64 protein-coding genes and 7 pseudogenes (2 of these 71 cut by a window edge) are annotated in these 56877 nt (G+C 41.7%); 38 read left to right on the top strand and 33 right to left on the bottom strand.

Features of this window, described 5'->3' with window-relative positions; translation table 11 throughout:
• The 4 genes and pseudogenes from Q5C82_RS04675 to Q5C82_RS20475 form a co-directional block, all read right to left on the bottom strand.
• A protein-coding gene (locus Q5C82_RS04675; protein ID WP_136975848.1) for a YrpD family protein crosses the window boundary here: on the bottom strand, positions 1–579 show its 5' portion. The gene continues 144 nt to the left of window position 1, outside the view; only the first 579 of its 723 coding nucleotides appear in the window; the start codon lies at positions 577–579; its stop codon lies beyond the left edge, outside the window.
• Between the two features lie 179 nt (positions 580–758).
• On the bottom strand, positions 759–1115 hold the full coding sequence (locus Q5C82_RS04680; protein ID WP_003221171.1) for a YoqO family protein: 357 nt from the start codon (positions 1113–1115) through the stop codon (positions 759–761).
• Positions 1116–1348: 233 nt separating this feature from the next.
• On the bottom strand, positions 1349–1549 hold the full coding sequence (locus Q5C82_RS04685; protein WP_003221173.1) for a spore coat protein CotC: 201 nt from the start codon (positions 1547–1549) through the stop codon (positions 1349–1351).
• Between the two features lie 214 nt (positions 1550–1763).
• Positions 1764–1888 (bottom strand): annotated as a pseudogene (locus Q5C82_RS20475) (twin-arginine translocase TatA/TatE family subunit).
• Positions 1889–2154: 266 nt separating this feature from the next.
• Between Q5C82_RS20475 and Q5C82_RS04690 the strand changes: the two are divergent.
• A complete protein-coding gene (locus tag Q5C82_RS04690) occupies positions 2155–2553 on the top strand; it encodes a hypothetical protein (protein WP_032727327.1) in 399 nt (132 codons plus the stop codon).
• Positions 2554–2613: 60 nt separating this feature from the next.
• Here the strand turns inward: Q5C82_RS04690 and Q5C82_RS04695 are convergent, their stop codons facing one another.
• Positions 2614–3048 carry an SRPBCC domain-containing protein gene (locus tag Q5C82_RS04695; RefSeq protein WP_003221179.1) on the bottom strand — a complete coding sequence of 145 codons (435 nt, stop codon included), beginning with the start codon at positions 3046–3048 and terminating at the stop codon, positions 2614–2616.
• Between the two features lie 154 nt (positions 3049–3202).
• Here Q5C82_RS04695 and Q5C82_RS04700 point away from each other — a divergent pair, with 154 nt between their 5' ends.
• From Q5C82_RS04700 to Q5C82_RS04740, 9 genes and pseudogenes are all read left to right on the top strand, one after another.
• Positions 3203–3463: a hypothetical protein gene (locus Q5C82_RS04700; protein ID WP_003221181.1), complete on the top strand. Its 261-nt coding sequence runs from the start codon at positions 3203–3205 to the stop codon at positions 3461–3463.
• Between the two features lie 21 nt (positions 3464–3484).
• Complete coding sequence (locus tag Q5C82_RS04705; RefSeq protein ID WP_003221183.1) at positions 3485–3673, top strand: hypothetical protein; 189 nt, start codon at positions 3485–3487, stop codon at positions 3671–3673.
• Positions 3674–3836: 163 nt separating this feature from the next.
• Positions 3837–5033 (top strand): chromate efflux transporter, encoded by a 1197-nt coding sequence (gene chrA, locus Q5C82_RS04710; protein WP_003221185.1) that lies wholly within the window; start codon positions 3837–3839, stop codon positions 5031–5033.
• Positions 4973–5329, top strand: a pseudogene (locus Q5C82_RS04715) (spore germination protein); the annotation flags it as partial. The gene chrA and the pseudogene Q5C82_RS04715, both read left to right, overlap by 61 nt.
• Positions 5330–5506: 177 nt before the next feature.
• A complete protein-coding gene (locus Q5C82_RS04720) occupies positions 5507–6313 on the top strand; it encodes a hypothetical protein (RefSeq protein ID WP_003221190.1) in 807 nt (268 codons plus the stop codon).
• Positions 6314–6317: 4 nt separating this feature from the next.
• Positions 6318–6938, top strand: coding sequence for a DUF4166 domain-containing protein (locus Q5C82_RS04725; RefSeq protein WP_003221192.1), 621 nt, complete (start codon positions 6318–6320; stop codon positions 6936–6938).
• Entirely contained in the window at positions 6932–8563 is a 1632-nt protein-coding gene (locus Q5C82_RS04730; RefSeq protein ID WP_003221194.1) for a YndJ family protein, read from the top strand. The genes Q5C82_RS04725 and Q5C82_RS04730 overlap by 7 nt, the downstream gene beginning before the upstream one ends.
• A 102-nt stretch (positions 8564–8665) precedes the next feature.
• The gene (locus Q5C82_RS04735) at positions 8666–8980 is read left to right on the top strand and encodes a membrane protein (RefSeq protein ID WP_032727207.1); all 315 of its coding nucleotides are present in this window, start codon (positions 8666–8668) and stop codon (positions 8978–8980) included.
• Between the two features lie 230 nt (positions 8981–9210).
• Complete coding sequence (locus Q5C82_RS04740; RefSeq protein ID WP_003221198.1) at positions 9211–9969, top strand: poly-gamma-glutamate hydrolase family protein; 759 nt, start codon at positions 9211–9213, stop codon at positions 9967–9969.
• A gap of 22 nt (positions 9970–9991) precedes the next feature.
• Here Q5C82_RS04740 and Q5C82_RS04745 read toward each other — a convergent pair whose 3' ends face one another.
• Positions 9992–10444, bottom strand: coding sequence for a YndM family protein (locus Q5C82_RS04745; RefSeq protein WP_003221200.1), 453 nt, complete (start codon positions 10442–10444; stop codon positions 9992–9994).
• A 197-nt stretch (positions 10445–10641) separates the two neighbouring features.
• Here Q5C82_RS04745 and fosB point away from each other — a divergent pair, with 197 nt between their 5' ends.
• Both fosB and Q5C82_RS04755 read left to right on the top strand, forming a co-directional pair.
• A complete protein-coding gene (gene fosB, locus Q5C82_RS04750) occupies positions 10642–11064 on the top strand; it encodes a metallothiol transferase FosB (RefSeq protein WP_003221202.1) in 423 nt (140 codons plus the stop codon).
• A 75-nt stretch (positions 11065–11139) separates the two neighbouring features.
• Positions 11140–11568, top strand: a complete 429-nt coding sequence (locus Q5C82_RS04755) for a hypothetical protein (RefSeq protein WP_003221203.1) — start codon at positions 11140–11142, stop codon at positions 11566–11568.
• 389 nt (positions 11569–11957) lie between these two features.
• Here Q5C82_RS04755 and lexA read toward each other — a convergent pair whose 3' ends face one another.
• Positions 11958–12575 carry a transcriptional repressor LexA gene (lexA, locus tag Q5C82_RS04760; RefSeq protein ID WP_003221207.1) on the bottom strand — a complete coding sequence of 206 codons (618 nt, stop codon included), beginning with the start codon at positions 12573–12575 and terminating at the stop codon, positions 11958–11960.
• 149 nt (positions 12576–12724) lie between these two features.
• Here lexA and yneA point away from each other — a divergent pair, with 149 nt between their 5' ends.
• The 6 genes from yneA to Q5C82_RS04790 all read left to right on the top strand — a co-directional run bounded on the left by yneA (position 12725) and on the right by Q5C82_RS04790 (position 17088).
• The gene (gene yneA / locus Q5C82_RS04765) at positions 12725–13042 is read left to right on the top strand and encodes a cell division suppressor protein YneA (protein ID WP_079996375.1); all 318 of its coding nucleotides are present in this window, start codon (positions 12725–12727) and stop codon (positions 13040–13042) included.
• A gap of 18 nt (positions 13043–13060) precedes the next feature.
• Complete coding sequence (locus Q5C82_RS04770) at positions 13061–13714, top strand: recombinase family protein (RefSeq protein ID WP_003221212.1); 654 nt, start codon at positions 13061–13063, stop codon at positions 13712–13714.
• A 63-nt stretch (positions 13715–13777) separates the two neighbouring features.
• Positions 13778–14011 carry a DUF896 domain-containing protein gene (locus Q5C82_RS04775; protein ID WP_003221214.1) on the top strand — a complete coding sequence of 78 codons (234 nt, stop codon included), beginning with the start codon at positions 13778–13780 and terminating at the stop codon, positions 14009–14011.
• Between the two features lie 168 nt (positions 14012–14179).
• Positions 14180–16183 (top strand): transketolase, encoded by a 2004-nt coding sequence (tkt, locus tag Q5C82_RS04780; protein ID WP_003221216.1) that lies wholly within the window; start codon positions 14180–14182, stop codon positions 16181–16183.
• 154 nt (positions 16184–16337) lie between these two features.
• Positions 16338–16784, top strand: coding sequence for a sporulation inhibitor of replication protein SirA (gene sirA, locus Q5C82_RS04785; RefSeq protein ID WP_003221218.1), 447 nt, complete (start codon positions 16338–16340; stop codon positions 16782–16784).
• An 85-nt stretch (positions 16785–16869) separates the two neighbouring features.
• A complete protein-coding gene (locus Q5C82_RS04790) occupies positions 16870–17088 on the top strand; it encodes a YneF family protein (RefSeq protein ID WP_003221221.1) in 219 nt (72 codons plus the stop codon).
• 73 nt (positions 17089–17161) lie between these two features.
• Here the strand turns inward: Q5C82_RS04790 and ynzD are convergent, their stop codons facing one another.
• Positions 17162–17335 (bottom strand): aspartyl-phosphate phosphatase YnzD, encoded by a 174-nt coding sequence (gene ynzD / locus Q5C82_RS04795; RefSeq protein WP_024121579.1) that lies wholly within the window; start codon positions 17333–17335, stop codon positions 17162–17164.
• A 219-nt stretch (positions 17336–17554) separates the two neighbouring features.
• Between ynzD and ccdA the strand changes: the two genes are divergently transcribed.
• The 3 genes from ccdA to Q5C82_RS04810 all read left to right on the top strand — a co-directional run bounded on the left by ccdA (position 17555) and on the right by Q5C82_RS04810 (position 19283).
• Entirely contained in the window at positions 17555–18262 is a 708-nt protein-coding gene (gene ccdA, locus Q5C82_RS04800; protein ID WP_003221225.1) for a cytochrome c-type biogenesis protein CcdA, read from the top strand.
• 88 nt (positions 18263–18350) lie between these two features.
• The gene (locus tag Q5C82_RS04805) at positions 18351–18710 is read left to right on the top strand and encodes a response regulator (RefSeq protein ID WP_003221228.1); all 360 of its coding nucleotides are present in this window, start codon (positions 18351–18353) and stop codon (positions 18708–18710) included.
• An 81-nt stretch (positions 18711–18791) separates the two neighbouring features.
• Positions 18792–19283, top strand: a complete 492-nt coding sequence (locus Q5C82_RS04810; protein ID WP_079996377.1) for a CcdC family protein — start codon at positions 18792–18794, stop codon at positions 19281–19283.
• 30 nt (positions 19284–19313) lie between these two features.
• Here Q5C82_RS04810 and Q5C82_RS04815 read toward each other — a convergent pair whose 3' ends face one another.
• From Q5C82_RS04815 to sspO, 4 genes are all read right to left on the bottom strand, one after another.
• Positions 19314–19742, bottom strand: a complete 429-nt coding sequence (locus Q5C82_RS04815) for a DUF2621 domain-containing protein (RefSeq protein WP_003221232.1) — start codon at positions 19740–19742, stop codon at positions 19314–19316.
• Between the two features lie 231 nt (positions 19743–19973).
• The gene (gene cotM / locus Q5C82_RS04820; protein WP_079287803.1) at positions 19974–20366 is read right to left on the bottom strand and encodes an outer spore coat protein CotM; all 393 of its coding nucleotides are present in this window, start codon (positions 20364–20366) and stop codon (positions 19974–19976) included.
• An 80-nt stretch (positions 20367–20446) separates the two neighbouring features.
• Positions 20447–20593 (bottom strand): small acid-soluble spore protein P, encoded by a 147-nt coding sequence (locus tag Q5C82_RS04825; protein WP_003221237.1) that lies wholly within the window; start codon positions 20591–20593, stop codon positions 20447–20449.
• 31 nt (positions 20594–20624) lie between these two features.
• A complete protein-coding gene (sspO, locus tag Q5C82_RS04830) occupies positions 20625–20771 on the bottom strand; it encodes an acid-soluble spore protein SspO (protein WP_003221239.1) in 147 nt (48 codons plus the stop codon).
• Between the two features lie 225 nt (positions 20772–20996).
• On the opposite strand from sspO, the gene acnA reads away from it, so the two are divergent.
• The 7 genes from acnA (at position 20997) to Q5C82_RS04865 (ending at position 25830) form a co-directional block, all read left to right on the top strand.
• Positions 20997–23726 carry an aconitate hydratase AcnA gene (gene acnA, locus Q5C82_RS04835; RefSeq protein WP_003221241.1) on the top strand — a complete coding sequence of 910 codons (2730 nt, stop codon included), beginning with the start codon at positions 20997–20999 and terminating at the stop codon, positions 23724–23726.
• Between the two features lie 72 nt (positions 23727–23798).
• On the top strand, positions 23799–24311 hold the full coding sequence (locus Q5C82_RS04840) for a redoxin domain-containing protein (protein WP_003221243.1): 513 nt from the start codon (positions 23799–23801) through the stop codon (positions 24309–24311).
• Between the two features lie 79 nt (positions 24312–24390).
• A complete protein-coding gene (locus tag Q5C82_RS04845) occupies positions 24391–24516 on the top strand; it encodes an FbpB family small basic protein (RefSeq protein WP_003244964.1) in 126 nt (41 codons plus the stop codon).
• A 64-nt stretch (positions 24517–24580) separates the two neighbouring features.
• Positions 24581–24727, top strand: a complete 147-nt coding sequence (gene sspN, locus Q5C82_RS04850; protein WP_003221249.1) for an acid-soluble spore protein SspN — start codon at positions 24581–24583, stop codon at positions 24725–24727.
• Positions 24728–24763: 36 nt separating this feature from the next.
• Positions 24764–25015: a small acid-soluble spore protein Tlp gene (gene tlp, locus Q5C82_RS04855; RefSeq protein WP_003221250.1), complete on the top strand. Its 252-nt coding sequence runs from the start codon at positions 24764–24766 to the stop codon at positions 25013–25015.
• Positions 25016–25098: 83 nt separating this feature from the next.
• A complete protein-coding gene (locus Q5C82_RS04860; protein WP_003221252.1) occupies positions 25099–25515 on the top strand; it encodes a YbgC/FadM family acyl-CoA thioesterase in 417 nt (138 codons plus the stop codon).
• A gap of 15 nt (positions 25516–25530) precedes the next feature.
• Positions 25531–25830 (top strand): hypothetical protein, encoded by a 300-nt coding sequence (locus tag Q5C82_RS04865; RefSeq protein WP_003221255.1) that lies wholly within the window; start codon positions 25531–25533, stop codon positions 25828–25830.
• Between the two features lie 30 nt (positions 25831–25860).
• Here Q5C82_RS04865 and Q5C82_RS04870 read toward each other — a convergent pair whose 3' ends face one another.
• Both Q5C82_RS04870 and plsY read right to left on the bottom strand, forming a co-directional pair.
• Positions 25861–26148 (bottom strand): HesB/YadR/YfhF family protein, encoded by a 288-nt coding sequence (locus Q5C82_RS04870; RefSeq protein WP_003221257.1) that lies wholly within the window; start codon positions 26146–26148, stop codon positions 25861–25863.
• A 79-nt stretch (positions 26149–26227) separates the two neighbouring features.
• Complete coding sequence (gene plsY, locus Q5C82_RS04875) at positions 26228–26809, bottom strand: glycerol-3-phosphate 1-O-acyltransferase PlsY (protein ID WP_003221258.1); 582 nt, start codon at positions 26807–26809, stop codon at positions 26228–26230.
• A gap of 168 nt (positions 26810–26977) precedes the next feature.
• On the opposite strand from plsY, the gene Q5C82_RS04880 reads away from it, so the two are divergent.
• The 3 genes from Q5C82_RS04880 (at position 26978) to parC (ending at position 32171) form a co-directional block, all read left to right on the top strand.
• Positions 26978–27385: a CoA-binding protein gene (locus Q5C82_RS04880; protein WP_003221262.1), complete on the top strand. Its 408-nt coding sequence runs from the start codon at positions 26978–26980 to the stop codon at positions 27383–27385.
• A 395-nt stretch (positions 27386–27780) separates the two neighbouring features.
• Entirely contained in the window at positions 27781–29748 is a 1968-nt protein-coding gene (parE, locus tag Q5C82_RS04885) for a DNA topoisomerase IV subunit B (RefSeq protein ID WP_003221266.1), read from the top strand.
• Positions 29749–29750: 2 nt separating this feature from the next.
• Positions 29751–32171 carry a DNA topoisomerase IV subunit A gene (gene parC / locus Q5C82_RS04890; RefSeq protein WP_032727206.1) on the top strand — a complete coding sequence of 807 codons (2421 nt, stop codon included), beginning with the start codon at positions 29751–29753 and terminating at the stop codon, positions 32169–32171.
• Positions 32172–32218: 47 nt separating this feature from the next.
• Here the strand turns inward: parC and Q5C82_RS04895 are convergent, their stop codons facing one another.
• Together Q5C82_RS04895 and Q5C82_RS04900 are read right to left on the bottom strand one after the other, a co-directional pair.
• Positions 32219–32344, bottom strand: coding sequence for a hypothetical protein (locus Q5C82_RS04895; protein ID WP_003221270.1), 126 nt, complete (start codon positions 32342–32344; stop codon positions 32219–32221).
• 25 nt (positions 32345–32369) lie between these two features.
• A complete protein-coding gene (locus tag Q5C82_RS04900) occupies positions 32370–32723 on the bottom strand; it encodes a hypothetical protein (protein ID WP_003221272.1) in 354 nt (117 codons plus the stop codon).
• A gap of 495 nt (positions 32724–33218) precedes the next feature.
• On the opposite strand from Q5C82_RS04900, the gene Q5C82_RS04905 reads away from it, so the two are divergent.
• The 6 genes and pseudogenes from Q5C82_RS04905 (at position 33219) to Q5C82_RS04930 (ending at position 38987) form a co-directional block, all read left to right on the top strand.
• A complete protein-coding gene (locus Q5C82_RS04905) occupies positions 33219–34562 on the top strand; it encodes a sodium:alanine symporter family protein (RefSeq protein ID WP_003221273.1) in 1344 nt (447 codons plus the stop codon).
• A 302-nt stretch (positions 34563–34864) separates the two neighbouring features.
• A complete protein-coding gene (locus Q5C82_RS04910) occupies positions 34865–36364 on the top strand; it encodes a cellulase family glycosylhydrolase (RefSeq protein WP_003221274.1) in 1500 nt (499 codons plus the stop codon).
• A gap of 74 nt (positions 36365–36438) precedes the next feature.
• On the top strand, positions 36439–36702 hold the full coding sequence (locus Q5C82_RS04915) for a YnfE family protein (RefSeq protein ID WP_003221276.1): 264 nt from the start codon (positions 36439–36441) through the stop codon (positions 36700–36702).
• 297 nt (positions 36703–36999) lie between these two features.
• Positions 37000–37404 (top strand): GtrA family protein, encoded by a 405-nt coding sequence (locus Q5C82_RS04920; protein ID WP_003221278.1) that lies wholly within the window; start codon positions 37000–37002, stop codon positions 37402–37404.
• A 23-nt stretch (positions 37405–37427) separates the two neighbouring features.
• The gene (gene galU, locus Q5C82_RS04925) at positions 37428–38318 is read left to right on the top strand and encodes a UTP--glucose-1-phosphate uridylyltransferase GalU (protein WP_003221280.1); all 891 of its coding nucleotides are present in this window, start codon (positions 37428–37430) and stop codon (positions 38316–38318) included.
• 70 nt (positions 38319–38388) lie between these two features.
• Positions 38389–38987, top strand: a pseudogene (locus Q5C82_RS04930) (DedA family protein).
• A gap of 48 nt (positions 38988–39035) precedes the next feature.
• Here Q5C82_RS04930 and Q5C82_RS04935 read toward each other — a convergent pair.
• The 4 genes and pseudogenes from Q5C82_RS04935 to Q5C82_RS04950 all read right to left on the bottom strand — a co-directional run.
• A pseudogene (locus Q5C82_RS04935) lies at positions 39036–39318 on the bottom strand (oligoribonuclease); the annotation flags it as partial.
• A gap of 314 nt (positions 39319–39632) precedes the next feature.
• A complete protein-coding gene (locus Q5C82_RS04940; protein ID WP_230939495.1) occupies positions 39633–39929 on the bottom strand; it encodes a hypothetical protein in 297 nt (98 codons plus the stop codon).
• A gap of 189 nt (positions 39930–40118) precedes the next feature.
• Complete coding sequence (locus tag Q5C82_RS04945) at positions 40119–40868, bottom strand: SDR family NAD(P)-dependent oxidoreductase (RefSeq protein ID WP_003226641.1); 750 nt, start codon at positions 40866–40868, stop codon at positions 40119–40121.
• A gap of 117 nt (positions 40869–40985) precedes the next feature.
• Positions 40986–41267 (bottom strand): YolD-like family protein, encoded by a 282-nt coding sequence (locus tag Q5C82_RS04950; protein WP_171017010.1) that lies wholly within the window; start codon positions 41265–41267, stop codon positions 40986–40988.
• A gap of 186 nt (positions 41268–41453) precedes the next feature.
• On the opposite strand from Q5C82_RS04950, the pseudogene Q5C82_RS04955 reads away from it, so the two are divergent.
• A pseudogene (locus tag Q5C82_RS04955) lies at positions 41454–41806 on the top strand (DedA family protein); the annotation flags it as partial.
• 48 nt (positions 41807–41854) lie between these two features.
• Here Q5C82_RS04955 and nrnB read toward each other — a convergent pair.
• The 13 genes and pseudogenes from nrnB to Q5C82_RS05020 all read right to left on the bottom strand — a co-directional run.
• Positions 41855–43054: an oligoribonuclease NrnB gene (gene nrnB, locus Q5C82_RS04960; RefSeq protein ID WP_032727205.1), complete on the bottom strand. Its 1200-nt coding sequence runs from the start codon at positions 43052–43054 to the stop codon at positions 41855–41857.
• A gap of 169 nt (positions 43055–43223) precedes the next feature.
• On the bottom strand, positions 43224–44759 hold the full coding sequence (locus Q5C82_RS04965) for an acyl-CoA carboxylase subunit beta (RefSeq protein ID WP_079996379.1): 1536 nt from the start codon (positions 44757–44759) through the stop codon (positions 43224–43226).
• Between the two features lie 10 nt (positions 44760–44769).
• Positions 44770–45552, bottom strand: coding sequence for an enoyl-CoA hydratase (locus Q5C82_RS04970; RefSeq protein ID WP_003220177.1), 783 nt, complete (start codon positions 45550–45552; stop codon positions 44770–44772).
• A 17-nt stretch (positions 45553–45569) separates the two neighbouring features.
• A complete protein-coding gene (gene ldeG / locus Q5C82_RS04975; protein WP_003220178.1) occupies positions 45570–46472 on the bottom strand; it encodes a hydroxymethylglutaryl-CoA lyase in 903 nt (300 codons plus the stop codon).
• A 14-nt stretch (positions 46473–46486) separates the two neighbouring features.
• Positions 46487–46708, bottom strand: coding sequence for an acetyl-CoA carboxylase biotin carboxyl carrier protein subunit (locus Q5C82_RS04980; protein WP_003220179.1), 222 nt, complete (start codon positions 46706–46708; stop codon positions 46487–46489).
• Between the two features lie 14 nt (positions 46709–46722).
• On the bottom strand, positions 46723–48057 hold the full coding sequence (locus tag Q5C82_RS04985) for an acetyl-CoA carboxylase biotin carboxylase subunit (RefSeq protein ID WP_003220180.1): 1335 nt from the start codon (positions 48055–48057) through the stop codon (positions 46723–46725).
• A gap of 9 nt (positions 48058–48066) precedes the next feature.
• Entirely contained in the window at positions 48067–49716 is a 1650-nt protein-coding gene (locus Q5C82_RS04990) for an AMP-binding protein (protein WP_003220181.1), read from the bottom strand.
• Positions 49717–49758: 42 nt separating this feature from the next.
• A complete protein-coding gene (locus tag Q5C82_RS04995) occupies positions 49759–50901 on the bottom strand; it encodes an acyl-CoA dehydrogenase family protein (RefSeq protein WP_003220182.1) in 1143 nt (380 codons plus the stop codon).
• A gap of 90 nt (positions 50902–50991) precedes the next feature.
• Positions 50992–51189: pseudogene (locus Q5C82_RS05000) on the bottom strand (DUF5367 family protein); the annotation flags it as partial.
• Positions 51186–51329 (bottom strand): annotated as a pseudogene (locus tag Q5C82_RS05005) (GNAT family N-acetyltransferase); the annotation flags it as partial. The pseudogenes Q5C82_RS05005 and Q5C82_RS05000, both read right to left, overlap by 4 nt.
• A 78-nt stretch (positions 51330–51407) precedes the next feature.
• The gene (locus Q5C82_RS05010) at positions 51408–52940 is read right to left on the bottom strand and encodes a glycoside hydrolase family 10 protein (RefSeq protein WP_003220185.1); all 1533 of its coding nucleotides are present in this window, start codon (positions 52938–52940) and stop codon (positions 51408–51410) included.
• Positions 52941–53094: 154 nt separating this feature from the next.
• Positions 53095–53487 carry a DUF1360 domain-containing protein gene (locus tag Q5C82_RS05015; protein ID WP_003220186.1) on the bottom strand — a complete coding sequence of 131 codons (393 nt, stop codon included), beginning with the start codon at positions 53485–53487 and terminating at the stop codon, positions 53095–53097.
• Positions 53488–53656: 169 nt separating this feature from the next.
• A protein-coding gene (locus tag Q5C82_RS05020) for a non-ribosomal peptide synthetase (protein WP_003220187.1) crosses the window boundary here: on the bottom strand, positions 53657–56877 show its final stretch. The gene runs 4612 nt beyond the window's last position; 3221 of the gene's 7833 nt are visible here — the last part of the coding sequence; the start codon falls outside the window, past its right edge; its stop codon occupies positions 53657–53659.

Raw genomic sequence — 56877 nt, forward strand, 5'->3', positions numbered from 1 at the left:
CTGACTTTCATACGAAACAGCCGCGGTAGCAAGTGTTTTCCATTTTGAAATCGTGCCGATGTTGGTTCCTTGGATTTCTGTGATAATCCGTCCGGTATAACCGTCATTGTTCGTTCCCCAAAGAGTCATGCGTGTATTGCCGTTCAAATTTTTATAGATTGTCATTTGGACTGTGCTTCCAGGGCGGAAGCCTTTTTTGTATGTGAATTTGTCCTTGCCTTCGGTATACGTTTCTTCATTTTTGGCCCCAACCTTCATGAGAGGCTTCCAGACGTTGTATTGTTTGCTGTACTGGAGCCCGATGTCTGCCTCAGTTCCGCTTGTTGCCCTAAAGCCTGAATAAATATAAGGCGTAGAGACTGAGTCGTCATTTTTAACAGTATCAGGAAGTTTGATTTTTGCTGTGAAAACTGCGCCAGTACTGTTCAGGTAGGCGCGGCCGCCGATCCCCTTAGGCAGCTGGGAGGCTGCTTTTGCGACTTGAGTGTCTGCCGCGGGCAAGCCTAGTACACCCGATGAAAGTGTTCCGAAAAGAACTGCTGTTCCTACTGCACCTGCAATCAATACTTTTTTCAACAAAATTCCCCCTTTTAATAGTGGTTTCGTCATTTATTATACCTTATTTTGGAATTGAATTTATGTATATCAATCGACAAAATGCCTCATCTTACCAATAAGTTTCATGTTGGATGGTTTATGGGGTGAAACTGCTCCTCCAATTTGAAAATTATATACATTTACTAGATGAAAGGATTAGCTTACAAGGGTTTTAACCGATTTGAAATCTTCCTCAAGATAAAAACACAAATGCTTAAAGAAACGATAATCAAAAGAATGACCGCTATTATTTCCCAGCCGGTAAAGAGGGGGTGATCTTTAATAAATGCTTGTCCTTGTAAAATCATAAAAGTACAGATACCGACTAAGAATAGAAAACAAATACTTAGGATCGCCAACGATTTACGTGTATATGTTTTCAATTCCTCTTTAGCATACAGCAAAACGAAAACAAAGCAGCTAACATTGGCAATCGTTTGTATTACATCAAAGTTTTTCATGGCAATTGATATAATTAAACAAAGTAACATGAGATAAAATGCTATGTTTTTAGACAAAGAATCTCTCCTTTTAAGTAATGGCCCTCAAAGAGTTTACAAAAGTTTCTTTAAAACTGCAATAATTGGAGGCAGAACCAATCGCACTTATAAACTAATTAAACTATGTACTAAATATTCACAAGGATTTTAGATTCTGTCATTAAGAAAAACTTCAGTTACAACAGTAGATCAAACAAAAAAACCCGGCATCAGCCGGGGAAAAAGTGAAATCGAGGAGATGTTAATGGAGTTTAGTGATGTTTCTTATGCTTTTTATACTCTACAACATAGTCATAGTCTTTTTTGTCGTGATCATAATATTTTTTATCATAGTCGTAATACTTTTTGTCATAATCACAGTCATAATATTTTTTATCATAGTCGTAATACTTCTTATAATACGTTTTTTTGACCGTATAATACTCTTCTTTATATTTTTTGTAATAACCCATATTTACTCCTCCTTTATTGTTGATACGCTTTATTATATGGCGAATTGATTGTGCGGCTTGGACAGATAAAATCATAGAAGAAAAAAAGGGCTGTCCAAATCATAGAAAAAGAGGCAGATAACACAGAAACAAATCAACATAGATAGCCGATTTTTCATCGGCTTACATTATTGATCTTATATTGTTTGTCTTCTTTGTTTTCTTAATCACTTTTTTATACATCTTTATTCTGTCCGCTGGTCGCTTGTTTACATTCTGATAATGCTTTTCCTGCATAACGGCCAAGCGCGGTTTATCAGGACCAAATACGAAAAAGCCTACAAATAAAATAACGAGTATTTTTTATTTTGAACATTTTAAAAGCCGGCAGCTGGCGTAATGAAATTACAAAGGCTGATTCATAAAACGGCTACAGCCGAATATAATGTCCAATGCCATTTACAAAAAAAGCGGGGAGGTGATCTGGATCAAGTATTGTTGACGCTGGCCGGTATCGGGGGTACAAGGATCATATCGGCCATACGGGAAGGCATAATCAGATTCAAAGAAATGATACGTATAGTACTGTGATTTGCTTTGGTAGAAAGAGAGGAGAGATCTGGATGATGCGATTTACTAAGGTAATTGGATTCCTGTCTATTTTTGGATTCGCTGCGTTTTTTCCATTAACGGCACAAGCAGAACAAGTGGGAACTGCTGGAGCTGGGGAGTGGGATAAGCTGGGGACTTACACATATACTTATTCAAGTCCTACAGTATATTCGAGCGGAGGAGATTTTAGAGTCTGCCTTTCAGGAAGCACTCCTTTTTCTGTCTCGCTGCACTTATATGAGGATGATGCCGGTGACAATCCTGATGATTATGTAGGGGCAAACTATTTTTCACCCGGAGAATGCCACACTTTTAGCAGTATTGGAAAATTTGTAGATGGGAGCAATAACAAGGCTGAGTTCTTTGTTACCGATTACTCTGGTAAATCTAAAACAGTTACGTTTTATGATTGACGAACTCAAACTGGGAAGTATAACCTTTGAAAACAAAGAGAGAGAAACTTCTCTCTTTTGTTATTCTTCGACAGTCTTACGAAGCCGTTCATTTACAATGCCAGTCCAGCCTCCATCCATCTTATCGCGTATGATGGAGCTTTTCTCGTTTGCTTTGCCAATCACTTTATTTGGCTCCTTCCAGCCGCCGTGAATAAGGGTAAACCTCGTCTTTTCTCCCAAGTCTTCTAATTGAAAGGTAACGACCCATCCATCTATATCCCATTCAAATGAAAGTTCAGTGGGAACTTGAACAGTCAAAACTTTACAAGGAGACGGTCCAAACGGTGATTGTAAGGTGAATTCTTGCCCTTCTTTCAGCTGAAAGTCATTGGGCATAAACCACTTGGCGATGCCTTCTGAAGTGGAGACTGTTTCCCAGACTTTCTGAATAGGTGCCTCAAGGATAATGTTTTTCGTAATATCCGGCAATGTATTTTCGCGATTTTGATCCATTTCGTATACCTCTTACATATGATGTTTTTTGGATTAAATCATATAATAACTAATAAGATCATGTCCATAGCTTGCATGATTTATGCTGCAGCCTGTTGATGAACATTGTATCAGTCCCATCCAGTTGGATCTGTTTAAGGGGGAGAGTTCCTGCGTGTACGAGAAAGAAAATACAGTGAGAGAGTGGAAAGTGTATCTTTTCGTCTTTTCATTCATGATGGTTTGTGCAGTTGCAATTGTTATTTTTGAACCGAAAATTCTGTTCAGCCAAATTGTTTTGCGTGGATTTGATGCCTTCATCAGTTTTGTTTTATTAGCCAATGTGCTGTTTTTCTGGAGGAGGAACAAACGTATAGCATATGTTTCAGGAGTTTTAGCTATCATCAATTTGATTATGGTTATATCTCTGGTTTAATCTAAAACAGGAGGTTTTTTTATGCTTGGGAAAATTAAAGCAGCCATTGATAACAGTCCGGGAAAGCCGGCTAGAATTGTAGTCAGTGAAAAAACGTTTCAGCAACTAGAGAAAGAGATGCGTTTTGTTTACGTTTCCAAACCGAAAACGATAATGGGAATACCTGTAGAAGTGTCAGATCAGGAAGATAGCTTCAAGCTGGAATTTTAATCTATTCCACACTGCAAAAAAGGCTCATTTTGAGCCTTTTTATTATAATAAAGTTAAGATTCGTTATCATTTCAAATCAAGCGCTTGCAAACATGGTTCAGTTTTTTATACTTAAGTGGAGTATTTCAGCTTTTTTTAAATGTTGAGAACATGGGAGGGAGCAATGCACAAACATAAGCGTTACAGCTTTAAAACTCTGATAGAAATTTTAATTGTTTCAACAAGACTTGGAGTTACATCATTCGGAGGCCCCATTGCTCATCTGGGCTACTTTTATGAAGAATATATTCGCAAAAGAAAATGGCTGGATGAAAAAAGCTATGCTGATTTGGTTGCGTTGTGCCAGTTCTTGCCTGGGCCGGCGAGCAGTCAAGTTGGAATTGGGATTGGAGTTATGCGTGGCGGGTTACTTGGCGGTATCGTTTCATTTCTCGGCTTTACACTGCCCTCTGTATTGGCACTTATCATATTTGCACTTATGTTAAAAAGTACCGATATAGAGCAAGCCGGCTGGATTCATGGTTTGAAAATCGTAGCGGTTGCAGTTGTTGCACATGCTATAACAGGAATGGCTCAAAAACTGACACCTAATGTTAAGCGAAAAACGATTGCTTTGTTTGCATTGGTTGTTTCACTTTTATGGCAAACTGTGTTTACCCAAGCAGGTATTATAATCATATCAGCAGCGATTGGTTTTCTGCTATTTAAAGAGTCTATCGACAAAAAAGAATCAGCATTTCATTTCCCTATTTCTAAGACATTCGGAACAGTGTGTCTTTCATTATTCTTCGGATTGCTTGTTCTTCTGCCTGTTCTGCGAGAAACTGCGGATTTGCGCTGGCTTTCTATGTTTGACAGTTTTTATAGGGCAGGTTCCTTGGTTTTTGGCGGGGGACATGTTGTATTGCCGTTACTGGAACAGGAATTTGTACCAGCTGGAATGATCAGCAAAGAAGCATTTTTAGCAGGATATGGTGCAGCACAAGCTGTGCCGGGGCCTTTATTTACATTTGCCGCCTATCTAGGTGCAGTCATGGGCGGCTGGCAGGGCGGAATGTTAGCTGCTATTGCCATTTTCCTGCCTGCGTTTTTGCTGATTTTAGGTGCGTTGCCCTATTGGGATGTTTTGCGGAGGAATCCTAACCTAAAGGGAGCTCTTGCAGGAGTAAATGCAGCGGTAGTCGGAATTTTAATTTCAGCTTTTTATTTTCCGATTTGGACAAGTGCGATTTTGAATCCGATTGATTTTGCGTTTGCGGCTTTATTGTTTAGTATGCTTGCTTATTGGAAGCTGCCTCCTTGGGTGATTGTAGTCACCGGTGTAATTGGCGGCTTTCTTCTGAACCTTCTTTACATTTGACTTCTTTAAAGCATGATGAAGACGTTCATCATGCTTTTTTAGGGATTGAGATAGATCATTTGCCGGAATCAGGTTACGTTGAGAAGCTAATTGAGGATAATTATTTGAGTCCATTCCCGCTAGTACAGAGTACAGAACGGCCTGACCGCGTCATAAGCGGATTAATGGAAGGCAGGGTAGCCATTCTGCTTGACGGCAAGCCGTTTGTTTTGCTTGTTCCAGTCACTTTCAGCATGGTGCTTCAATCGCCTGAAGATTATGATGAACGGTGGTTCCCGAGCTCGCTCATCAGATTATGGAACGGTTAAAACACAGTGATGAATCAAATAGATGCTTAAAAAGAAGAGAAGGCAAATATCTCTTCTTTTTCTATGTGTTTTTAGGGTTAATATACTTTTTTTGGAGGAAATGGATTTTTCGGATGGTCAATATGCTAATATAGGAATTGCTTCAAATTGAAGGGAGGAGGGGCTGTGAAACAGAAACCGATTTATGTAGAAATCGAAATGAGATCTGATCTGGATAAGCTTTGGGCATATACACAAAACCCATCGCTGCATAAGGAATGGGACCTCCGGTTTTCAAATATCACGTATTTGCATAGGCAGCCATACGAAAAGCAGAAGTTTCTTTACGAAACAAGGATAGGCTTTGGATTAAAGGTATCGGGTACAGGAGAAACAGTCGGTGTTTTCGACAAATGTTCATCTGAAAGAGTTTCCTCACTGGCTTTTGGATCTGATCATCCGTTATCTCTGATTCAGCATGGCAGCGGGTACTGGAAGTATATACAGCGGGACAACGGGAAATTGACGTTTTTAACACAGTATCAATACAAAACAGCCTACGGGCTGCCGGGAAGATGGATCGATCGTTTATTATTTCGGCCGCTTCTTGGCTGGGCGACTGCATGGAGCTTCGATGTTTTAAGACTTTGGATTGAGCAAAATAAGCATCCGAAATACTTCATTCGATCTGCTATCGTCTATGTGTTAATGTGTCTGTTTTTCAGTCTGTTTTGGATGTTTCAAGGTTTTACAGGTATTGAAACAAACATTTTGGCAGGAACAGCGGAGATAGGATTGGGTATTTTGTGGCTGATTCCATTAAAGAGAAAATGGATCATTCATGTTGTCCAGGCTTGTCTCTTTGCAGGATTCGCTATTCTAGGTTCCGAGATAGTATTGTGGATTCCGTTGAGTGTGTTTTCTGCGGCAAGCGGCATTCTTAGTCTGCAGCTTCCTAGTGCCCGGCACACAAAACGAAAGAGAAAGAAGTGACATTGTGAGTTCGATTTATGAAAAAACGATCAAGAACTATCATTTGCTGCACCCCAAGCTGCAAAAACGATATCAATTAGATGAATCTCATACATTCAGCGGGACAGGAACGATGTCCGAAATAAGCGGAGGTTCTTTTCTGGTTAGAATGCTGTTAAAGCTGGGTGTTTTTTTCAGGTGCTTTTTTTCAGAAAGAGGCAAAGACATTCCTTTTACGATACAAAATAGAGCTTGTCTTTTGAATCGGGAACATACCGGGATAGAATGGAATCGTACATTTTTCTTTAAAGGCAAAAACCGTTACTTTGACGCGATTATGGTATACGACGAAAAAGAAGATAGAATACTTGATTTTTTCGGCAAACCTCATCTTTTGCTGTCTGTTTTAGCGTTCGAGGCATCTGCTGACGGCTCTCTCACGATTACATCGGGAAAGCAATGGCTATTGATATGCGGAAAAAGAATAGCGCTCCCAAAATGGCTGACCGGTACATCCGTTGTTTGCGAAACGTTTGACGAAAGCAAGAATTGCTTCACCATTCAAGTGCATGTCCAAAATACAATACTCGGCACTCTTTTCTTTTATAATGGAATGTTTCAGGAAGAAGAGAGAGAATCATGTTAAAACGAAATGGCATGATCAGTGCGCTTTGCTTTATAGGATTTCTTGCAGCGGAAGCACCCCATATCTCAGTGGCAGAGGCACTTGTTTTGGTATCCATTCTTTTTTTCGTGCCGGGAATACTTCCTTTTGTCTTTCGTCAATCGCAGCTTCGGGCTGCTCAATCTCTAGAATCTGGGTTAATGAAATGCTATCCGGCAGCCGCTTTTTTTGCGGTACTGGCTCTTGTGACAGACATCGGAGGGTTCGCGCTGATCTGGTGGATATACACAGTTTTTATTGCGCTGTATGTGGTCCTTCGCCTCTGGGAAACAAAGATACATAGAATCGAAGAGACATCAGTTTTGTTCGGGCTTATCTATTTGGCGGGAGGAGGTTTTTGGTTTTTTGCTTATGCTGCACATTTGCAGATGATGCAATTTGGCCCTCTCATCATTTTGCTGACTGCTGTCCACTTTCATTATTCAGCTTTTCTGATCCCGATCTTTAACGGCTTGCTCGGGAGGATCACCAGGAAAAATCGGATGTTGTACAGTTGGATAACATGGGTGATATTGTTTTCACCCCTTCTGATCGCGCTTGGTATCACATATTCAAAAACACTTGATGTCATTGCGGTTGGCATCTATATGGCGGCACTTTATCTGCACGCATTTTTGGTGTTCACCACAGCTTTTCGCAGCAAGACGGGGAAATTTCTTATTCGGCTTTCTTCTGCCGTTCTAATGATAACGATCTCTTTCTCGATGATTTATTCATTTGGTGTATTTCGGCAAGACGTTACACTGACCATTAATCAGATGATTTGGATTCACGGTTTTGTTAACGCGTTTTTTGTTATATTGCCTGCCCTCATAGGATGGAGAATAGAAGATCCGAAGCCTTTTGATGCAGACAGCGTAAAGACATTCAGCCGTATCTACGGAAAAAGAAGGATTGGAACAGACTTTTTAGCTCACATTCAAGCTGAAAATAACGTTCAGTACAGAGGGCTCGTGGATGATATGGGAAGCCTTCGGTCAAAAGATTTTTCACCCGAAAAACTGGCACCGGTCATTCTTTCGTTTTATGAACAAACCATTGATTATGATATAAAAGCAAAAGTGACGTGGAGCACGTGGTTTCGGCCGCTTGCAATGGTTTACGAATGGTTCAGCAGAAGAACTGGCCAAATACATCTCTCGACGAACCCTGACTGGTATAGGATGTACAGCACGATAAAGGGTGTTCATTCGAAAAGTGACGGGAGAAAAAAAGTGCGTGCCTGGATCAGAACAAATGAAAAAAACGAAACCATTTTTACCGCTCTATATTCAGTGTATCGTTCAAATGGAGAAGGGTATATGAACATTTCTCTACCGCTTCCATTCAGCAGTATGACAGGCATTTTAAAACCTTATCATCATCATGAGAAGCTGGTTTTGACAAGCAGGCGGAGAAAAAGCGGAGCCGGGGATGAGGGGATTTATCTGCAAACAAGAGCGGGAACTTGTCCGCTGCCTTTATCTGAAACCTTTCTGATAGAAGCTATGCAGGACAACAAATTAACCGCTGTTCATCACATGTGGCTGTTTGGAATAAAATTTCTAACTGTACATTACATCATTACATATTGTCCGTCCAAATGAAAGAACCTAACACAAAGAAGAGGATTCGTCAGCCAGTTGCTTAGTGAGCAGATCAGCGACATTGCAATTCTGCGCCGCATCTAGATGGGAAAGGAAGGTTTAATGATGTTTTATATCAGTTGTTTTCTGATTCTTTGGCTGACTGCGGGATTTACAGTGGGAATGAAACAAGTGTATGTCGATCAGCTGTTTGATAAAGACATAACCGAAAGACTGGAAAAAGAAGCGGGTGATCATACGCACGCTGACCGGATGATCAAACAGCGTGCCCTTTACATTGCAACAGTGACATTAAGCGGGTTTATCGCTGTTTATGATGAAGTGAAAACAATCCCGCAAAGGCGAAAAATAAGAAAAATTGAAAAAAACATCATGAAACTGAATAAAGAAAAGAAACAAAGAATGAAACGAAAATAAAAATGCACAGGCCAAAGGGCAGGTGCGTTTTTTTGTTTGATATGGGAATTGAGAAAAAGGCAGTTGGTGCCAATTTACTTTTATAAATTCAGAAATGGGAAGAACAGCGCCCGGGCTAATGGTATATAATATTGTGAATTTAACAAAAATTTAACAAGGAGGACGAGAAATTCGTGCTAAAGCCTCAAAGAAACCGACATCCTGTTGATTTGGACTTAGAGGCGGAGTAGATGAAACCGGCCAAAGTATCCCTGCTCCGCCGTTTGCTCCATTCCTTGAAGCATGTTGATTGTAACATAGCCAAACGTTTTCCATCAACTCTTAAAATTGTAAAAATATTGTTTATTTTTATGGTATTTACTCCGATTTCTTCAATATATGCTGAAGATGTATATCAGAATTTTGAGGAATTAAAAAACAATGAAGATCCTTCTGATTACGGCATTGTTACGAAAGAAACCGGCAGCCCTCTTCTTGTTTTAGCCATTCACGGAGGAGGTATTGAAGGCGGGACAAGTGAAATAGCGAGAGAGCTCAGCAAAGAGTACTCGTTGTATTTATTTGAAGGCTTAAAATCGTCAGGAAACTCAGTGCTGCATCTTACGAGCACGCATTTTGATGAGCCTCGGGCCCTGAAAATGACGGGAAGTCATGAATATGTCATTTCATTGCACGGATATGCAGAAGAAGATCAGCAGATCGAAGTCGGCGGTACAGATCGCGTAAGAGCGGCAGATTTAGTTGAAAAACTGCAAAATGCCGGTTTTCCTGCTGTATTGCTCGGTATGGATCATCCGCATGCAGGCGTAAGTCCGAATAACATCGCAAATAAATCAAAAACAGGTTTGAGTATCCAGTTAGAAATGAGCACAGGTTTTAGAAAATCTTTGTTCGGCGTTTTTTCTTTAAAAAGCAGATCTGTTACTCAAAATGAGAGGTTTTATGATTTTACAGAAGTGATGTCCCGTTTTATCAATAATAGCTACTGAAAAATAGGAGGCGCTAAGCCTCCTATTCCTCATGCTTCTCATTCGTAACGTCAGGAAACAGCTCATCTGCGGCTTCTGTTTGATACTGTAGAGTGTTATCCCTGGCTGACAGTTCATTTCGGAAGGTTTCATCCAGCACATTTTTTAGCAGATACCGATGAAAAAAGTATTCAAAAACAGTAAGACAGGCAGCGGAAAGTAGAGCAGCTGCAAACGGTGGGAAATCATTTCTTGTTTGGGTTAAAACAAAGACCCAAAGAATAACGAATGAAAGCCCAAAGTCAGCTAATGAAGCTGTAATATTGTTTGTGCGGGGAAGGACGAGCATGTCACCGGATAGATAGGAAACAAAACCTAGGAAAAGTGCAATAAACATCACACTTAAAAAGGGCGCGTGATAGACTCTGTCCAAAATCACATATAAAAGGGCGAGAGTGAAAGCAACCTTTGAAGCAAGAGCAATGATATGTTTCATTTGACCACCTAAATTGTTATTTTTGAAGAAAACCCTTAGCTGTAAACAAATTATCAAAAACATAAGTAATTCAATTCGACAGTCATTATTGTAAACAATCCGATGTTGTTTACACTGGTATTTTTTGCTGACTGCATGAAACTTTTTTGGGAAAAAGTCGTACATATGGATGATCAGCTTTCAAGGGGGAATGATTTGTGAAGATAAAAGGAATCAATCACTTATTATTTTCAGTTTCTCATCTGTATACATCAATTGATTTTTATCAAAAAGTGTTTGATGCCAAGCTTCTGGTTAAGGGAAAAACAACAGCATATTTTGATTTAAATGGCATCTGGCTTGCGCTTAATGAAGAACCTGGCATTCCGAGAAATGACATTATGGCGTCTTACACCCATATTGCATTTACTATTGAAGATCATGAGTTTGAGGAAATGTCAGCAAGATTAAAAAGGCTTCATGTCAATATTCTGCCTGGCAGAGAACGAGATGAACGCGATCGAAAATCAATTTATTTTACCGATCCAGACGGTCACAAATTTGAATTTCATACAGGAACCCTTCAAGACAGGCTTCGTTATTATAAACAGGATAAAACACATATGGATTTTTATGATTGAACGACCTCTTGATATTACACAGAACATATACATAAATCTTATGTAAGGTTAAAATATGGTAAAGGAGGGATGTGATTGAAAATAAAAATCTTAGGCTTAACAGCAGTTTTGATGTGTTTTTTTGGCAATGCCAGTCCCCATGCGTCAGCTTTAGATTTTGATCACAAAACAGACTTTATTTTAAATGACAGCACAAAATCGTTTGTTCTGGAAAATATCAGTGATGTTCCGGCGATCGACTATATTTTAGGCTATCAGTTTACGATCTTGGGAGCCAATACTTGTTCAGTTGAGATTAAACTTCAGCGAATGAGGCTTACGGGAGAATATACCACACTGAGCACGAAGCAATTCAGCGGCAGCTGGTTTGATTTTAGTGCTCAGGATAAGGTTTCTATCGATCCATTTCACCGATACCGTATATTTGCAGAAGAACACTCAGAAAACTGCACAAGTGTTCGGGTAAAGGGCAGTTATGGTATACAGTATTTACATTTTGATTGAAGCTCACGTTGATCAAGAAAAGTGAGCTGTTTTTTTAGAAATGTTGAACCAACTATACTGTGTACTAAATTTTCATTAAATTTCAATTGCCGCGCTCCTTAAATAACATGAAGCTGCATCATTCCACGACCTAAGAAAATGAAACATTTTTAAGGAGATAACGTCTAATGTGTTAAACGGACAATATTTTTATAAAAGTTTCCTGAAGGAAAGAAAATTTCTTGACTTCAACAATTGTTTGGTGGATAATTATGGTGTAAACATGATGTTCTTTTTCCTCCTATTCAGGCTCGCACCCAAAAGTCAGGGCGAGCCTGCTTTTTTGTACAATAAACCCCCTCTCCGTAAAGGAAGAGGGGGTTATTTCATGCATTTGATAGATCAATAGGTTAATGGACGGTTCTGAACACGCCAATCACTTTCCCTAGAATGCTGACATTCTGCAAGATGATAGGTTCCATCGTTGGGTTTTCAGGCTGTAAGCGAATGTGAGTATCCTCTTTATAGAAACGTTTTACCGTAGCTTCATCATCTTCTGTCATCGCAACTACAATTTCCCCGTTGTTCGCTATATTTTGCTGTTTAACGATGACATAATCCTTATCGAGAATACCAGCATCAATCATACTGTCTCCCATTATCTCCAGCATAAATACATGCTCGTCCGGAGGAACCATACGGTCAGGAAGCGGAAAATATTCTTCAATATTTTCTACTGCTGTAATAGGAGATCCCGCCGTGACTTTCCCGATGACCGGTACATTAACGACCTGACTTTGCGGAATGTCTACTTCTTCATCAAGTATTTCTATTGCTCTAGGTTTTGTCGGATCCCGTCTGATCAGCCCTTTTGTTTCCAAACGGGCCAAATGGCCGTGGACAGTTGAACTGGACGCAAGCCCAACAGCCTCTCCGATTTCTCTCACGGAAGGCGGATATCCTTTTGATTTAACCTCTGCTTTAATAAAACGGAGGATATCAAGTTGCCTTTTTGATAGCTTCGTCATTTTTCGCACCTCAAAACGTCGATTTTAAGAAGATTATAGCATGATTTTCCTTACAGTACAAACATAGGTTCGAAAAAACAATTGACAGAAACGTTTGTTCGTATATACTGAAATTATAAAAAAGCGAACAAACATTCCTGTTGGAGGTTATGGTCATGAGTAAAGAATCTATTATTTTTGTCGGTCTATTCTCAGTGATTTTGAGCGCGGTTATCCTTTTGCTGTCATATACAAGCAGCGGTCAGGAGCTTAATCAGTATGCTAAAATAAAAGTCCAGCAAGGCGACACACTTTGGTCAATTGCTGATCAGGTAGCAGATACAAAAAAGATAAACAAAAACGATTTTATTGAATGGGTAGCTGATAAAAATCATCTGCAGACGTCTGATATCCAGCCGGGAGATGAGTTGGTGATTCCATTGAAAAAGAAGCATCAGGATGCATATGAATTGGCAACTGTAAGATAGAGAGGAAAGATAGAAAAAATGAAAGCACTCATATATGCCCGCGTAAGCACAAATAAAGAACAGCAGGAAACATCATTAAAGCGGCAGATGGAGGAGCTAACGGCCATTGCAGCCGAGAACGGCATGGAAGTCGTCAAAGTAATTTCTGAAAAAGCCAGCGGATATGAAATTGATCGGGACGGTGTATTTGAGCTGCTTGATGAGATCAAGAATTCGGGAATCGATGTTATTTTGGTTCAGGATGAGACTAGGCTCGGCCGGGGAAATGCAAAAATCGCCCTGCTCCATTGTATCTACAGAGAAGGTGTGCAAGTCTATACAACGGCTCACAGAGGTGAACTGGAGTTATCGGAGGCTGACTCGATGGTGCTGGAGATCGTCAGCATAGTGGAAGAGTATCAGCGAAAAATTCACAACATGAAAATCAAGCGGGGAATGAAGCGTGCAGTAAAAAACGGTTTTAAACCGCAAAAAAACCTGAAAAACCAACATGAAAACAGCGGAAAAGAAAGAATAGAGGTCCCAATCTCAGAGATCGTCCGCCTAAGAGCGAATAAACTGACGTTCGCAGAAATTGCGGCAACGCTAAGAGGGTTTGGCTATGATGTGTCTAAAGCGACCGTCCACCGGCGGTATCAGGAATACATAGAGAATGATGAGACAGCCGAGTGAATCAGTTGTAAAACTCTTTTTGATCTAGTACTATATAGACAAAATGCAATAAAGGAGTTTAACATGATTTCAAACGCTAAAATTGCCAGAATTAATGAACTTGCTGCTAAAGCCAAAGCTGGCGTTATGACAGAAGAGGAAAAAGCCGAACAGCAAAGGCTCCGTCAAGAGTACTTGAAAGGTTTTCGCTCTTCTATGAAAAACACGTTAAAAAGTGTGAAAATCATTGACCCAGAAGGCAATGATGTAACACCAGAAAAGCTAAAAAAAGAACAAAGAAATAACAAACTTCACTAATATGAGAGGAATACGGAAATATCGTATTCCTCTTTTGCATATACTATGAGCAAAACTCTTATGTGACAAAATTCAACAAGTTTCTCTCGAATTTAAGCTGAAACAGTTGAGAAAAAGTCGTCAGACATTTATGATGTAAGGGTACAACACATAAGGAAGGGGATTTTTATGGATACAATTGAAAAGAAATCAGTTGCTACCATTCGCACACTCTCAATAGACGCTATTGAAAAAGCAAATTCTGGTCACCCAGGGATGCCAATGGGGGCCGCTCCAATGGCATACACGCTGTGGACAAAATTTATGAACGTTAGTCCGGCAAACCCTGGCTGGTTTAACCGTGACCGTTTTGTTTTATCTGCTGGACACGGGTCAGCACTTTTATACAGCATGCTTCATTTAAGCGGATTTGATCTTAGCATCGAAGATCTTAAGGGATTCCGCCAGTGGGGCAGCAAAACACCTGGACATCCGGAATTCGGGCATACTGCCGGTGTGGATGCGACAACTGGTCCGCTCGGGCAAGGAATTGCCATGGCGGTCGGAATGGCTATCGCTGAACGCCATTTAGCGGAAACATACAACCGCGATTCATTTAACGTAGTCGATCATTATACATACAGTATTTGCGGTGATGGTGATTTAATGGAAGGCATTTCTTCTGAAGCCGCTTCACTCGCAGGCCATCTTCAGCTTGGCCGTCTGATCGTATTATACGATTCTAATGACATCTCTCTCGATGGAGATCTCGACCGTTCATTCTCTGAAAACGCGAAACAGCGTTTTGAAGCAATGAATTGGGAAGTTCTTTATGTTGAGGATGGAAACAACATCGAAGAATTAACAGCAGCTATCGAAAAAGCACGCCAAAATGAAAAGAAACCTACATTAATTGAAGTGAAAACGACAATCGGTTTCGGTTCACCTAACCGTGCCGGCACATCCGGTGTTCACGGTGCTCCGCTTGGTAAAGAGGAAAGCAAGTTAACAAAAGAAGCTTACGCGTGGACGTATGAAGAAGATTTCTACGTACCGTCAGAAGTATATGAGCATTTTGCTGCAGCGGTTAAAGAATCAGGAGAGAAAAAAGAACAAGAATGGAATGCTCAATTCGCTAAATATAAAGAAGTTTATCCTGAACTTGCTGAACAGCTTGAGCTGGCAATCAAAGGAGAGCTTCCGAAGGACTGGGATCAAGAGGTTCCTGTTTATGAAAAAGGAAGCAGCCTGGCATCCCGCGCCTCTTCCGGTGAAGTTCTCAACGGACTTGCGAAAAAAATTCCATTCTTTGTCGGAGGATCTGCTGACCTAGCGGGATCAAACAAAACGACAATTAAAAATGCCGGTGATTTTACAGCGGTTGATTACTCAGGCAAAAACTTCTGGTTCGGTGTTCGTGAATTTGCGATGGGTGCAGCCTTAAATGGTATGGCGCTCCATGGCGGACTGCGTGTATTCGGCGGAACTTTCTTTGTCTTCTCTGATTACCTGCGTCCGGCGATTCGCCTTGCAGCGTTAATGGGTCTTCCTGTCACTTATGTCTTCACACATGACAGTATTGCGGTAGGTGAAGATGGCCCGACGCACGAGCCTGTTGAACAGCTTGCTTCACTCCGTGCGATGCCTAACCTTTCCTTGATCCGTCCTGCAGATGGAAATGAGACAGCGGCAGCATGGAAGCTTGCAGTGCAAAGCACTGACCAGCCAACAGCGCTAGTATTGACACGCCAAAACCTTCCTACGATTGACCAAACAGCTGAAGAAGCATTGGCAGGAGTAGAAAAAGGTGCATATGTCGTTTCTAAATCTAAAAACGAAACACCTGACGCTCTTCTTATCGCTTCAGGCTCTGAAGTAGGTCTTGCGATTGAAGCACAAGCTGAATTGGCAAAAGAAAATATCGATGTTTCTGTTGTCAGCATGCCTTCAATGGACCGTTTCGATAAACAATCTGTTGAATACAAAAACACTGTCCTTCCTGCAGATGTGAAAAAACGCCTTGCGATTGAGATGGGCGCATCATTTGGATGGGGCAAATACACAGGGCTTGAAGGAGACGTGCTCGGCATAGACCGATTCGGTGCATCTGCTCCTGGCGAAACCGTCATCAATGAATACGGCTTCTCAGTTCCAAACGTAGTGAACCGAGTTAAAGCATTAATCAATAAGTAAAAGTCTTTTAAAGAGGATGAGTCAAATCATCCTCTTTTTCTTGTTTATCCGACAAAAATAGTATTGGCTGTTTAACAGTAATAGACAATTCTTTCTTTTCTTCTTTTGTATAATAGAGAGCAAATGAAATGCTGCTGGAAAAGGGGATGAAAAGATGGAACGTCACTACTATACGTACCTGATAAAAGAGGAGTTTGCCAATCACTATTTCGGGCGGGAATCGGTTATGTTTGAGCTGTTTCAAGACTATCATTGGACAAGCCTGACAAAGCAGCAGTATGAAATGACAGAGAAACAGATTCAATATATTACACAGCCAATCCCGATTTTACATATGCATCAGCGGTTAAAAATGAATTTAAACAATACGGATTACAGGCAGCTGGATTATATTTATAGATTAGCTTTGCCGAAAGCAAAAGGCCACGCGACGTTTATGATGAAGGAGCACATGATAGAATTAGTGGCTTCTGGGGATTACGAGGCAGAAACGATTTTCTTTGAAGTGTTGAGAAAAGTAAGCCCTTGCTTTCTGGCTATGGATTTTAATTCGAAGCGTTATGGATGGCTAAATCCGGTGAAAGAAAGAAATTTTGTCTAAAACCGAAGAAAAAGAGATGTAAATGTTGTATAATAGCTTTTGGTTTAGTACACTTTAAACTAGACAACATGAAGGAGGAAATAAAATGACTTTATGGGTTGGCATCCTAGTGGGCGTAGTTGCATTGCTCATAGGTGTTGCACTCGGGTTTTTTATTGCTCGTAAATATATGATGAGCTACCTTAAAAAGAATCCGCCTATTAATGAACAAATGTTACGCATGATGATGATGCAAATGGGAATGAAACCTTCTCAAAAGAAAATCAATCAAATGATGAAAGCCATGAATAATCAAACGAAATAATACGTAAAGATTATGATATAGAGAAACATGGTTATAAAATAAAAAACCCTTATACGGGTTTTTTATTTTGCAATCATTCATCACCCGCTACTGCTCTAAGGCGCTGCTTTTGATATTGTATGAGAAGATGGTCAAGCTCCTGACTGAGCTCTATCGTAATATGAGATGTCATTCCGTTCGCCATGACAATTTGCAGCAGCTCTGCTCTTTTTTTTTCAATTTCATTTAATAGATGCTCTCTAATCACAGGGATGTATCCTTTCATACATTAGATCTTCAAAGTGAATGTTTATATTATATCCATATTTATACTAATTTTCAAATGAGAAGGAGTACAATATCTCAATGTCAAATTAAATTATATAAGTTTTTTCTGAAAATAGAAATCCTTCAAGTGAAAGTGTTAAAAAAATGAAATGATTTTGTCATAACTTGAAGGAATGTCAAATCATGAAGGGATGATGACATGGGAGACGTGAATTATTTCTTGACATTCGGAGCAGGATTTTTATCCTTTATTTCGCCTTGCTGCCTGCCGCTTTACCCAGCTTTCTTGTCATATATTACAGGGGTCAGCATGGATGATGTGAAAACAGAAAAGCTGCTGCTGCAGAAAAGAAGCTTGTTTCATACTTTGTGTTTTTTGCTTGGCTTTTCAGTCATTTTTATCGCTTTAGGCTATGGAACATCTTTTGTTGGCAGCCTGTTTAGGGATTATCACGATGCGATTCGGCAAATTGGCGCGTTGCTTATTATATTGTTCGGTTTCATTACGCTCGGCGTGTTCCGGCCTGAGGCTATGATGAAAGAGCGAAGAATCCATTTTAAGCATAAACCAAGCGGGTTTTTAGGTTCCGTCTTAATTGGAATGGCATTTGCGGCGGGATGGACGCCATGTACCGGTCCGATATTAGCTGCTGTTATTACACTTGCAAGCACAAATCCAGGCTCAGCGGTGCCGTACATGGTGTTATATGTACTCGGTTTTGCTGTTCCGTTTCTTTTATTGTCTTTCTTTATCACAAAGCTGAAGTGGATAAGAAAGAACCAGCTTTTGATCATGAAAGCAGGCGGCGTTTTGATGATTGTGATTGGTGTGTTGTTATTCTTTAATTGGATGAGCCTGATCATTATTTTGCTGTCGGATCTTTTTGGAGGATTTACTGGTTTTTGACGGTAAATTACTTTCGTACTACTACTAGTCCTTTTGTTTTTGGTACAATGAGACTATTATCTGTGGAAATCGATTGTTGGAGGGGAATATGACAAGAGTTTTAGTTGTAGACGACGCCAAGTTCATGAGGGTGAAAATCAGAGAGATCTTGGAAGAGGCAAATTACATAATCGCAGGCGAAGCGGCGGACGGTGAGCAAGCAGCAGACCTGTATAAAAAACTGCGGCCGGACATTGTGACAATGGATATTACAATGCCAGTGAAAAACGGCATTAAGGCGCTTCGTGATATCTTAACCTTCGATCCTAAAGCGAAGGTCATCATGTGCACCGCCATGCGCCAGCAAAGAATTGTAACGGAAGCGATTGAGCTGGGGGCAAAGGACTTTATTGTCAAGCCGTTCGAGGAAACAAAAGTGTTAGAAGCTGTCCGCCGCGTTATGGGATAGTAACGTCATTTCTTTTCAAAATGGTTTTTTTTATTATTTTGGAGTATAGTATATAGTATCAACACTCCTAGAAACAAAGGAATGATAAGTATGATGATTATAGTTTCATCGATTATTGCTGTGTTAATGGCTGTAGCTGTGATGGTGGTCAGAATAAAGTCCTCTGACAAGCCCGTTTCACCGAAAAAAATCATTCTTCCGCCGATATTTATGAGTACGGGAGCGTTAATGTTTTTATTTCCGGTATTTTGGGTCACTGGTGCAGAGTTTTTAGAAGCGATCACTTTAGGCGTGATTTTCTCTATTTTTCTCATCAAAACTTCTAAGTTTGAAATTAAAAATAATGAAATTTACATGAAACGCTCTAAAGCATTTGCATTTATATTAGTCGGTCTTTTGGTGATCAGAATCGTGATGAAATCGATCTTGAGCACATCAATTGATTACGGCGCACTGAGCGGAATGTTTTGGATTCTGGCTTTCGGTATGATTGTACCGTGGAGAATCGCCATGTATTTATCATATCGAAAACTTCATAACGAGCTGCAGTCAGCTAATATTCAAATGAATTAAAAAACCTTTCCTTCTATCAGGAAAGGTTTTTTATTTGAGAAGGGTCTGATAAGGTTCGAGATCGATTTTTTTGTCCTGCAGATGTCTTTTTAAGAAGGTATGATCTCTTTTAGGAGTTGCGAGAATGTAGCCTCTGATCATCAGTTGCTGATCAATCTTTGATACCTTTTCTTCTAATGCAAGCTCACCGATTTTCCCTGCGATTTTGGCTTTTGCTGCATCTCTGAACAGCTCCGGAACCGGCGAAACCAATTCATTAAGAAATTGTTTGTTTTCATTGCTCCACAAATGCATGCTGTTTTCGATATAGTAATCCTGCCAATCAAGCTCTGACCTGCCATCTTCTTTCGGTAAACGCTTTAAAAACTTTCGAAACATAAAAAAACCGCCGATTGATAATAAGACAACCATCATGATCACCCAAAACAGAATAAACCACAAAAACCAGCCTTCCAGCATCAATCATTCCCCCTTATTCTAACCATATTGTATACGAAGAGAGATTAGAAGAACACAGTAAAAAAAGAATAGAAAAAAGTGATAGACGTCTAGTCAAAAGAGATAATAGATCATATTCTATTGTATAGTGAATCTGCTATTTGGCCATGGGAGAGTCACTAGAGGGTATTTGATGATAAATGGACGGAAAAAAGTCACTTTCATAATAGGGGATGAAAGTGACTTTTTATGTTAGCTGAGAGGAAATTGAAGAGAGAAAGAAGAACCATCTTCTGTTTCTTTATTGACGGCAACTGTGAGTATTTGATTTTCGCATTCTGTTTGAATGGTTTTGTCATTAAAATAAAAAGGAAGCATCATTTGTTTTTCAAAAGTCTGCCCTGACGATTTGACTGTTAAGATGAACTCGCAGCCAGACAGGGTAACCGTTACTTGTGTCGGCTGTAAAAAAGTCAGATCCGCTTCAATAATATACTGCTGACTTGTTTCATATAAATCAATAGGCAATGTTTCGTCATACCAGGCGAAGGGGTCTTCAAAAAATTGCCGAAGCCATTCATCCATACTATCGAAATCATTAGCATCATTACGTTTTGAATGGGTCATGGAAGCATTCCTCCACATATCAACCTTGCTTTACATCATATGCGGAATATCAGAAATGGGTGAACGCATAAAAAAACAGACACTAATGTCTGCTTTTCTTACATATCATGGCTTGAGTTGTGCTTCTGTCTTGTGTGGTTTCGGTTTTTCACTTTTTTGCTTCCGCTGAGAGGCTCCGGCTGACCCGGATTGTGTCCTTTAGGGGCGTTTTTATGCATATCTTTACTTGTATTTTTATTGGTCATAAAATGAGAACCTCCTTAAAAGAGTCCGGTGTTATTGATTGGTTTTTCTTTTTTTATTATTTTGGCGTTCAGCTTCAGTCAGTACAAGCTGGTCGTTTTCGACGTAGCCGGCGCCTTTGCCTTGGCTTTTCGCGTCATTCATTCCGTTAATTACGTGATTCGCTTTTCTTTTGACCATCATTATCACCTCAATCATAATATGGCTCCTTTTGTTGCGTTATATGAGAGAGCATAAACAGTAATAATTACCGGTACATTTGTCCGATAAGCCGAACTTATTGTATTTAATAAAAACATTGATATTTACTTATGTATGATTTTGTTTTAATATGAAATTGTGAGAAAATTGTGATGGAATTTACTTCATCTGAGAATGATCTGATCTGAAGGGGGATTTTGGAGAATGGCAAACGAGCAAAAAACTGCAGCAAAGGACGTTTTCCAAGCGAGAAAAACGTTTACTACTAATGGGAAAACATATCATTACTACTCTTTAAAGGCGTTAGAAGATTTAGGTATCGGGAAGGTTTCGAAGCTTCCTTATTCCATCAAAGTTCTTTTAGAATCAGTATTGCGTCAAGTTGACGGATTCGTCATCAAAAAAGAACACGTGGAAAATTTGGCAAAATGGGGAACTGCCGAATTAAAGGAAATCGACGTTCCGTTTAAACCGTCTCGTGTTATTTTACAAGACTTCACAGGGGTTCCGGCAGTAGTAGACCTTGCTTCACTGCGTAAAGCGATGGCAGCTGTCGGCGGAGATCCTGATAAAATTAACCCTGAAATTCCTGTTGATCTCGTTATCGACCACTCTGTACAGGTTGATAAAGCGGGCACAGAAGATGCGTTAGCTATTAATATGGACTTGGAATTCGAAAGAAATGCAGAGCGCTACAAATTTTTAAGCTGGGCAAAGAAAGCGTTTAATAACTATCAGGCAGTGCCGCCTGCAACAGGTATCGTGCACCAGGTAAACCTAGAGTTCCTGGCAAGTGTCGTCCATGCTATTGAAGAAGACGGTGAACTTGTAACGTATCCTGATACGCTTGTCGGAACAGACTCACATACAACAATGATTAACGGTATCGGCGTTCTTGGCTGGGGTGTCGGCGGAATTGAAGCTGAAGCGGGAATGCTTGGACAGCCTTCTTACTTCCCAGTTCCTGAGGTAATCGGCGCAAAACTTGTCGGCAAGCTTCCGAACGGAACAACAGCTACTGACTTGGCGTTAAAAGTGACACAGGTGCTGCGTGAAAAAGGCGTTGTCGGTAAGTTTGTTGAATTCTTTGGACCGGGGGTTGCTGAACTGCCGCTTGCAGATCGTGCAACTATTGCGAACATGGCTCCGGAATATGGTGCTACATGCGGATTCTTCCCAGTAGATGAAGAAGCGCTAAACTATCTGCGCCTGACAGGCCGTGATCCTGAACATATTGATGTTGTCGAAGCATACTGCAGAAGCAATGGCTTATTCTACACTCCAGATGTGGAAGACCCTCAATTTACTGATGTGGTTGAAATTGACCTGTCTCAAATTGAAGCAAACTTATCAGGTCCAAAACGCCCTCAGGATTTGATCCCGCTTTCTGTTATGCAGGAAACGTTTAAAAAGCATTTAGTCAGCCCTGCGGGTAACCAAGGATTCGGTTTGAATGCTGAAGAAGAAGAAAAAGAAATTAAGTTTAAACTCCTTAACGGCGAAGAAACCGTTATGAAAACGGGTGCGATTGCCATTGCTGCGATCACAAGCTGTACGAATACATCCAACCCATACGTTCTGATCGGCGCCGGACTCGTAGCGAAAAAAGCGGTTGAGTTAGGGCTTAAAGTGCCTAATTACGTAAAAACGTCACTTGCACCGGGCTCTAAAGTCGTTACAGGATATCTTGTGAATTCAGGCCTTCTTCCATACATGAAAGAGCTTGGTTTTAACCTCGTAGGGTACGGATGTACAACATGTATCGGAAACTCAGGTCCGCTTTCACCAGAAATCGAAGAAGCGGTTGCGAAAAATGATCTTCTGATTACATCTGTCCTTTCCGGAAACCGTAACTTTGAAGGGCGTATTCACCCGCTTGTTAAAGGCAACTATCTTGCTTCTCCGCCGCTCGTTGTGGCATATGCACTGGCTGGAACGGTAAACATTAATCTGAAAACTGATCCGATTGGTGTGGGCAAAGATGGTCAAAACGTATACTTTAACGATATTTGGCCGTCAATGGACGAAATCAATTCACTTGTTAAGCAAACTGTTACGCCTGAGCTCTTCCGCAAAGAGTATGAAACAGTATTTGATGACAACAAGCGATGGAATGAGATTGAAACAACAGATGAAGCGCTATATAAATGGGATAACGAGTCAACTTACATTCAAAACCCGCCATTCTTCGAAGAAATGTCTGTTGAGCCAGGTAAGGTTGAGCCATTAAAAGGTCTGCGTGTTGTCGGTAAATTCGGCGATTCAGTCACAACTGACCATATTTCTCCTGCGGGGGCAATCGGAAAAGACACGCCTGCCGGAAAGTATTTGCAAGAAAAAGGCGTTTCTCCTCGTGACTTTAACTCCTACGGTTCCCGCCGCGGAAACCATGAAGTTATGATGAGAGGAACATTTGCAAACATCCGCATCAAAAACCAAATCGCACCGGGTACAGAAGGCGGATTTACAACGTACTGGCCGACTGGTGAAGTAACGTCCATCTATGATGCGTGCATGAGATACAAAGAAGATAAAACAGGTCTTGTCGTATTAGCAGGAAAAGACTACGGTATGGGATCTTCACGTGACTGGGCTGCAAAAGGAACAAACCTTCTCGGCATCAGAACGGTAATTGCTGAGAGCTTTGAAAGAATTCACAGAAGCAACCTTGTATTCATGGGTGTGCTGCCGCTTCAGTTTAAACAAGGTGAAAATGCGGAAACACTCGGTTTAACAGGTAAAGAAGTTATCGAGGTTGATGTTGATGAAACAGTTCGCCCTCGTGACCTTGTGACAGTAAGAGCAATCAATGAAGACGGTAATGTAACAACATTTGAAGCAGTCGTCCGCTTTGATAGTGAAGTGGAAATTGATTACTATCGCCATGGCGGCATCCTGCAAATGGTGCTTCGTGAAAAAATGAAGCAGTCCTGATGAATCAATAGGAAGAGAAGGCGTTTCTGCTTTCTCTTCTTTTTATGACAAAGTGTGCTGCGGAGGTGGCATATGCTGAAAAAATGGCTCGCAGGTATCCTGCTGATCGTGCTTGCCGGGTATATGGGATGGAATTTGTATCAAACATACAGCAAAAAAGAAGTCGGGATTGAAGAGGGACAGCAAGCACCTGATTTTTCTTTGAGAACGCTATCGGGAGAGAAAAGTTCCTTACAGGACACAAAAGGCAAAAAAGTACTGCTCAATTTTTGGGCAACTTGGTGTAAACCGTGCCGTCAGGAAATGCCGGCGATGGAACAGCTGCAAAAAAAACACGCCGACGAACTTGCAGTTGTTGCTGTGAATTTCACTTCAGCTGAGAAAAGCGAGAAACAGGTCCGGGCATTTGCTGATACGTACGATTTAACGTTTCCCATTCTGATTGATAAAAAAGGGATTAATGCTGACTATAACGTGATGTCATATCCAACGACGTATATCTTAAATGAAAAAGGTGTTATTCAAGACATACACATTGGCACCATGACAAAAAAAGAAATGGAACAAAAACTGGATCTTGATTAGATTCAGTTTTTTTATGTTCAGATATGCTTACAAGTTTTCAGAATTGGAAAAAATAAAAGAATATGCGGAGGTGAGAAGAGTGAAGAAGATGAGAAAGCGTTCTTTTCATGAGCTCGTCATGGAAAACAAAAAAGAGCTGATGACCAATACGGAGTATTTAAATCAGCTTGAGGAAAAGCTTGAACAGCGATTTAAGCAAAAATAACCTTTAATTTGTATTCATGTTTACCCCTCCTTTTGAGAATCCTATCTGTTGAGGAGGGATAAACATGGGAAACAACAAGAAAAACGGTCAGCCTCAATATGCGCCAAGTCACTTGGGTACAAAGCCTGTAAAATATAAAGCCAATAAAGGGGAAAAAATGCATGATACTTCCGGACAGCAGCCGATCATCATGCAGACAAAAGGCGAGTAGCGCCGAATCAAGTTTAATTCTAGGGGGTACATCCGAATGACAAAGAACCAAAATCAATACCAGCAGCCTAATCCTGATGATCGTTCTGATAACGTAGAAAAATTGCAGGATATGGTTCAAAATACAATTGAAAACATAGAAGAAGCAGAAGAATCAATGGAGTTTGCTTCAGGAGAAGATAAACAGCGTATCAAAGAAAAAAATGAAAGACGCGAACAGAGTATCGAAGCGTTTCGTAATGAGATTCAAGACGAATCTGCAGCGAGACAAAATGGATACCGTTCATAAAAACCAGGGAAACCTGGTTTTTTTCTTTCTGATTTGATTATGGTAAAATGGGGCTAAATTGACGTTAAGGGAGCAGAGTAATCTTGCATGTATCAAAAAAAGAAATAGAAGTGCGTTATGCAGAAACAGATCAAATGGGGATTGTCTATCACGCAAATTATCTTGTATGGATGGAGGTCGGCAGAACGGCCCTCATTAAGGATTTAGGCTTTTTATACAGTGATATGGAAAAGAAAGGCGTTCTGTCTCCAGTCGTTGATATCAATATTTCCTATAAAAAGCCGCTTCATTACGGAGAAACCGCGGTTGTGCATACATGGATAGAGGAATACAACGGCTTTAAAACGATCTATGGTTATCACATTTATAATCCGGCCGGTGTGCTTTCCATCGAAGCCACCTCATCTCATATTTGTGTGGATAAAGAAAGCTTTAAGCCTATTCAGTTCCGTAAAGCTTTCCCTGATTGGCACGAAGCATATGAAAAGGCCAAAAAATAGGGAAGTGAACAAGATATGGCGTTTGGTGTGAAACGTGAGGAACTCAACCGCTGGAAACAAGCAGTGAAAAGAGGAGAAATCGCATTTTTAACACATTACTGGCTGGATGACCGTTTTCCGGAAGCAAAGACTGTGACAAAAGCAGGCTGTGCAGATATTGATAAGCTGATTCAGTGGGGAGCGGCGTACGGTTTAAAAAAAGAATGGATACATAAAAAAAGTGAATTTCCTCACTTTGACCTGCTGGGAGAGACACAGAAATATATTTTGGAACAAGAAAACCTGACAGATCATCTTATAAGATTTCATTTATAAAAAAAAGAGCGCACATAACGTGCGTTCTTTTTATTGGTATTCAAAAACCGGTTCATCAGCGTCCGCTGAATAGCTGACTAGTAGGTCGTGGTTATCGAAGTACCATAGATCACTTTCTTCAATAAAGAAGGTGATGCCGCCGGCTTCTGCAGTGGCTCCAGCCTCTTGCGGGGCATCTTTCGCCACTCCGAGGGAAAATCCCTTTTGAACGTTGCTGCAGCCGCCGTAGCGGACGAAAAAGCGAACCTGGTCTCCGCTTTCTAAATCGAGCTCTTCCTTATACCAGTTCAGTGCGTCTTCGTTAATTGTTATATTCATAACAGAACACCCCTTTGTTCTTCATTTGAATTTTCTCTATTATAAACGTATTAGGCTATTCTGTGTCAAAAGAGAAGGTTTATAACCATTTCACTTTAGGTTCTGTTTTATTGATAATTCGTTTAATGTTCGCCCGGTGTCTGTATATCACAAAAATAGTGAGCAGGGTAACGACAATCAATAAATACTTATCATGGACAAAGAGACTATATATAACAGTATAGATCCCTGTTAACATCGATGACAGAGAAACAAATTTAGTCAAGTATAAAAAGATGAAAAATACCGCGACCATCGTGATAAATAACAAAGGTGCGTAAAATAGCAAAACGCCCCCGGACGTTGCCACGGCTTTGCCGCCTTTAAATTTAGCGAAGACGGGAAACACATGGCCTAAAACTGCAAAGACTCCTGCTAGAAGCGGGTGAATATCAACATGCATGAGAAAAGGCAATGCAGTTGCCAGCGTCCCTTTCAAAATATCTCCGGCTATCACGATCGAACCAGCTTTTACGCCCAACGTACGGAATGCATTGGTAGCCCCTAAGTTGCCACTTCCGTGCTCCCGAATATCAATTCCTTTGGCAAGTTTGCCCACAATTAAGCCAGATGGAATGCTGCCTATCAAGTAGGCCAAAATAATCAATAAAGCAATTAACATCTACATTTCTCCTTTTTCAAAATCCCTTCTTTCTATTTTAACATGAGATATCATAATCTGATGATAAGTTTTTTGTAAAGTTTGCTTACAAATCCAATCAAACATGCATCATATTTTGATTTCTTACATTTTGATCGTGTAAAATAGATGAAAAAGGAGTGGTACATCATGCAAAACCCTTCCAAAGCGGAAATTAAAGAGATTCTTGATCATAGCAAGCGAATCGCGGTAGTGGGGCTTTCAGACCGGCCGGATAGAACGTCGCATATGGTTTCCAAAGCGATGCAGGATGCGGGCTATGAAATCATTCCCGTCAATCCTACAATTGATGAGGCACTTGGTGTCAAAGCCGTTTCATCTTTACAAGAGATTGAGGGTCCGATTGACATCGTCAATGTATTCCGGCGCTCAGAACAGCTGCCGGGCGTGGCGGAAGAGTTTTTGAAGACAGACGCTCCAGTATTTTGGGCACAGCAAGGGCTGGTAAACGAAGAAGCTTACCAGATGCTAAAGCAAAAAGACAGAACGGTTATCATGGATCTGTGCATAAAAGTGGCGCACGCTGTAACAAAATAGGTGCAGAACTGCAAAAATCCTTGTGAATTCAAGGATTTTTGCTTTTTAATTTTAAGATATTGTTTGCGTATTACGGTGAAACAGATACAATAAAGCTTGAACAGCTTTTTTTGAATACCTTGTCTAGCTGGGTTTCGGCCGTTCGATTTGCGAAGGTCTGCTGCTTTATATATAATAAACAAACATACGTTCTCATAGTGTAAAAACAGCACTATCCGATGTTTTGCGAACTGATTCGTTAGCTCTATGTTGCGATTGCAAACATATTGGTTATAATGAGGAGTCCAAGGCAGTACCGGCTCGAGGCGAGGTTTATAACAAATACTTTATACAATTGATGGTGTAACACTGAAAAAGAGAAAGACAATGTTAGTTTTTGAAAGGGGTTTGTACGTTTGGCTAGAAAACAGCAATTTGATTACAACGAAGATGCCATACAGGTGCTCGAAGGCCTTGAGGCCGTCAGGAAAAGGCCGGGTATGTATATTGGCTCTACTGATGCACGGGGCTTGCACCACTTGGTTTATGAAATTGTAGATAACTCTGTCGACGAGGTGCTTGCCGGCTATGGAGATCACATAATCGTCAAAATACATAAAGACAACAGTATATCTGTACAGGATAGAGGCCGCGGCATGCCAACCGGAATGCATAAGCTCGGCAAACCAACCCCTGAAGTGATTCTAACGGTGCTTCATGCCGGAGGAAAGTTTGGTCAAGGCGGCTATAAGACCAGCGGAGGGCTACACGGAGTTGGTGCATCAGTTGTGAATGCTTTATCTGAATGGCTGACGGTTACCATTGAGCGGGACGGTTTCGTCTATCAACAGCGTTTTGAAAACGGAGGAAAACCAGTTACATCTCTCGAAAAGATCGGCAAAACAAAAAAGACAGGAACGCTAACGCACTTTAAGCCAGATCCAACGATGTTCAGCACAACGACTTATAATTTTGAAACGCTTTCTGAACGCTTAAGAGAATCTGCGTTTTTGTTAAAAGGATTAAAAATTGAGCTGATTGACGAGCGTAATGACCAGCAAGAAATCTTTTATTATGAGAACGGCATAGAAGCGTTTGTCGCTTACTTAAATGAGGAAAAAGACGCCTTGTCTGAAGTGGTCTCATTTGAGGGGGAGCATCATTCAATAGAAGTGGACTTTGCGTTCCAGTTTAACGACGGCTATTCTGAAAACATTTTATCGTTTGTTAACAACGTCAGAACAAAAGACGGCGGGACTCATGAGTCAGGTGCAAAAACAGCGATGACACGTGCTTTTAATGAATATGCGCGAAAAGTGGCTTTGCTGAAAGAAAAGGATAAAAACCTGGAAGGCACTGATATAAGGGAAGGGCTTTCAGCCATTATTTCTGTTCGGATTCCTGAGGAGCTTCTTCAATTTGAAGGACAAACAAAAGGAAAGCTTGGTACTAGTGAAGCGAGATCAGCAGTTGATGCGGTTGTTTCAGAGCAGCTTGCTTACTTTTTAGAGGAAAACCGGGATACTGCAACGCTTCTTGTCAAAAAAGCAATCAAAGCGAGCCAGGCACGCGAAGCGGCACGCAAAGCCCGCGAAGAAGCAAGAAGCGGCAAAAAACGAAAAAAATCAGAAGCGACATTAAGCGGGAAGCTGACGCCTGCAGGTTCGAGAAATCCGGCAAAAAATGAATTGTATCTTGTTGAGGGTGATTCGGCAGGAGGGTCAGCAAAGCAGGGAAGAGACCGCAGATTCCAAGCGGTTCTGCCTTTACGCGGTAAAGTCATTAATACGGAAAAAGCTAAGCTTGCTGATATCTTTAAAAATGAAGAGATCAATACGATTATTCATGCGATCGGCGGGGGAGTCGGAGCGGATTTCTCAATCGATGACATCAACTACGACAAAATCATCATTATGACTGATGCAGACACGGACGGCGCTCATATTCAAGTGCTGCTTCTTACCTTTTTCTATCGCTATATGAAGCCGCTGATTGAACATGGCAAAGTGTTCATTGCACTGCCACCTTTATATAAGGTCAGCAAAGGTAGCGGAAAAAAGGAAATCATTGAATACGCATGGTCTGATGAAGAGATGGATGATGTGCTGAAAAAAGTCGGCAAAGGTTATACCATTCAGCGATATAAGGGTCTTGGAGAGATGAACGCAGATCAGCTGTGGGAAACGACGATGAATCCGGAGTCCCGTACGCTTGTAAGAGTCAAAATCGACGATGCGGCACGTGTAGAGAGACGTGTCACCACGTTAATGGGAGACAAAGTAGAGCCGCGCAGAAAGTGGATTGAGAAAAACGTCGCTTTCGGCTTAGATGAAGAAAGCAATATTTTAGAAAATGAAAACTTATCGGTCGCTGAGGAGGTTTAATGTTGTCACAGCCAGAATTATTTCATGATTTACCATTAGAAGAGGTGATCGGCGACCGTTTTGGACGCTATAGTAAATATATTATTCAAGACAGGGCGCTTCCTGATGCAAGAGACGGCTTAAAGCCGGTACAGCGCAGAATTTTGTATGCGATGCATACAGATGGAAACACGTTCGATAAAAACTTCAGAAAAGCGGCCAAAACGGTCGGTAACGTCATCGGTAACTATCATCCGCACGGTGACAGTTCGGTTTATGAAGCAATGGTGCGGATGAGCCAGGATTGGAAAGTGCGAAATGTGTTAATTGAAATGCATGGGAACAACGGGAGCATCGACGGAGACCCCCCGGCAGCCATGCGTTATACAGAAGCGAGGTTATCTCCGATCGCTTCTGAGCTTCTTCGGGATATTGACAAAAATACAGTTGAATTTGTACCCAACTTCGATGATACAAGCAAGGAGCCTGTCGTACTCCCGGCGATGTTTCCTAACCTATTGGTCAACGGATCTACCGGGATATCAGCAGGATACGCGACCGACATTCCCCCTCATCATCTGGGAGAAGTCATTGATGCTGTTATCAAGCGCATTCAAATGCCATCTTGCTCTGTTGATGAACTCATGGAAGTCATTAAAGGGCCTGATTTTCCGACAGGCGGTATTATTCAAGGCGTTGACGGCATAAAAAAAGCTTACGAAACTGGAAAAGGAAAAATCATTATCCGCGGAAAAGCTGAAATTGAAACAATCAGAGGCGGACGTGAACAAATTGTCATTACGGAAATTCCATTTGAAGTAAATAAAGCAAACCTTGTGAAAAAAATGGACGAGTACCGCATTGATAAAAAGGTTGAAGGTATCTCAGAGGTTCGCGATGAAACGGATCGAACTGGGCTGAGAGTGGTCATTGAACTGAAAAAAGAAGCGGATGCCAAAGGCATTTTGAATTTCTTATATAAAAATACTGATTTGCAGATCACCTATAACTTTAACATGGTGGCTATTCATAATCGCCGTCCGATGTTGATGAGCCTGCCGTCTATTTTGGATGCATATATCGGCCACCAAAAGGAAGTCGTCACAAACCGGTCCGTTTATGAGCTTCAAAAAGCAAAAGATAGACATCACATCGTAGAAGGACTCATGAAAGCTTTATCCATTCTGGATGAAGTCATTGCAACAATTCGTTCTTCAAGCGATAAACGTGACGCTAAAAATAACTTAATAGCGAAATATGAATTTACAGAGCCTCAGGCTGAAGCCATCGTGTCATTGCAGCTATATCGTTTAACCAATACAGATATCACAGCACTGAAAGAAGAAGCAGAAGAGCTCGGCAAAAAAATTGAAGAGCTCGAATCCATTCTGAGCAATGATAAAAAGCTGTTAAAAGTGATCACAAACAGCTTAAAAGCACTGAAAAAGAAATATGCAGACAAGAGACGCTCCGTGATTGAAGAAAAAATTGAGGAAATTAAGATTAACCTTGAAGTCATGGTTGCGTCTGAGGATGTATATGTGACCGTTACGAAGGATGGCTACCTAAAACGGACGAGCCAGCGTTCATTTGCCGCTTCCAACGGCCAGGATTTCGGAATGAAAGATACGGACAGGATGCTCCATCAGTTTGAAATGAATACGACGGATGTGCTGCTGCTCTTTACGAACAAAGGAAGCTACATCTATTGTCCGGTTCACCAGCTGCCTGATATTAGATGGAAGGACATGGGCCAGCATTTATCAAATATAATCACCATTGACCGTGATGAAACGATTGTAAAGGCCATACCGATAAAAGAATTTGATCCGTCGGCGTATCTATTATTCTTCACGAAAAACGGAATGGTGAAAAAGACAGAACTCACCCATTATAAAGCACAGCGTTATTCTAAAGCGCTTGTGGCCTTAAATCTGAAGGGTGAAGACGAACTGATTGATGTACATGTAACAAATGGGGAAAGCCAGATTTTTATGGCCACTCACCTAGGGTATGGCTTATGGTTTGGAGAAGACGAAGTAAATGTAGTTGGCGCGCGTGCCGCTGGTGTCAAAGGGATTAACTTAAAAGAAGATGACTTTGTTGTCTCCGGGGAAATCCTTCAAGAATCTGATTCAATTGTATTGTTCACACAGCGGGGAGCGGTGAAACGCATGAGTCTTTCCGAGTTTGAAAAAACATCCCGTGCAAAACGCGGTGTTGTTATGCTTAGGGAGCTGAAGAGGAATCCTCACCGGGTCGTAGCACTGTTCGCTTGCGGTCTTGAACAGCGACTTATGGTGGAAACGGAAAAAGGCGAAAGAAAAGAACTGCAGGCAAAAGACTTGCGGACAAACGACAGATACAGCAATGGCTCTTTCTTTATTGATGAAGAGGAATCAGGCAAGGTTACAGCTGTCTGGCGCCTTCATACAGAACAATAATAAAAAACCCGCTCACGTCATATGAGCGGGTTTCGTTTGTTTTTCAATTAGCTTTCATGGGTGGTGAAAAGATCTGTAAAGGCATGAACAAATTCGATTCCTTGCCATACAAATAAATTCAGCGCTGTGAAAGAAAATAAGCCTAAAATCACCATTCTTAAGATAAACAACATGTTTAACAGCCTCCTCATATTTTCGTTATATAATCGGGTGATGTTGAACATGAAGTTTGCCGAAATAAGACGATTGATAAAATTTGGCTAGGATAAAGCTTTTTTTCCGTTGGCGCCTGCGGGAGTATCCCGTACTTTTGCTTTCAGCGGTCAGAAGCAGAACAGCCATTGCCCATAGAGCAGTCAGCGCAAATGCCCCTGTGATGGATTTCTTCTCATCATCTGCATTTTGGCCGGCTTTCAACTCATGCATTTCCTGCTGGTCGGCTACGGCTTTATAATGATGGCCGATATCAAAGGCGTGGGGAATGGAGAACAAATGAAAACTGGCAATCGCCAAAAATAAGATGGACGCTTTAAGTATCGTTACTTTTTTCAAATGATCTCCCCCTCCTTTAATATTACTGAATATTTTTATAATAATACCCTAATCCACCCTAAAAGTAAACCTGATTTATTAAATTTAAAAATAAATTTCACTTTGTTAAGTATATATCTTTTTACTTATTTTTGAAAGGGAAATTTCTTTTATTAGTGTATGTATACCCGGTCTAAGATGTGAATAAAAACACATTTTAAAAGATATGTTGGTTGTTTCGGATTTATGAGTTTATTTATCAATCAAAGAAAACGGAAGATGGCAGGAAAGAATTTCTTACTTTTAAAAAGAGAACTCTTGCTTATAAGACATATTTTTATTCATAGGAAGATAATAGAGAGGGGGACCCGAAGGCGTGAAACATCAGCCTAGGACAATAATCTTCACGAAAAAACTTCCTAATTCGACATATTGTGATATAATAAAACTCGTTATGTTAAAAAATCTAACATCAAATATGAATTCACAATGAATTGATGAAAACGGGAGGTCAATATGGAGTCTTTTTTCAACAGTTTGATCAATATTCCAAGTGATTTTATCTGGAAATATTTATTTTATATTTTAATAGGACTTGGACTATTTTTTACACTTCGTTTTGGTTTTATCCAATTCCGTTATTTTATTGAAATGTTCAGAATAGTAGGTGAGAAGCCTGAAGGAAATAAAGGTGTTTCATCTATGCAGGCGTTCTTTATTTCTGCTGCATCCCGGGTCGGTACAGGGAATTTGACTGGTGTTGCCTTAGCAATTGCGACAGGCGGACCAGGCGCTGTATTTTGGATGTGGGTTGTAGCTGCTGTAGGTATGGCTTCAAGCTTTGTTGAGAGTACGTTAGCACAGCTTTATAAAGTGAAGGACGGAAACGATTTCCGCGGCGGACCGGCCTACTATATTCAAAAAGGTCTTGGAGTTAGATGGCTCGGCATCATATTCGCTGTCTTAATTACTGTATCATTCGGTTTAATCTTTAACGCTGTTCAATCCAATACAATTGCGGGAGCGTTAGAAGGCGCATTTCATGTGAACAAAACAGTTGTGGCTATTGTTCTTGCTGCTTTAACGGCTTTTATTATTTTCGGCGGTTTAAAACGTGTAGTCGCAGTGACACAATTGATTGTTCCGGTGATGGCGGGTCTTTATATTCTCATTGCCCTATTTGTTGTATTCACCAATATTTCTGCATTCCCAAGCGTTATTGCGACAATTGTCAAAAATGCTTTGGGATTTGAACAAGTTGTTGGCGGAGGACTGGGAGCGATCATCGTCATCGGTGCACAGCGCGGGCTTTTCTCTAACGAAGCGGGAATGGGTAGCGCGCCTAACGCTGCTGCGACAGCTCATGTTTCGCATCCGGCAAAGCAGGGCTTTATTCAAACATTAGGCGTGTTTTTCGATACATTTATCGTATGTACGTCTACAGCGTTTATCATCTTACTATACAGTGTAACACCAAAAGGTGACGGCATCCAGGTTACACAGGCTGCTCTGAGCCACCATATTGGAGGCTGGGCGCCTGGTTTCATAGCAATCGCAATGTTCTTGTTTGCCTTTAGTTCAGTTGTCGGAAACTATTATTATGGTGAGACAAACATTGAATTTATTAAAACAAGCAAAACATGGCTGAATATTTACCGTCTCGCGGTTATTGCTATGGTTGTCTTTGGATGTGTAGCAGGGTTCCAGATTGTGTGGGACATGGCGGACCTCTTTATGGGTATCATGGCGCTGATTAACTTAATTGTTATTACACTGCTGTCGAACGTTGCTTACAAAGTGTATAAAGATTACGCGAAACAGCGTAAACAAGGACTTGATCCTGTATTTAAAGCAAAATGAATGCAGCCTTTTTATTTGGCGAAAAGAAGCGGAATGTTTTGATTTCATAAAAAAGTAACGTGTAAAGTCCGGGTTAAACACTTTTATATGTGGTCTACATGTATCAGCAGTATCTGAAACAAGACAAAAAGAGCAAATTGGCAGGCTTTTAAACCGCCTAAAAACAAGAAATTAGGTTGATAGACAATCATGAGAAAGATTTTTTACAATGAGTCCGTGCTACAAAAGTGAAAGGGAGGAGAGCGGTGAGTTGCTAAGCATATTTTTCACATAATGATTTAAAGGAGGAAAGAATATTCTATATGAAACGTTCAGTCTCTAACTTTATCGTATGTTTATTCATTGCATTACTAGCAATCGGCGGTATGCCTGCTCCACAAGCATCTGCAGTAGGGGAAAAAACGCCAGTATCCATAAATGGGCAACTTAGCATAAAAGGTACACAGCTAATCAATCAAGACGGCAAAGCGGTGCAGCTGAAGGGAATCAGTTCACACGGATTGCAATGGTATGGTGATTTTGTCAATAAAGACACCCTAAAATGGTTGAGAGACGATTGGGGCATTACGGTTTTCCGAGCGGCGATGTATACGGCAGACGGCGGTTATATTGATAATCCTTCTGTGAAAAACAAAGTAAAAGAAGCGGTTGAAGCGGCAAAAGAGCTTGGGATATATGTCATTATTGACTGGCATATCTTAAATGACGGCAATCCAAACCAAAATAAAGAGAAGGCAAAAGAATTCTTCAAGGAAATGTCAAGCCTTTACGGAAGCACGCCAAACGTCATTTATGAAATTGCGAACGAACCAAACGGCGATGTGAACTGGAAGCGTGATATTAAACCGTATGCGGAAGAAGTGATTCCCGTTATCCGCAAAAACGATCCCGACAACATCATCATTGTCGGTACCGGTACATGGAGCCAGGATGTGAATGATGCTGCCGATGATCAGCTAAAGGATGCAAATGTCATGTACGCGCTTCATTTTTATGCCGGCACACATGGCCAGTTTTTACGGGATAAAGCAAACTATGCACTCAGCAAAGGAGCACCTATTTTTGTGACGGAGTGGGGGACAAGCGACGCTTCCGGAAATGGCGGAGTATTTCTTGACCAGTCACGGGAATGGCTAAATTATCTCAACAGCAAGAACATCAGCTGGGTAAACTGGAATCTTTCTGATAAGCAGGAATCATCTTCAGCTTTGAAGCCTGGAGCATCTAAAACAGGCGGCTGGCCGTTATCAGATTTATCCGCTTCAGGAACGTTCGTAAGAGAAAACATTCTCAGCACCAAAAATTCGATGAAGGACAGCCTTGAAACGCCAACACAAGATCAACCCACACAGAAAAACAGCATCTCTGTGCAATACAGAGCAGGTGATGGAAGTGTGAACGGAAACCAAATCCGCCCGCAGCTTCACATAAAAAATAACGGCAACACCAGGGTTGATTTAAAAGATATCACTGTCAGTTACTGGTATAACGCAAAAAACAAACATCAAAACTTTGACTGTGACTACGCGCAGGTTGGATGCGGCAATGTGACCCACAAGTTTGTGACGTTACATAAACCTAAGCAGGGTGCAGATACCTATCTGGAACTAGGGTTTAAAAATGGAACGCTGTCACCGGGAGCAAACACAAGGGATATTCAGCTTCGTCTTCACAATGATGACTGGAGCAATTATGCACAAGGCGAGGATTATTCTTTTTTCCAATCCAATACGTTTAAAACAACGAAAAAAATCACACTATATAAACACGGAAAACTGATTTGGGGAACAGAACCCAAATAGTTCAGCTTTTGGCGGACATCAGCAATGATGTCCGTTTTCATCATCTTATACAGCAAAACAAGGAGGTTTGGGTTGTGGATGAAACATTGAAGCAGTATATGATGCTATTCAAAGAAATGAATAATGCGATAAATGGTCCGGACTATCCGGGTAAGGAAAAAGATATCCAACATCAAAAAGAACAGATCGAAGCTTACGAAAAACAGCTGCAGCAAGGTTTTTCTACAGATTATGACTACGATGTATTTGCTGACTCGGTTATCAAATGTGCATATGGCGATATGACGCTGGAAGATTTAGAAGCAATTTATTATGGATTGACAACGCCATTTTTTTGATTTGGACATTCAACAGTAAAATTTCACTTTCTGTCTCACTAACTTAAGTATACTTTTATATTGAGACAGAAAATCTTTTATTTTATTTACTTCCTAGAATATATATTATGTAAACTAAGAAAAATGAAAAACAGACAGCAGATGTTTTTCATTATCGTCCTCCCCTTCTTTTTTAATGGTTTGTTCATATTTTAGTAATCGTTTATTCAACTCTATTCTTTAAAGTGATTTGTACATAAGATGGCTTCCGCGGCCACTACTGAATTTCTTTGATTGGAGGGAAAATGGAATGCCGTTATGCTGAAGAAACAAACGACTACGCTTATACGTTTTTGTACCGTCGGCGTTGGCAACACGCTTATTGACTTTTGTGTATTTTTTCTTTTAACCGCTGTATATGTGCCATATCTCATTGCACAGGTTTGTTCTTATACGGCCGGAATCGCCAACAGTTATATTTGGAATCGGATTTGGACGTTTGAAGTGAAGAAAAAAGCCGACAAACAGGAAATGATTCGGTTTATCGCCGTTAATCTCGCAGCGTCTGGTATGACGTTTTTGCTGTTATTCGGTCTTCAAACAGCCGGATTGTCTCTTCTCATCAGCAAATTGATTGCAACTGTCGGCGGTATGATCATTAATTTTATCGGGAATCGCCTCTGGGTCTTCCGCGATCCGCTGAAAAAATCAGAGTTGATGTAAGAAAATTGAATGGAGTGAAGGAAATGAAAAAAATCAGAAAAGCCGTCATCCCTGCAGCAGGTTTAGGAACACGTTTTTTACCTGCAACGAAAGCTCAGCCTAAGGAAATGCTCCCTATCGTTGATAAGCCTGCTATTCAATATATTATTGAGGAAGCGGTTCAGTCAGGTATTGAAGATATTTTGATTATTACAGGGCGAAATAAGCGAGCGATTGAAGACCATTTTGACCGTTCCATTGAGCTTGAACAGAATTTGATTGAAAAAGGAAAAACAGATCTCTTAGACGAGATGCAGGACATTGCAAATCTTGCGAATATCCATTATATTCGTCAGAAGGAGCCCCTTGGATTGGGGCATGCCGTTTTGTGCGCAGAGCATTTCATTGGCGATGAACCGTTTGCCGTCCTTTTAGGCGATGATATTATGGTGTCTGAAACACCGGCTCTTCGGCAATTAATGGATGTATACAATGCATATGGTACAGAGGTTGTCGGTGTACAGTCCGTTCTGCCTGAGGATGTCAGCAAATATGGTATTATCAATACATCAGGTTCTCACGGACATGTATTTGAAGTGAAAGATTTAGTGGAAAAGCCTTCTCCTGAAGAAGCGCCTTCGGAAATCGCCGTGATGGGACGTTATGTGCTGAATTCATCGATCTTCCCCGTTCTAAAGTCCATTGGCAGAGGCGCGGGCAACGAAATTCAGCTTACAGATGCGCTTCGTGAGGCTTGCCGTAAGCAGCCTATCCATGCCCGGCTGCTGGAAGGAAATCGATATGACATTGGCGATAAGCTGGGCTGTTTTAAAGCGAGCACTGAAATCGGCTTAATGAGACCCGAAATGAGATCTCAGCTTTTAGCCTATTTAGAAGATGTGATCAAACGGGAAACGAAAGAAATGCTGCGATAAAAAATTGTAACCATCTTGCTCGTCAATCAGTCATATAATAGAGAAAAAGATTAGGACAGGTGTGAAGAATGTGGGCAGTTTGATAAGCGAAATTTTAACATGGCTGACGAACATGGGATATGCGGGCATTGCGATTGGCTTGATGATTGAAATCATTCCGAGTGAAATTGTATTGGCCTATGGCGGCTATATGGTATCGGAAGGCACGATTGGATTTATTGGCGCAATCATTGCGGGTGTTATCGGGGGCACCATTGCCCAGATCTTTATTTATTGGATCGGACGCTATGGCGGCAGACCGTTTTTGGACAAATACGGGAAGTACTTATTGATTAAAAAGCATCATATTGACATGTCAGAAAACTGGTTTCAAAAGTACGGCACAGGTGTTGTCTTCTCGGCACGTTTTATACCAGTTGTCAGACATGCGATATCCATTCCCGCAGGCATTGCCAAAATGCCGTTTCTCAAATTTGTGGTACTGACTGTACTTGCTATCATTCCGTGGTCTATATCCTCTTTGTTTATTTAGGCATTCAGCTCGGATGTCAGTGGGATGACGTTGAGAGCATTGCGGGCACTTATACTACGCCGATTATGATACTGGCTATTGCCGTTATCGCCCTTTATTTTGTGATTAAAAAACGTGCAGCTATATTTAAACGATAGCTAGCGGATATGCATAGGGATGATTGATTCTCCCCTATGCATATTTTTTTATCTGCGATGCTGGTTTGCCAGCTTCAAATGCTCCGCTAAAAATGCGACAAATACTTCATCCCGCACGAGCGATGCTGCATAATTTCTTTTAATGAACCATTGTTTCATTTTGTGCGCGATTTTCATATAATGCTCCGTTCGCCGATCCCTTTAGGTTATAGATATTACGGAAAGCATCTGGACGGACAGGTTCAATCCGGAATGCTTCAGCAACAAACAATTCATATACTTCGTCAGTGATTGAACATCCCGATGCCTTTGCATGCCCTCCGCCTCCGTACTCCACCCCGATTAAAGAATTGCTTGCTGACAATAGTCTTGATTCAGTTCCTGATGAATATCATCACTACGTAAAAAAATTATTACGTACGGAATATGTGGAAAACATATTACTTCTAATTATCATATTATTGATGATCACAAAACCTTTTTAACATGCAAAAAAAATGTATCAATCATCAACATGATGGTTGATACATTTTTATTTTCTACAGTTAATGGTATTACCGGCTATATTACAATGGCTGTGTTAATTTATTGATTGTAGCTTCTGCACACCTGTTACATTTAGGCGGAACGATGCAAGTTATTACCTCATTCTAGATCGTTGTAGAGAATATCTTGAATATTAGTTGAATATTCAACCGTATGCTGTGTCTGATTTTGCATATGTGTAGATTTATCGTTTAAACTCTCTGCGTTTTCCGCAATTTCTTCTACACTTCCTTGTAATTCATTAGCGATCCCTTCCACTGAAGAGATAATCTCAATTAGCATTTCTTTTTTCTTTGTACTAACAGCAGCATTGATAGCACCGATCATTTCACCGTTATCTACACCAAACTCATCGGCTGTTACGTGAACAACGGTTGTTCCCTGCTTGTTTACCATTGCATAATTCAAATAGCTCTAAGGCAATGGATCACCAGGCTTATGTCCAAAATTGAGCTCGGAGCTGGTTGAATAATAAAGGTACTTCTCCTGATCAAATACTGTTATCATCATGTCCTCACGCATTAAAGCTTTCATGTATGGGACAGATGTAATAAAAGCTTCTGCTTTATTCAAAAGCATTATTATTTATTTCGTATTTGTAAAGCCACCATCGATACGAATGACTTCACCATTGATATAGTTAGCTTTAGAAGTTAATAAGAATGTAACTAGTTCTGCTACTTCTTCTGGTGTTCCAAGACGTTTTTGTGGAATACCACTAGTTGCATTTTCTTTCATTTTAGGGTTTGCTTCATAAAATTCTTTTACCATTGGTGTTTCTGTTGGACCTGGTGCGATAGCATTCACACGCAAACCATTTTTCGCATATTCTGCCACCATACTTTTCGTAATACCAACAATAGCATGTTTAGTAGCAGAATATGTGACAACAGAATCTTGTCCAATAACACCAGCACTTGATGAAGTGTTGACGATAGATCCTCCACCATTTTTAAGCATTACTTCTGCTACATAACGAACGCCATATAATGCACCAAATAAATTAATTTCTACAATTTTCTCAATTTCTTCAATATCTGTATCTAAAAAGAATTTTCCGCTACCAGAAATTCCAGCATTATTAAAGAAATAATCAATTGTGCCAAAGTGTTTGACTGTTTTATCTACGTAATTTTTAACATCTGCCGCTTTGGAAACATCTGCTTTCACAAAAATGGCATCTACACCTTGCCCTTTTAATTGTTCTACAGCTTTAGCTCCTGCTTCTTCATTGACGTCTACGACAGAAATATTCACTCCTTCCTGAGCCAATCTGTTCGCCGTTGCTAGTCCAAGACCACTTGCTCCACCTGTAATAATTGCTGTTTTACTCATTGTTACATACCTCCATCGTATTCGGTTTTAATGACTAACTATTGCCTATTTATAATAACTCCCCATTTGAATTAAATGAAAATAAGACTTAAAATATGAAAAAAGTGTCGAAAATTCTTACATAGACAGTTTTTTTGCACATTCATTACTAAAAAATAGCTTTTTCATTTGAATAACGTGTAGCTTTTGTTGCTCACAATTAATGTAATGGACTCTGCCGGCAACATTTTCAACAAAACCATTGTTAAAAAACTTGAATTGCAACTCTTTATTAAATTCAAGTGCCTTAGAGACGAGAATATTCATTTCTTCAATTTGTTGTTCAACTAAGGATGGCTTTTCAATTTTTGATACATCAATCAAATCTTGTTTTAGCTGCGTTAAATGTTCAGGAAGCATTAGCGACGTCCACTTAATAGTTTCGCGATCTCTAAGCAATTCGACTCACTCCTTTGTTGACCTAATATTAACAGAACAAACGTTCTTTATTCAACATATAAGAACAAAATTTATATGTAAATATTGGCAATATAGGTCGCCTCCACTTATTATGAGGATGAGTAATAAGCTATTGCCCCTGCAGCGGGAAAGTGCTTATTGACTAAAAAGCATCATATTGACATGTCAGAAAACTGGTTTCAAAAGTACGGCACAGGTGTTGTCTTCTCGGCACGTTTTATACCAGTTGTCAGACATGCGATATCCATTCCCGCAGGCATTGCCAAAATGCCGTTTCTCAAATTTGTGGTACTGACTGTACTTGCTATCATTCCGTGGTCTATATCCTCTTTGTTTATTTAGGCATTCAGCTCGGATGTCAGTGGGATGACGTTGAGAGCATTGCGGGCACTTATACTACGCCGATTATGATACTGGCTATTGCCGTTATCGCCCTTTATTTTGTGATTAAAAAACGTGCAGCTATATTTAAACGATAGCTAGCGGATATGCATAGGGATGATTGATTCTCCCCTATGCATATTTTTTTATCTGCGATGCTGGTTTGCCAGCTTCAAATGCTCCGCTAAAAATGCGACAAATACTTCATCCCGCACGAGCGATGCTGCATAATTTCTTTTAATGAACCATTCTGCTTCTTCAAAAGCTGCGAATGTTTCATCCTGTGTTTCTCCGTTAATTTGGATATTCCACTCGTTGTCTAAAGGAAACAGAAAAAATCTCATTTGTGCGCGATTTTCATATAATGCTCCGTTCGCCGATCCCTTTAGGTTATAGATATTACGGAAAGCATCTGGACGGACAGGTTCAATCCGGAATGCTTCAGCAACAAACAATTCATATACTTCGTCAGTGATTGAACATCCCGATGCCTTTGCATGCCCTCCGCCTCCGTATCGACCGGCGATTTCTGACACATCGATATAATCATGAATGGTGCGCAGGCTGACTCGTTTTGACCCCATGCTTAAAATCGCAATGTAATCGAGGTGGGGATTTTCTTTTCCTAGTCTGTTTCCAAGCTCTGAATGGTACGATTCTGCGTGGACAATGCCCACACAATGTTCATGAACAAAGGTTTGCACCATTTCCCTTTTTTTTCTGCGGAGGTAGCGCTCGATTTTTGCATCTTCTAAATCAAGCAGTTTCTCTTCAAAATCATCAAAGAAAAAATCATCATGCACAGAAAGACGTTGAATCATTTTTTCTTCAAATTCATCGATTGACAGCAGAAAGAAAAGATCATTAAGCCGCTTCGCTTGTTTTTGATCATACCGTTCCCATTCCCATGTATCATATTGGCGGACGAGCTCTGTGAATTGATCTAAGGCGTTTGTCGGTTTCATAAATCCATTTTCAACGAGATAGCCATATAAAAGCGATGTGGCCGATGAGAGCCTTCCATCATCATATTCCACTTGGACAAATCCCCATTCATGCTCATTCAAATGAAGCGCTGTTTTATGATGGTCAATCAGCTTCACTTTTCCGCCTGCATGAACATACTCATTTAATCTCTCTTCGTTTTCTTCGTTGACGGCAAGATCGGTGATGAATAATGCGTCTTGTCTGTTGCTCTCTTTCACTTTTTCTAAAAAGTACTGCACTTGAGCGTTTAAGCCGTTGACAGAGTTATACCGGACCTCAACATCTTTCCCGAATGCCAATTTTGCTACGATTCCGCATCCTACTCCGTCCAAGTCGTTATGTGAATATAAATGATACATAATGTAGGCCCCTTTTTATGATGAACTGACAATTGCCGCGAGAGGTGCGGCAGCCTTTATTTACTATTCTAAAAAACATTGCGTTTTATTCAAAGTTGATTAGTTTACATAATTTTATTATTGTAAACATATAAAAGAGCGCTTTTTGCGCTCTTAAGTCCTTGCTTTTTTATACAGGATAAACCGGATGCTTTCGATTGGTAAATGTCATTTCTTTTGTCATGTATGCCTTGAGCCGTTTAGCCAGCTCATCACGCAGCGAATTGGCTGGGATCACGGCATCAATGATCATTTCTGAAGCCAGGCGGTAGATATTGATGTCCTCTTTGTATTCCTCCCGTTTGCTGCTGATAAATGAGGCCCTCTCTTCTTTGGGCAGCTCGGCGATTTTTTTAGCATAGACGGCGTTTACAGCTGCTTCAGGGCCCATGACGGCGATTTGGGCGGTTGGGAGCGCTAAGCAGCAATCCGGTTCAAATGCAGGCCCTGCCATTGCGTACAACCCCGCTCCGTACGCTTTTCGGACAATGACAGAGAGCTTTGGAACAGTTGCTTCCGACATCGCTGAAATCATTTTTGCGCCGTGTCTGATAATGCCCGCTTGTTCTACCTTTGTGCCGATCATAAAGCCGGGGATATCCGCTAGGAACAGCAATGGAATATGAAACGCGTCACATAAGGTAATAAATTTAGCCGCTTTGTCTGCTGAATCGTGGAATAAGACGCCTCCTTTTATCTTTGGCTGATTAGCAACAATGCCGACAGGCTGTCCGTGAATTCGTGCGAGGCCCGTTATTAATTCCGGTGCGAATAAAGCTTTGATTTCAAAAAATGAATCTTCATCAATAACCCGCTCAATCAGCTCATGCATATCAAAAGGCGCATTTTGATTTTGCGGAATGATATCGGCAAGCGGGATATCGAAGTGTTTTGGCGGGCGTTTCTCTTGCATAGGCGCTTTTTCTTGATAATTAGCCGGAAAATACGATAAATAAGCCCGTGCCAGACGTATGGCTTCTTCTTCAGTTTCTGCAAGAATATCTCCGCAGCCGGAGATTGAGCAATGCATACGGGCCCCACCCATTTCTTCGAGAGATACTTTTTCGCCAATGACCATTTCCGCCATCCTCGGCGAGCCTAAATACATGGAGGCGTTACCCTCTACCATAACGACAATGTCACAGAAGGCCGGAATATAAGCGCCCCCTGCCGCAGACGGTCCGAAAAGCAGGCAGATTTGCGGAATGCGTCCCGATAATTTGACTTGATTGTAAAAAATTCTTCCTGCACCACGTCTCCCTGGAAATACATTGATTTGGTCGGTGATTCTTGCGCCAGCCGAATCGACTAAATAAATGAGCGGGCAGTTTAATTTTTCGGCTGTTTCTTGAATTCTGATGATTTTTTCTACGGTTTTTGCTCCCCATGAGCCTGCTTTTACTGTTGAATCATTAGCCATGACGCAAACGGTTTGGCCGCCGATTTTGCCGATAGCCGTCACCACTCCATCAGCGGGAAGCCCGTCTGACATACATTCCGCAAAAAAAGCGTCTTCGAGTTCGATGTCATCGTCAAACAAACGAGCAAGCCGCTCTCTGACAAAGAGCTTGCCTTTTTCTTGGTTGCTCTGATGATACTTTTCCGCCCCGCCTTTTCGGATCCGTTCGGCCCGTTCTGATCGTTCCTTTTCATAATCCATGAGCATTGCCTCCCTTTTATATTCCCTTATATATGGCCCGTCTTTTTTCTTGAAACGCCTGAAGCCCTTCTCTCCTGTCTTTTGTCGGAATGGTATGTTCATATGCTTTTTGTTCAATCGCCAGACCTGTAGCAAGATCTGTCTCCAACCCTTTATTGATTGCGAATTTAGCCTGGCGGACAGCGATCGGCCCGTTGGCAGAAATGGCTGCGGCCAGTTCCTCTGCTTTTGGCATGAGGTCACAGGGAGCCGTGACATGCTCTACAAGGCCAATTTCTTTTGCTTCGTGTGCGGTGACGCGGCTGCCTGTATATATTAATTCTTTTGCTTTTCCTCTGCCAATCAGCCGGGGCAGCCTTTGGGTCCCTCCAGCGCCTGGGATAATAGCTAACCCTGTTTCCGGAAGGCCCAGCACAGTTGATTCAGCTGCGATTCGAAGGTCGCATGCCAATGCCAATTCAAGCCCGCCGCCTAATGCGATTCCGTTTATCGCAGCTATGACTGGCTGCGGCAAGGCTTCAAGTAAAGCCGCCGTTCTTTGAATGAGAGTTACACTTTCCAGAACCTGATCTTCTTTCAGTTTTATCCGTTCTTTCAGGTCTGCCCCCGCGCAAAACGCTTTTTCACCGGTACCTGTGAGGATGACGCAGCGGATGTTCGAGTTGAATTCAATTTCCTGAAGAATCAATTGCAGGTTTCGAAGCATTTCCGCTGAAAGAGCATTTGCCGCCTGAGGCCTGTTTAAGGTGATCAACGCAATATGTTCATTTTGGACAGTAAAAAGAATCGATTCTCCCATTGTATTTGCCCTCTCTTTTATGAAGATGATTTAAATACCTGTAAATTTCGGCTTGGCAGCTGTTTGCCCATTTTTTCTTCTATCCATTTGGCTGCGGATAGCAGTTTATCAAGATTTACATTTGTTTTGATGTCCATCTGTTCAAGCATGTATACGATATCCTCAGTTGTAGCGTTTCCGGACGAACCTGGAGCATATGGACAGCCCCCAAGTCCGCCTGTCGAGCCGTCGAACACAGTGATGCCCATTTGGAGAGCTGTGACCATGTTGGCCAGCGCCGTTCCTCTCGTATCATGAAAATGCAGGGCAATTTGATTGGCCGGGAATCGTGCCAAAAGAGCTTCAAGCACGGTTTCCACTTGGGCGGGATTTGCCGCTCCGATCGTATCTCCAAGCGATAGTTCAGAAATCCCGAATTCAAATAGAGCTTCAGAAAGGCGGATGACTTGTTCAATGGAGACATCTTTCTCGTACGGACAGCCGAAAACGGTTGAGAGGTAGGCTCTTGTTGAAAGGTTTGCTTTTTTTGCGTCATCGTTTACTTGTTTGAGAATATGAAGGGTTTCAGTAGTGGATTTGTTGATGTTTTTTCTGTTGTGCGTCTCACTGGCGGACATAAATACGCAAGCTTCGTCAATGCCTCCTTCAAGCGCATTCTCCAGCCCCTTTTGATTCGGGACAAGTGCCGCGTACGTTACCCCTTTTGCACGGTCGATGCCTTTTGCCACGTCTATAGCATCTCGAAGCGCCGGAATCCATTTCGGATGAACGAAGGATGTGATTTCAATATACGGTAGCCCTGTCCGGGATAGCTGGTTGATCCAAGCAATTTTATCTTCTGTTTGTATCCATACGGGCTCGTTTTGTAAGCCGTCACGCGGGCCGACTTCTCTGATTTTCACTTTTTTAGGATATGACATGGTCTTCCTCCAGATTATTGAGTGGAATCGCTCAATTCGAGCAACACGTCACCTTCATTCACAAAATCGCCTTCGTTTTTTTTGACTTCTTTTACGGTTCCGCTTCTGTCCGCAACGATCGGGATTTCCATTTTCATTGATTCCAAAATGGCAACTTCCTGGCCTTTTTCAATGTGGTCGCCGGCTTTAACGTGCACTTTCCACAGGTTGCCCGCCATTTGTATAATAACCGTCATGACAACTGCCTCCTTTATAGGTGTTGTTTCAAAAAGTCAGTCGTGACATTACCTTCTTTAAATGCTTTTGATGCCGCAGCCTGTATGAGAAGCGGAAGATTTGTTTTGATTCCCTCTATCCGATAGTCGCGGAGCGCTGACTCCAGCTTTTCAATTGCATCCGCTCTGGTTTGGCCTTTGACGATCATCTTGGCGATCATCGGGTCATAAAAAGGAGTAACGGTGCTGTCTTTTGCGACCGCACATTCGTGTCTGACCCCTTTTTGGTCAGGGAGTGAAAACGCAGTGATCGTACCTGGTGACGGATAGAAGGTCTTGGGATCTTCTGCGTATATTCTGACCTCTATCGCATGCCCGTTTCGTTTAATGTCTTGCTGGGAGAATGTGAGTGTATGGCCCGCAGCAATCCGTAACTGCTGCTCAACTAAGTCCAGGCCCGTTATTTCTTCAGTCACGGGATGTTCAACTTGCAATCTCGTATTCATTTCGAGGAAATAAAAGTTTTGATTCGGGTCAACTAAAAATTCGATCGTGCCTGCATTTGTATAGCCGATCGCTTTCGCTGCTTTTACGGCCGTTTGCCCGATCTTCATTCTTAGTTTATCGTCTAAAAATGGTGACGGCGCTTCTTCAATGACCTTTTGATGCCGCCTCTGAACAGAGCAATCGCGTTCAAACAGGTGTATTGTATGGCCGAAATGATCGGCTAAAAGCTGAACTTCGATGTGGCGGGCATGTTCAATAACTTTCTCTATATACATCGACCCGTCACCGAAAAAATCTGCTGCGCGCTTTTTGTTCCCCTCGTACGCCTTTCTTAATGCTTCCTCGTTTTGAACAAGCTGCATACCGATGCCGCCTCCGCCCGCTGAAGCTTTCAGCATGACAGGATAGCCGATTTGACTTGCAGTGCGGCAAGCTTCCTGAATGTCTCCGAGGGATTCGGAAACACCGGGTACTACAGGGACACCTGCCGCTTCCATTGCTTTACGTGCTTCAATTTTGCTCCCCATCTTTGCGATGATATCGGGTGCAGGGCCGATAAACACGATGTTTTCTTGCTTGCAGCGTTCAGCGAATCGGCTGTTTTCTGATAATAACCCGTATCCCGGGTGGATGGCATCGGCGTTTGCTTTTTTCGCTGTCTCTATGATTCTCTCTATATTTAAATAACTTTCACTGACTCTTGATTCCCCGATCAAATAAGCCTCCGTGGCCGCCTTTGTATGGGGAGCGTCTCTGTCTGCTTCAGAATAAACCGCGACCGTTTTGATGCCGAGACGGCTGCATGTTCGGATAATTCTCATTGCAATTTCTCCGCGATTGGCGATCAGTACTTTTGTAAACATGACTTCACCTCATTGACATGATGATAAGTTGAACATTTCAATCGTTTTTTCACGCAGTTTATATTTTTGAATTTTGCCTGAAGCCGTCATCGGATACTCGTCTGTAAAAATAACATAACGCGGAATTTTGTGGCGGGCGATTTTCCCTTTGCAATAGTCCTTAAGTTCTTCAGGCGAAGCGGTTTTTCCGTCTTTCAGTTTAATCCAGGCTGCGGCCTCCTCTCCGAATTTGGCGTCAGGCACACCAACGACCTGTACATCTAAAATATCAGGGTGCCGGTATAAAAATTCTTCGATTTCCCGCGGGTAAATGTTCTCACCGCCTCTAATGAGCATGTCTTTTAATCTTCCGGTGATGCGGCAGTATCCGTCTTCGTCCATGACAGCAAGATCTCCGGTAAACAGCCATCCATCGGGATTGATTGCTTTTCTGGTCGCTTCTTCGTCTTTATAATAGCCTTTCATAACGTGATAGCCGCGGGTGCAAAGCTCTCCCTGCCCGCCTCTTTGAACTTCTTGATATGTCCCGGGTTCTACAATTTTCACTTCTGCATGCGGCAGGGCGCGGCCGGTTGTTTCGACTCTCCTTAAGAAGGAATCATTTGCCCTCGTTTGCGTAATGACCGGTGATGCTTCGGTTTGTCCATAGGCGATCGTAATGTCTTTCATGCCCATCTTTTCAATAACAGCTTTCATCACTTCACTTGGACAAGGAGACCCAGCCATAATGCCTGTTCGGAGGGTCGATAGATCATATGCATTAAAATCCGGATGATGCAGCTCGGCGATAAACATGGTCGGCACACCGTGGAGCGCTGTGCATTTCTCTTTTTCTACCGTTTTAAGGACGGTCACGGGATCAAATTCTTGTACAGGTATCATGGTTGCTCCGACGGACACACACGCTAAAACCCCAAGCACGCATCCGAAGCAATGAAAAAACGGAACCGGGATGCACATGCGGTCTTGAGAGGTTAATACCATACATTCAGCGATATTGGCAGCATTATTGATAACATTAAAATGGGTCAGCATTACCCCTTTAGGAAACCCTGTCGTTCCTGATGTGTATTGCATGTTAATCACATCGTCTTTTTCAAGGCTGTTCATTCTGGCTTCCAGCTCAGCATCCGACACTGTTTTCGCCAGTATCTCTGTATCGTCCCAATGATACATACCCGGAAAACGTTTATCGCCAATATAGATCAGCGTTTTTAAAAAGGGGTATCGTTCTGATTTCAGCTGGCCAGGTTCTGTTTCTTGCAGCTCTGGAATGAGGCTCTTCAGAATGTCTGTGTAAGAAGTGCCCCGATATGAATCCATGACAATAAGAGCGGTAGCATCCGATTGCTTTAACAAGTAATCGAGTTCGTGTGCTTGATAATTAGTATTGACGGTCACGAGCACAGCTCCGATTTTGGCGGTGGCGAACTGAACGGCAAGCCATTCGAGGATATTCGAAGCCCATATGGCTACGTGGTCTCCTTTCCCAATCCCCATCCGCATGAGTCCTTTAGCGGTTCGACGGCACAGACTGTCAAATTGAGCGTACGTATAGCGAATTTTTCTGTCTGGATAAACAACCGCTTCTTGATCGGGATAGGTTTCAGCGATTTGTTCCAGCAGTCTGCCGATTGTGGAATGGATGAGTTCAGCCATGAATTGTTCCTCCTTTCTAAGTAATTAGAAAGCGTTTACATTTCATTTCAATAGCTGTCTGGCAATCACGATACGTTGAATTTCAGATGTGCCTTCCCCGATTTCCATTAATTTTGCGTCCCGCAGCATCCGTTCTACCCCATATTCCTTCATGTAGCCTGAACCTCCATGGATTTGAATGGCTTGATTGCAAGCTCTTGTCGCCATTTCAGATGCAAACAGCTTGGCATATGCTGCTTCTTTTGTGAACGGGCGGTTATGGTCTTTCAGCCAAGCGGCTTTTAACACCATTTGCCGTGCAAGGTCAATTTCCATCGCCATGTCAGCAAGCTTAAATTGGATGGCCTGAAAGGAAGAAATCGGCTGTCCGAACTGCTTTCGTTCTTTCGCATATGCCAATGATGCTTCAAGTGCCGCTTGGGCGATGCCGACTGCAAGAGCAGCAATGGAGATTCGTCCGCCGTCCAGCGTGTATAGAAACTGTTTAAACCCTTTTGTTGGATCGCCGAGTAAGTTGCACGCAGGCACTCTCACATCCTCAAGCAAAATTTCCGCTGTATTTGAACCGCGGACACCCATTTTATCGTACGGGCTCGTAATCGTAAGTCCGGGTGTGTCAGTTGGCACGATCAAAGCGGAGATGATGTTTTTTCCTTCTTTGCTTTTGCCTGTTACTGCGGTTACAATTACCGTTCGTGCGTAACTTGCATTCGTGATCCAGCACTTTTCACCGTTAATTACATACTTATCACCATTTGTAATGGCTTTCGTTTGAGTCCCTCCTGCATCTGAGCCGGCATTTGGTTCCGTCAGGCCGAATGATCCGAGTGCTTTGCCTGAAGCAAGAGGAGTCAAATGCGCCCGTTTTTGTTCTTCTGTTCCAAAGTAATAAAGAGGACTTGCACCGAGCGAGACCGCTGCAGCGTAGCTTAATCCAGTACTGCCGCAGGCTTTGCCGATTTCTTCAACCGCTAAGGCATATGAAATCGTATCGCCGCCTGATCCTCCGTATTCTTCGGGAAATGGAATACCCATCAGCCCGAGTTCACCCATTTTTTTAAATGTTTGTATCGGGAACTCGCCCGTTTGATCTACATGTTCAGCGTGAGGAGCGATTTCTTTTTTCGCAAAATCCTTTACCATTTCACGAACCATTTGTTGTTCTTTTGTCAGCTCAAAATTCACTTAATTTCCTCCTTCACATCTTTGTAACATCCTATTAGGCGAGTTCTGTAATCATTCCCTGACAAAAGAAGTCTGAAAATTAAAACTGAGTCATTTTTGACGTGCAAACATCAATGGGATAAGCAAATACATGCGATAGGCGCATACCATCCATCTGGCAAACGCAATGGCCTGTCCCTTTGATAGCGTCGGAAAGATAATGGGATGGCTCCAAAGGGAAACCGTATTAATCAATAAACCGACCGCTGATCCCCATATGCCCAGCTTGATCACCGCGTATTGATTTTTAAGAGGACGTTTTTTGAAGCCTCGTTTGCTGGCATGACTTCAGCTTGACGTCTATTTACATTGACTTTCTCAAATAAAAATGAGACAAGTATGCGGACGGATTCAGTAGCAAAGCCTTTCTCCCAGTATTCTTCAGCCAATCGGTTCATCATAAGTATCCTGTTTCTCAAAAAAACTTATTGAAAAAAGACGACTTAGAAAGCCGTCCTTCTCATTTCTTACTTTGTCTTTCGTTTGGAGGCCTTGCTTTCGTTATGAAGCCGGTCTGCTGAAGTGACATAATACGTATACTTCTTGTTTGGGTCTGCCGTCTCATCTAGGAAGGTTTGCTGCTCATTTGTTTTTCTAGCAGCTGCCAGCAATGTTTTGTGCTTTTTCCCTTCGGCTCTGTATATCGCAAAATAGGCTGTTTCTTTCGTTTTTTGATTTGATGGGTGGTCTTTAATGTGAAGAAGAATGCCATTTTTATCCTCGGTGACTTTCGTAAGCTTCGGTTTTTTGGGGGCGGTACTGTCAAGCCAAGGCATTTGCGGAACCAGTGCCGGCTTACTGTAAAGCTCGGTGATGAGCCTGTCTTTGATGCCAAACGGATTTTTGTTGAGGTCTTTGAGGCTGAAATGCATGCTTCCTTTCACAAGCTCAAGCTGACGGTTCAAGGTGATTTGTCTCACATACTCCTCGGGGTCGGACCATGGTGGATCAAAGTTGTTATTGATTTTATAGGCTGCCTGGCCAATATATAAATGTACAGGCCTATTTTTGACTTCATTGCTCCACCAATCAGCCAGTACGTCGTAAGCTGCTGCGTTGAAGCCGATGCTCCAATAGATTTGCGGGGCAATATAATCGATGTCGCCTTCTTGGATCCAATGTCTCGTATCTGCATAAAGGTCGTCATAGTTCCTGACGCCTGCTTTGGTATTCGATCCGGTTGGGTCATCTGCCGCGTTTCTCCATACTCCAAAGGGACTGATACCGAATTTGACATATGGCTTTGCGGTTTTAATTGTTTGGTTGATTTGTTTGACAAGCTGGTTCACGTTATCCCGCCGCCAGTCATCAATATTGGAAAAAGTGCCTTTTCCGTATTGTTCATACTGAGCGTGATCAGGAAATTCCTGTCCGGCTATTTTATAAGGGTAAAAATAATCATCCATATGAACGGCATCGATATCATAATGTTTTACCACTTCTTCAATACCTTTGACGATAAAATCTCTCGCTTCAGAAATGCCCGGATGATAATAAAGCTGGTTTCCATAAGCGGCAACCCAGTCTGGATGCTGTCTTGCCGGGTGATCCTTAGACAATTTATTGAGGTCCGTATGATTCATGGTAATCCGGTAAGGATTAAACCATGCGTGAAATTCTAAATTTCGTTTATGGGTTTCTTCAATCATAAATGCAAGCGGATCATAGCCCGGGTCTTTCCCTTGGACACCGGTTAAGTATTCAGACCAAGGTCCGTAAGCGGACGGATAAAAAGCATCTGCCGTCGGTTTAATCTGAACAATAACGGCATTCATCCCCATTTTTTGTACATCGTCCAGCAGTTTGATATACTCTTGCTTTTGCTCTTCCACCGGCAAACCTTTTTTTGACGGCCAATCAATGTTTAATACGGAAGCAATCCATACGGCTCTCAGTTCCCTGTCAGGCTGCGCATTGGCCATAAATGGAACGGAGATGACAAACGTTCCGATGATCAAACTGACAAGGAAACGGACAATCGACTTTTGACAAACCTTCATTCTGTTTCTTCTCCCCCATTACATCTCTTTCACTATTCGCTATTACGGTATTCCCGGGCTGTAAAAGGGTGCTTAATCGGATTGAAGAAATCAGGATTTATGTCTATATCACCAGATAAACGAAAAAAGTCCTGAAGCATTTTGTTCCGCTGCTTTAGGACTTTTTATCATTTATCATGGTTTGCAGGCTCTTTAATACATCAATGAGTTTTACGCCGACACCGACAGCTGTTTCAAGAATCGCCTGTGCTCCTGCGATGGCTAAAATAAAGATAACTGGAACTGCAATACGAGGCAAAAAGAGATAGCCCAGTCCAATCAAGATGGCACACCAAACGCCGGCACACCAGTAGCAATTGAGCATGTATCCAAAGTTAGAAGCCGGCACGCTTTTTTCATCTACATGCCCGTTTTGATCAACGATTCTTTTCTTTTTCATAAAAGGTTTTCGGATAAATTCCGTGATTTTGTCGAATACAATCAAATGTGTCAGCCTGTAACTGGCTAGAATCAACATGATAAAAGTAAGCAAAGAAAGACGATCCATGATAAGCCTCCAAGAAAAAGGATGATGTTATCATTCCCAAGTGTCTTCTATCCATTCTTAATACAAAAAGAAAGACGGACAGAGAATGGCCCCTGTCCGCTAATCCGCTGCTTCATCATTCAGCAGGTAAACTTTATGGGTGAAGTTAAAGCGTTCTTCAACCAGCACCTTATGTTCGATCAGATTTTGTGCGACTCATATATGACAGTTGTTCATGAGGTACAAGCTCACCAAGTTGCTGCTCTTCAATGCATTTCATGATAGATCGAATCGTACTCATGTTCTCTTCAATATATTGAGGGTCAAATATTGTAACGTGGTCTCCCTTTAATTCATATTCCTTGTAATTGTGAGCGGTTGAGTGCGTCCATCCTCTTTCGGTCATATCGTCGCATAACAAGTGATGAATGTTGGCGTTGATGGTGCCGGAATTGATCAGTTGATTATGATATGCAAGATAGCCTCTAATTTTTTCTTTTATCGAAGGAATGGTTAATAATTCTCTATAATAAACCGGAATAATATCCAGATTTAGATGGATGATCTCTTCTACTTCCTTTTCAGATAAATGAGTCACCGAAGTGGTGATTTGAGAGTCCAGCATAATCACATCAGATACGGTGCGTCCTCGCTGCTCCAAGGCTTTGGCCACTTCAAAAGCCAAATTCGATCCTGAAGAATATCCAAGCAAAACAAATGGTCCTTGTTCTTGAATGTCTATCATGCTTTCTGCAAACCGGTCAATTATCGGTTTCTTATAGGATGGGTCTTCTGTAAAATCAGCGGCATAGACAACGCAGTCGCCATCAAGCCTGTTCGCCATTTCATTATAAACCAACCCATACCCAATTAATGGAGGAAAACAAAATACAGGGATCGAACCGTTTTGATTCAACTTGACGAATACGTTTTCCGTCTTGGACGGTAAAGCCGCGGCTTGAATAGCGTGTGCCATAGTTTCGATAGTAGGGGCTTCGTAAACGACGTGATAATGCAATTTGATTCCCATAACCTTGTTAATTTGATCAACTAATTGTAATACTTTGAGTGAATGGCCGCCAACGTCAAAGAAGTTATCTTTAATCCCCAGCTCAGAATGAGCCAAAACTTCTTTCCATATTTCAGCCAGCTGCTTTTCAATCAACGTTCGGGGAGCAGCATATTCGGTTCCGGCCAGCATATTTCCATCAGGAGCGGGCAAAGCTTCTCGATCGATTTTGCCATTAGCTGTTAAAGGCATTTCCTCTATCTGTACAAAGTAGGCAGGAATCATATAAGCGGGCAGTTTGTTCTGCAATTGCTGCTTGAGTTGGAGCGTTTTTAATGATTCGTCTCCTGTCACATAAGCACACAACTGGTTGGAGCCCTCTTCTTCGACCGCGATGACGACAGCTTCTTTAACAGATTCCACTAGCAATAAAGCCGCTTCGACCTCGCCGAGTTCAATACGGTAGCCTCGGACTTTCACCTGATGATCGATTCGTCCCAAATACTCCATATGCCCATCCGGCATCCAGCGGGCGGCATCGCCCGTTTTGTACATTCTCTCACCTGCGGCAAACGGATGTTCAACAAATTTTTCAGCCGTTAAGTCAGGACGGTTCAAATATCCCCTGGCTACTCCTGCTCCGCTAATATACATTTCTCCGGGGACGCCGATCGGCACCGGTTTCATACCCGTATCCAGCAGATAAATGTTCATATTGGCCGCAGCCGTACCAATTGGCACCGATTCCTGTCTGTCTTTCTTTGGATCGTAGAGATAAATCATACATCCGACTACAGTTTCCGTTGGCCCGTATTCGTTAAAGATTTCAATTTGATCTTGAAATTGTTCGCTGATGTTTTGTGCCAGCCGTGTACTTAAATTGTCGCCTCCGACAATCATTTTCCGGATCGTGCACTCAGGCGAGATGTTCATTTCTTTCAATAACTGCAAATGAGCCGGGGTCAGCTTGATAATATCAACCCTGGAATCCTCAATAATGGATGAAAGCAGAGTCGTCCTGTCTTTATCTCCGTAGACAATTATGGCATTTCCGCTGATGAGTGGTGTAAAAATAGATGTTACCGTTAAGTCGAAAGCAATGGATGAATATAGCGGGAAGGTCGTTTTCTCACCTTTTACATACACCCTGTCAGCCCACCAAATATAATTGGTTAAGCCTTGATGCTCGATTAATACCCCTTTAGGCTTTCCTGTAGAGCCCGATGTATAGATGACATACGCCAAATCTTTTATATTGCTGATCCGCTCAAGATTAGAGCGCTCCTTGTGATAAGAATTTTCATCATCCAATAGAACGATCGTGCCTTCATGGGCCAATCGCTGCTGAAGATGGCTCTGTGTCAAGACAATTTCTGTTTTAGAGTCGTTTAATATATATTGTATTCGCTGCTCTGGATAGTCCGGATCAATAGGCACGTAGGCGCCGCCGGCTTTTAATACGGCCAGAATTCCCACAACCAGTTCGATGCTGTGGTCGCTGATGATAGCTGCGGTTCGGTCCGACCTCACTCCCTTGGCCCTTAAGGTTCGTGCCAATTGATTGGCTTGTTCATTTAATTGGCGGTAGGTCAGTTTCTGATCCTCAAAAACAATGGCGATCTGCTCAGGCGTTCGCGCCGCTTGTTCCTCAAACAATTGATAAATTGTTTTTTCCTTTGGATACTCGGTCGCCGTATCGTTAAATTTTTCTATAAGGAGCGAACGCTCATCTTCCGAAAGTATATCGAGTTCTTGAACATGAACCGCCGTATCGTTCACCATTTGCTTGATGATTTCCATAAAATGCGCTTGTATCCGTTCAACAGTGGCTTGATCATAAACATTGGCATTGTATACAAAATGCATTTCCATATCTTCAGCCGGCATCACAATGAAATTAAAATCGTAATGAGTATGTTCTTCCAAATGGAAATCACTAATGTCTAAGACGTCGTGATCCCGCTTCATATGCTCCATTTGTTTCTCGACCGGGTAATTCTCAAATACCATAATATGATTGATCAACTGCTGCTTTTGTTCGGTTTGAGCCTGAATTTCATACAATGGAAATGTATCGTATGGTTGAGATGCCAGTGCATGCTCCTGGTTCATTTTCAATACTTGTGCAACTGTCATCTCTGGTTGAGCACAAACGCGTACGGGAATGGTATTAATAAATAAGCCTACCATTGATTCAATACCCGGAATGTCTGCCGGCCGGCCGGATACGACAGTGCCGAAAACGACATCCTGAGTACCGTTATATCTTTGCAGCAACAAGCCCCATGCGGTTTGCATCCATGTATTAACGGTGACATGATGTTGGCTTGCGGCTCTTTTGATCTCCTCTGTGAGCTGCTTTCCGAGACGGCACGCAAGTTTTTGTTTTTGATATCCTCTGG

Source organism: uncultured Bacillus sp. (assembly GCF_958411575.1).
Taxonomy (GTDB): Bacteria; Bacillota; Bacilli; order Bacillales; family Bacillaceae; genus Bacillus; species Bacillus spizizenii.

Coding starts and splice junctions, on each gene's coding strand:
- Q5C82_RS04685 (WP_003221173.1), bottom strand. CDS start 1,549: ATGGGTTATTACAAAAAATATAAAGAAGAGTATTATACGGTCAAAAAA.
- Q5C82_RS04690 (WP_032727327.1), top strand. CDS start 2,155: ATGCGATTTACTAAGGTAATTGGATTCCTGTCTATTTTTGGATTCGCT.
- Q5C82_RS04695 (WP_003221179.1), bottom strand. CDS start 3,048: ATGGATCAAAATCGCGAAAATACATTGCCGGATATTACGAAAAACATT.
- Q5C82_RS04705 (WP_003221183.1), top strand. CDS start 3,485: ATGCTTGGGAAAATTAAAGCAGCCATTGATAACAGTCCGGGAAAGCCG.
- chrA (WP_003221185.1), top strand. CDS start 3,837: ATGCACAAACATAAGCGTTACAGCTTTAAAACTCTGATAGAAATTTTA.
- Q5C82_RS04730 (WP_003221194.1), top strand. CDS start 6,932: ATGTTAAAACGAAATGGCATGATCAGTGCGCTTTGCTTTATAGGATTT.
- Q5C82_RS04735 (WP_032727207.1), top strand. CDS start 8,666: ATGATGTTTTATATCAGTTGTTTTCTGATTCTTTGGCTGACTGCGGGA.
- Q5C82_RS04740 (WP_003221198.1), top strand. CDS start 9,211: ATGAAACCGGCCAAAGTATCCCTGCTCCGCCGTTTGCTCCATTCCTTG.
- Q5C82_RS04745 (WP_003221200.1), bottom strand. CDS start 10,444: ATGAAACATATCATTGCTCTTGCTTCAAAGGTTGCTTTCACTCTCGCC.
- lexA (WP_003221207.1), bottom strand. CDS start 12,575: ATGACGAAGCTATCAAAAAGGCAACTTGATATCCTCCGTTTTATTAAA.
- yneA (WP_079996375.1), top strand. CDS start 12,725: ATGGTCATGAGTAAAGAATCTATTATTTTTGTCGGTCTATTCTCAGTG.
- Q5C82_RS04770 (WP_003221212.1), top strand. CDS start 13,061: ATGAAAGCACTCATATATGCCCGCGTAAGCACAAATAAAGAACAGCAG.
- Q5C82_RS04775 (WP_003221214.1), top strand. CDS start 13,778: ATGATTTCAAACGCTAAAATTGCCAGAATTAATGAACTTGCTGCTAAA.
- tkt (WP_003221216.1), top strand. CDS start 14,180: ATGGATACAATTGAAAAGAAATCAGTTGCTACCATTCGCACACTCTCA.
- sirA (WP_003221218.1), top strand. CDS start 16,338: ATGGAACGTCACTACTATACGTACCTGATAAAAGAGGAGTTTGCCAAT.
- Q5C82_RS04790 (WP_003221221.1), top strand. CDS start 16,870: ATGACTTTATGGGTTGGCATCCTAGTGGGCGTAGTTGCATTGCTCATA.
- ccdA (WP_003221225.1), top strand. CDS start 17,555: ATGGGAGACGTGAATTATTTCTTGACATTCGGAGCAGGATTTTTATCC.
- Q5C82_RS04805 (WP_003221228.1), top strand. CDS start 18,351: ATGACAAGAGTTTTAGTTGTAGACGACGCCAAGTTCATGAGGGTGAAA.
- Q5C82_RS04810 (WP_079996377.1), top strand. CDS start 18,792: ATGATAAGTATGATGATTATAGTTTCATCGATTATTGCTGTGTTAATG.
- Q5C82_RS04815 (WP_003221232.1), bottom strand. CDS start 19,742: ATGCTGGAAGGCTGGTTTTTGTGGTTTATTCTGTTTTGGGTGATCATG.
- cotM (WP_079287803.1), bottom strand. CDS start 20,366: ATGTGGAGGAATGCTTCCATGACCCATTCAAAACGTAATGATGCTAAT.
- Q5C82_RS04825 (WP_003221237.1), bottom strand. CDS start 20,593: ATGACCAATAAAAATACAAGTAAAGATATGCATAAAAACGCCCCTAAA.
- sspO (WP_003221239.1), bottom strand. CDS start 20,771: ATGGTCAAAAGAAAAGCGAATCACGTAATTAACGGAATGAATGACGCG.
- acnA (WP_003221241.1), top strand. CDS start 20,997: ATGGCAAACGAGCAAAAAACTGCAGCAAAGGACGTTTTCCAAGCGAGA.
- Q5C82_RS04840 (WP_003221243.1), top strand. CDS start 23,799: ATGCTGAAAAAATGGCTCGCAGGTATCCTGCTGATCGTGCTTGCCGGG.
- sspN (WP_003221249.1), top strand. CDS start 24,581: ATGGGAAACAACAAGAAAAACGGTCAGCCTCAATATGCGCCAAGTCAC.
- tlp (WP_003221250.1), top strand. CDS start 24,764: ATGACAAAGAACCAAAATCAATACCAGCAGCCTAATCCTGATGATCGT.
- Q5C82_RS04865 (WP_003221255.1), top strand. CDS start 25,531: ATGGCGTTTGGTGTGAAACGTGAGGAACTCAACCGCTGGAAACAAGCA.
- Q5C82_RS04870 (WP_003221257.1), bottom strand. CDS start 26,148: ATGAATATAACAATTAACGAAGACGCACTGAACTGGTATAAGGAAGAG.
- plsY (WP_003221258.1), bottom strand. CDS start 26,809: ATGTTAATTGCTTTATTGATTATTTTGGCCTACTTGATAGGCAGCATT.
- Q5C82_RS04880 (WP_003221262.1), top strand. CDS start 26,978: ATGCAAAACCCTTCCAAAGCGGAAATTAAAGAGATTCTTGATCATAGC.
- Q5C82_RS04895 (WP_003221270.1), bottom strand. CDS start 32,344: ATGTTGTTTATCTTAAGAATGGTGATTTTAGGCTTATTTTCTTTCACA.
- Q5C82_RS04905 (WP_003221273.1), top strand. CDS start 33,219: ATGGAGTCTTTTTTCAACAGTTTGATCAATATTCCAAGTGATTTTATC.
- Q5C82_RS04910 (WP_003221274.1), top strand. CDS start 34,865: ATGAAACGTTCAGTCTCTAACTTTATCGTATGTTTATTCATTGCATTA.
- Q5C82_RS04920 (WP_003221278.1), top strand. CDS start 37,000: ATGCTGAAGAAACAAACGACTACGCTTATACGTTTTTGTACCGTCGGC.
- galU (WP_003221280.1), top strand. CDS start 37,428: ATGAAAAAAATCAGAAAAGCCGTCATCCCTGCAGCAGGTTTAGGAACA.
- Q5C82_RS04940 (WP_230939495.1), bottom strand. CDS start 39,929: ATGGTAAACAAGCAGGGAACAACCGTTGTTCACGTAACAGCCGATGAG.
- Q5C82_RS04945 (WP_003226641.1), bottom strand. CDS start 40,868: ATGAGTAAAACAGCAATTATTACAGGTGGAGCAAGTGGTCTTGGACTA.
- Q5C82_RS04950 (WP_171017010.1), bottom strand. CDS start 41,267: ATGCTTCCTGAACATTTAACGCAGCTAAAACAAGATTTGATTGATGTA.
- nrnB (WP_032727205.1), bottom strand. CDS start 43,054: ATGTATCATTTATATTCACATAACGACTTGGACGGAGTAGGATGCGGA.
- Q5C82_RS04965 (WP_079996379.1), bottom strand. CDS start 44,759: ATGCTCATGGATTATGAAAAGGAACGATCAGAACGGGCCGAACGGATC.
- Q5C82_RS04970 (WP_003220177.1), bottom strand. CDS start 45,552: ATGGGAGAATCGATTCTTTTTACTGTCCAAAATGAACATATTGCGTTG.
- ldeG (WP_003220178.1), bottom strand. CDS start 46,472: ATGTCATATCCTAAAAAAGTGAAAATCAGAGAAGTCGGCCCGCGTGAC.
- Q5C82_RS04980 (WP_003220179.1), bottom strand. CDS start 46,708: ATGACGGTTATTATACAAATGGCGGGCAACCTGTGGAAAGTGCACGTT.
- Q5C82_RS04985 (WP_003220180.1), bottom strand. CDS start 48,057: ATGTTTACAAAAGTACTGATCGCCAATCGCGGAGAAATTGCAATGAGA.
- Q5C82_RS04990 (WP_003220181.1), bottom strand. CDS start 49,716: ATGGCTGAACTCATCCATTCCACAATCGGCAGACTGCTGGAACAAATC.
- Q5C82_RS05010 (WP_003220185.1), bottom strand. CDS start 52,940: ATGAAGGTTTGTCAAAAGTCGATTGTCCGTTTCCTTGTCAGTTTGATC.
- Q5C82_RS05015 (WP_003220186.1), bottom strand. CDS start 53,487: ATGGATCGTCTTTCTTTGCTTACTTTTATCATGTTGATTCTAGCCAGT.